Source organism: Haloferula sp. A504, assembly GCF_044385805.1.
Lineage (GTDB): Bacteria > Verrucomicrobiota > Verrucomicrobiia > Verrucomicrobiales > Akkermansiaceae > Haloferula.
Genome location: NZ_JBISBU010000017.1, coordinates 1 through 57,671, shown reverse-complemented (window position 1 = coordinate 57,671; position 57,671 = coordinate 1). Strand labels below are relative to the sequence as shown.

The following is a 57,671-nucleotide window of genomic DNA, read 5'->3' as shown; positions in this document are numbered from 1 at the left end:
TCCAGGGCAGTCCGTGGAGATCGAGGTCGGCCATGAAGGGGTCGGGATCGTGCTGCTCCATGTTCCACACGCCGTCCTTGCGCCAGGCCCCCTCGAGCATCTGCTTGGCACCGATCATCGCCGGCACCCCGGTGGTGTAGGAAATCGCCTGGCTGCCGACCTCTTCGAAGCATTTCTCGTGGTCGCAGATGTTGTAGATGTAGACCGCCTTCGGCTGGCCGTCCTTCACGCCCGTGATCACGTTGCCGATGCAGGTCCGGCCCTTGGTCCGTTTGCCGAGATCGCCGGGATTCGGCAGCACCGCCTTGAGGAATTGCAGCGGGATGATCTGCTGGCCGCCGTACTCAACCTCGTCGATGCGCGTCATGCCGACATTCTGGAGCACCTCGAGATGCTTGAGGTAGTTCGGCGAGAAGCTCATCCAGAACTGCGCGCGGCGGATCGTCGGGATGTGCTTCGTCAGCGACTCGAGTTCCTCGTGGTACATCCGGTAGATCTCGTAGCTGCCGACGCCCTCGGGGCAGGTGAAGCCGCGGTGCTCCGACATCGGCGGGGTTTCGACAAACTGGCCGTCTTCCCAGTGGCGGCACTCGGCGGTGACCTCGCGGATGTTGATCTCGGGGTTGAAATTCGTCGCGAAGGCGTGGCCGTGGTCGCCGCCATTGACGTCGATGATGTCGAGCGTGTGGATCTCGTCGAAGTGATGCTTGAGCGCCCAGGCCGTGAAAACGTTGGTCACGCCGGGGTCGAATCCGGATCCGAGCAGGGCCGAGCGCTTCGCGACGAGGAAACGCTTCTGGTAGGCCCACTGCCATGAATATTCGAACTTCGCGACGTCCTTGGGCTCGTAGTTGGCGGTGTCGAGGTAGTCGGCGCCCGCCTCGAGGCAGGCGTCCATGATCGAGAGGTCCTGGTAGGGAAGGGCGACGTTGATGACGAGCCGGGCGCCGGTCTCCCGGATCAACTCCGTGGTCCGGGCGACGTCGTCGGCATCCACCGCGGCGGTCTCGATGCTCCGGCCGGTGCGGGCTTTCACATCGGCGGCGATCGCCTTGCACTTCGAAACGGTGCGCGAGGCGAGGGTGATCTCCCCGAAGACATCCGGGAGCATGGCGCACTTGTGGGCGACGACGTTGCCGACGCCTCCGGCGCCGATGATGAGGACTTTGTTCACGATGAATGAAGGGAATCGTCACGGGTGCGAACCCGCCAAGTCAAATCTGAGAAACAGGGACAAATCGATGGTGGGGTGAACTTTTCCCGGCATGCGGAAATGCCGTCGGATTTGTCCAGAACCGGGAGGGTTCACCCTGCTGGAGATGGTGGTGGTGCTGTCGATCATGTCGGTGATCCTCGGAGGTTCGGTGGTGGTGATGAGGGGCATCATGAGCAGTGTGCGCGAGGACAAGGCACGCAGCGACTTCACCACGATCCAGTCGCTGGTGATGAAGTACCAGATCTCCACCGGGCGCTACCCGACCACCGAGCAGGGCTTGCGGGCCCTGGTCGACAAGCCCGCTCAGGCGCCGGTGCCACGGCGTTGGACGAGAGTCATGGACGAGGTTCCGAGGGACCCATGGGGGAGCGAATACGGCTACCGCTACCCGGGAGCGCGGAATCCGGAGGACTTCGAGATCCTCAGTGCGGGGCGGGACGGCATCGTGGGAACGGAGGACGATCTCAGTAGTCAGGACCCGTAGAAGCCCGTGGGAATGGCGGGAGAGCTCCAGCTTGGAAGATGAAATCCGCCAGGGACGGCGGAATTTTCCGACAACTTTAGGGTCGCATGGGGTTTCTTCCCGCGTAAGGGTTCCGCAAGCAAACAAGCGTATGAAATCCATGAAAAATCAGAAACGCCGCTCCGTTCACTTCCGCTCCGGTTTCTCGCTCCTCGAGATGGTCATCGTTCTCGGCATCATCGCCGTGATCATCGGTGGCGCCATCACGGTCATGGGCCGGGTGGGAGACGGTGCGAAGCGGACGCGGGTCAGCGGTGACTTCAACTCGATCGGTGCCGCGCTGCGGATGTATCAGACGAACAACGGGCGATTCCCGACGACCCAGCAGGGGATCAAGGCCCTGGTCGAAAAGCCGACCGGAGAGCCGCGACCCAAGCGCTGGGTCAAGCTGCTCGACGAGGTGCCGCTGGATCCCTGGCAGAACCAGTACGGCTACAAGTTCCCCGGTTCCAGCGATCCGTCGATGTTCGAGATCATCAGCAAGGGCGCGGACGGAATCGAGGGCACCGAGGATGACATCAGCAGCCAGACAGACGAGTGATCGCCGGGGCTTCACCATCCTTGAGATGGTGATGGTTCTTTCGATCTTCATGCTGCTCATCGGTGGCGGCGTCGCGGCGCTGTATTTCAATCGTGATGAGGCGCGGCTGAATGACGGAATGGGTGAAATCGAGGTGATGGCCAAGCGGGCCCGCATGCTGGCTAGCCTGCAGCAGAAGCCCTACGCCCTGGAATTCACGCGTCAGGGCGTCGCGCTCATGCCCTACGGCGAGGCAACGCTCGAGCCTCGCGAGCGGGAGGCGCTGATCGGGGAGGAAATGATCGCGCTCAAGCAAAGCGAGGGAACGATCAGCCCCAACAAGCGGGAAAGCTGGGCGCTCGATGCCGAGATGCAGTTGCTGGTGCGTCGATGGTCGGTGGGCGAATGGGAGCTCCTCAAGCGCTCCGACCGCCACGTCTGGCGCTTCGATCCGCAGGGGATCTGCGAGCCGTTCGGGGTCAGGATCGAGATGGAGAACGGCAGCTGGATTGCCGCGCTTTTCCATCCGCTGACCGCAGGAATCACCGAGGTCGAATCCGAGATTCAATGAGGGGCCGGATCCATGCTGCACGACCCCGGGGCTTCCTCATGATGGAGGTCGTCCTGGCGCTCGGGATCTTCGTGATCGCCGCGACCGGTTTCGCCGTGGCTCTGGCAAAGACCTCCGATGCCGCCCAGCTCTCGCAGCGCCGGATGCAGATCAACCGCATCCTCGAGAGCGCGCTGGACGAGGCGGTTTCCCTGCCGGTGCTCGAGGAGGGGGTGGAGTCGGTGAGCCTGAAGGAGGAGATCGCCGGCTCTTCGGTGGAGGTCGACACCAAGATCGAGCTGCTCGACGAGATGGAGAACATGGACGGCCAGCTTCTCCAGCAGATGTACCGGATCGAGGTGACCGCCCACTGGTATGCCGATGGCGAGTGGCAGGAGGAAATGGCGGAAACCTGGCGATACGGGAGGTTGTACCAGCCATGAAGCCGTCCACTTTCAGATCCGGTGCCGGGGCTCCGGCGGCTCCGCAGGGCTTCACCATGCTCGAGTTGGTGATCTCCGTCGGAATGCTCGCGCTGCTCATCGGCGGGGTGTTTCTGTTGGCGACGACCAACATCGGCCTCGGCAACGAGGTGGTGAAGAAGCAGGCGGAGGTAAGCGAGCAGAGCGCGTTCCTGGAACTTCTGGGCAACCAGTTCTCCTCGATGCCCGGCAACGCCCGCCTGGAACTGGAGTCCGAGGACTCGGGCGCCCAGTACCTTTCGGACCTGACCATCCAGAACGTGCCCATGACCTTCAACTGGGGCGGCATGGACCGGGTGGCGAAGGCGGTGCAGCTTTCGACCGTGCGGCGGCGCGACGGATTCCTCGACATCGTTCTCCGCTACTTCGAGGAGCCGATCCTCGAGGAGACCGAGGAGATCGGCGAGACCACGAACCGCTTCGGTGACAACGAGCCCTTTGCCGAGGTCGTCCTGATGGAAGACGTCTACATCTTCGAATGGCGGGTGCTCGATGGCCGGACGATGGAGTGGAGTTACGATTGGGATCTGGTCGGGCGCCTGCCACTCCAGATGGAGCTTCTCTTCGCCAAGGACCAGTTGGATGCGGAAACACCGATCCGGCACGTCTTCTGGATCACGCCGAAGCAGAATCCCGAGGTGATGATGCGCCAGCTCCAGCAGGGCGGACAGGGTGGAAACCAGCCAGGTGGAGCAGGGGACGGAGCGACTCCCGGTGGAGAAACGGGAGGCAGCACCGGCAATCCTCCGACGGTCACCATTCCCGGAGGTGCCGTGACGCCGGTGCCGGGCGGATCGAGAGGAGGTGGACGATGAAAGTCCGCGGTGCTTCCGGAAAACGGCGCGGGGTCGCCCTGATCGCGGTGCTGTGGCTGATCATGCTGCTGTCCTTCATCGCGGTGGCGACGATCCGCGTGGTGGGCTTCGACCTCGACGTGGCGTCGTCGAACATCCATGGCTTCCGCGCCAAGCAGCTCGCCGAGATGGGCATCGCCGTGGGGGCCAATCCTGCCGTCGAGCGGATCGACCCCATTCTCAGCCAGTGGTCCGACGGCGAGGGCTTCGAGGTCCGGCTGATTTCCGAGGGCGGCAAGTTCAACATCAACCAGATCCTCATGCAGGAGGACATGAACCTGCTGCAGAACATGTTCATCGACTGGGGCATGGACATCGATCAGGCGGCGGCGGTGGCCGACGGCCTGGCGGACTGGGTCGACGCCAATGATCAGGAGTCCCTCAACGGCGCCGAAGTCGCCTACTACGAGGAGATCGGCCGCATCAACCAGCCCTTCAACCGCCCCTTCTACAACCTTGATGAGATGCGCCTGGTGCGGGGCATGGACCTGGTCGAGGCCCTGCGTCCGGACTGGCGCGAATGGTTCACCGTCTGGAGCGGCGGCGGCCTGGACGTGAACGAGGCGTCGGCGGAAATGATCTCGGTCGCGGCGGAGGTCGGGGTCGACGAGGCCGCGATCATCCCCGAGATGGTGCGGGGGCCTGACGGGGAGCGGGATACCGAGGATGACACTCCCTTCCAATCGCCGCAGGAAGCGCTTGCCTTGATCGGCGTGGACGGCAGTCTCCGCCCAGACATTTTGAACCGATTCAGCGCCAACGAGACCACCACCCGCATCGAGAGCACCGGCATTTCCGTCGGTGCCAAGCGGCGGATCATCCTGGTGGTGCGCAACCGCACGGGGCAGCCCGCGATTCTTGAACGAACCGAGGAGGTGGTGCCGTGAGCAAACAGTCGGAATGGTCGATGCTGGTTCCCGGCCCCCTCGGTTGGGAGTTGTGGAAACGCGGGCCCGATGGTGCCTTCCAGCGCCGGGATGGCGCGGAGGAGCCGATGAAGGTCTCCGAGGTGGGTGCGTTGCCGGGCGGGGATCTCGCCCTGCTGTTTCCGGTCCGGGCCTTTCACGCCCTGCCGTTCCGCGCCGAGAGCAAGGATGATTCCCTGTTCGACGACCTGGCGACGATGCATGCCGAGCGGCTCGGAATCCGGCCCGACCCGATGGCCGGGCAGCTCAGCGATCACTTCAAGGTGCTGGCCGACGACCAGTCCACCGTGCTGCTGCACGCGGTGCTCAAGACGCCGGGCGAGGGCGACCTGCCGCTGCGGACGCCGAAGGAATTCGATCTTTCGCCCCGGGCCTACGCCGTGGAAGGCGACACGCTGTGCGTGTGGAAGGAACTCGGACGCTGGGTCTTCGGCTTCTACGTCGGAGGCCGGCTGCTCTATTCGCAGGCAACCTCCTCCAGCACGGAGGCCCCGGATGGAGCGGTGTTGCGGGAAGTCCAGCTCGTGCTCAGCCAACTCGCGATGCAGGGCCTGCCCTGCAAGCCCGGCCTGATCCGCGTGTGGCCGCCGGAAGGTGAGCTGGGCGAGGCCGGGGCGCTGGCGGATGCCTTCCCGACCCGGCCGCGGGTCGAGGCGCGGCCCGATCCGGTGATGCCGGATCCCTTCAGCGACCTGCTGCCCGAGGACGTGCGGGCCGCGCGGGTGGCCCGCAAGCGCCGCAACCAGCGGACCACCCTGGTGACGCTTCTGATTCTCGCCTACCTCGGCGTGGTCGGCTGGTTCGGCTACCAGATCTGGGAAAAGCAGCGGGTAAAGAAGATACTGGCGGCAGAACTCGTGGAATTGCAGGGCGGCACCGCAGGGGTGCTCCAGGAGCACAACGCGCGCTGGACGGAACTGGGGCCGGTCGTTGAATCGCGGCTGAGTCCCATGGAAATCATGCGCGCGGTGCAACAGGCGATCCCGAGAAACAGCGGGCTGCGGTTGGGAACGGCGGATCTCAACGTCGATGGGGGCGAGATTCAGTTGATCGGCACCGCGCCCCAGTCGGCACCCGCGACGCAGTTCTACAGTTCGCTGCGGAACAGCGGCGACCTGAAGTGGCTCGAGTGGGAAGTGGAGCCACCCTCCAAGTCCGCCAAGGGCTGGGATTTCCGCGTGAGGGGCTTCCCCGAAGGCAGCGAGGAAACCTACTAAACCGATGAAAACCGACAAATCCACCCTCTTCCGGCTTTTCATGGGCACAGACCGAGCATGAACACCCGGGAGAAAAGACTGCTGATCCTCTTCGGAGTGGTGATTTTCGCCGTGCTCAACTTCTACGGCTACAACCTGTATGCGCAGAAGATGAACTCGCTGGAGCAGGAGATCGGAGCCGAGGGCAACGAAATCCTCGGCAAGCCGGCGACCGGCCTGATCGGCGAGATCGCGCTGGCCGAGCAGAATCTCGCCGAGCGCGAGAGTAAGGAACGCGAGATGGCGTGGCTTGCGGAAAACGAACCCGATCCCGAGGAGGGCGGCGCGGTGCAGTCGAAACTCGAGAGCTTCGTGACCAATCAGGCCCGGGCCGCCGGGCTGACCACCGACCGGCCGAAAATCCTGCCCAACGACACCGAGGGCGTTTACTACCACAAGGCGATCTTCGAGCTCAAGGCGACGGGCATGGAGGACGGGCTCTACCGCTGGCTCGTCCAGCTCCACGATCCCTCCTCGTTCCGTGCCGTGACCTCGCTCCGCCTCTCGCCGAACCGCGAGGATGACACCCGGATCGATGCGGTGGTGCGCGTGCAGCAGTGGTACGTTCCCCAAGCCCTCTGATTTCCGACCGATGATCCGTTTCCTCATTCCGATGCTCGCCGCCGCGACCGCGATGGCGGACGTGCCCTTGAAGCCGAACCTGACCCAGTATTCGAAGCTCTGGACCGATTCGCCCTTCACCAGCAAGCCGGTGATCGAGCGCGAGGTGCGCGAGGTCGAGAGCCCCCTCGACGACTTCGCCCTGAGCGGGATTTCCGAGCTGAAGGACGGCTACTACGTCGTCCTGATCAACAAGAAGAAGCCCGACGAACGGAAGATCATCCGCTCCGGGGACGATTCCGGATTCAAGGTGCTCGACGTGCAGTGGGGCGAGGAGACCTGGAAGGACACGGTGGCGAAGATCCAATCCGGCGCCCACACCAAGGAGATCGGATTCGATGAGCAGGTGCTGGCGGTGAAGCAGCCACCTGCCCAGCAGAAGCCGCCGCAGGCCCAGCCGGGACGGCCGGTGATTCCGGGACTCAACCAGCCCAACCCGGCGGCCCAACCGGGTGTAAGGACGCCGCGCCCCCGCGTGGTCCGCCCGCCGACGCCGCGGCCGAACACCAACAACAAGTAAGCCTGCTTTCGCCTTGCCCGACCTTCCCCAATCCTGATGCTTCCGCCCCAAGCCCGCCCTTCGATGTCACGTTTTCTTTTCCTCTGCCTCCTGCTGTCCGGCATCGCCGTGGCACAGGATCCCGCTCCGCCCCCGGGCCTGCCGGGTCTTCCCGCCGCCAACAATCCGGCGGCCGCCGCGGCGAACGCGCCGGATGGGAATCAGCCGGTGCAAAAGCCGATGATTTTCCCCAAGATCAACGGCGACCAGCTGGCCGACCTCTACCGGGAGTTCACCGGACGCCGCGTGACGGTGAGCGTCGCCGCCGCCGACGCCGAGTTCCGTTTCGTCCAACCACCGCCGCTCACTTACGGCGAGGCGGCCCAGTTGATCAAGAAGGCCGCCTTGCTGGAGGGCTTCGTGTTCGTGCCCGACGCCAACATGGCGGGCCACGACGTGCTGGTGATCGCCACCGGCGGGGCCAATCCGAAGGGGGAAGGCCTGGAAGTGATCATCGATCCGGCGGACCTGCCCCAGGATGACCGGGTGGTGAGCTACGTGATGAACCTCAAGTACATCAAGCCCGAGGAAATCGTCCGGACCTTCACCACCGTGATCGGCCAGTTTGGTGCCTACGGGTCGATCACTCCGATCCCGAACGCGGGTGCGGTGGTGATCACCGAAAAAACCTCGCTGATCCGCCGCTTGATCGAGTTGGTCGACGAGATCGACGTCTCGGCCTCGGTCGCGACCCGCTTCATCAAGGTGCAGTATGCGGACGTCCAGGAACTTTCGGACACGCTCAACGAGATCTTCAACAGCCAGCAGCAGGCCCAGAGCACGGCGCGCACCCAGCGGGTGCAGAACAATCCCAACACCCCGGTGATCCCGGGACTGCCGAATCCGGCGGCCAATGCGGCGGCGGCCGCTGCCGCAGCCGGTGGTGCGAGCAGCGCGGCGGAGGACGTGCCGATCCAGATCGTGCCCGACACCCGCACCAACCGGATCTTCGCGATGGGTCGCCCGGTGGACATCGTCTTCATCGAGGGCCTGGTCCGCGAGTTCGACAGCAAGACCGACGAGCGCAACTTCCTGCGTCGCAAACTCCGCTTCGTGGCGGTGGCGGATTTCCTCGAAATCGCCGAGCCTGCCTTGCAGCGGACCTTTGGTTCGAGCGACTCCACCAGCGCCGGTGGCGGGGGATCGGGCGGACGAAGCACTGGCGCGAATTTCGGCAACAACACTTCGAGCAGCAACCGGAACAGCACCTCAAGCAACAGCTCGCGAAACAACTTCTCCGGCAGTAGTTTCGGAGGAAGCAGCGGGGGAAGTTTCGGCGGTTCCGGTGGAGGAAGCAGCCTTGGCGACCCGAACATCAACAGCGCTCCCGAGGCACGGCTGGTAGGACGGACCCTGCTGGTCGCCGACAACATCACCAACTCGCTGGTGGTTCAGGGGCCACCGTCGGCCGTCGAGGTGGTCAACAACCTGCTCGATGAGATCGATGTGAAGGCCGAACAGGTCATGATCTCGGCCGTGTTCGGGCAGTTGGCTTTGGGAGAGGACTTCGATTTCGGAATGGATTTCCTCAGGACCATCGACGAAAATCAGGCGGCAAGGGGGAATGGCGTGCTTCCCGGCCAACTGCGCACGAGCCCCGGTGCGGGTTCCCTCGTGGATCCGCTCACGCTGCTGAACCCGGCCGCTTTTCCAAGCTCCGCGGGCCTCAGTCTTTACGGGATGATCGGAGATCACTGGAACGTCTACCTCAATGCACTCCAGTCGGACAGCCGCTTCGAGGTGATGTCGAGACCGACCATCTATACGGCAAACAACCGGAAGGGATTGATCTCAGCCGGCCAGCGGATCGCCGTCCCGACGAACAGCAACCAGTTCAACAACAGCTTCACCACCAATATCGAATACCAGGACGTCCTGCTCAGTCTCGAAGTCATTCCTTTGGTCAACTCGGATGACGAGGTGACGCTTGAGATCGCGCTTATCAACGATGAGGTGATCGGCGAGCAGTTGATCGAGAACGTGGGCTTGGTTCCGACGATTGGTCGGCGTGAGGTGCTGACGACGGTTACGGTGCCGGATGGAGCAACGATCGTGTTGGGTGGCTTGATTACTTCGACCAAGCGGGAATCGGTCACCGGAGTGCCTCTGCTCAGCGACATCCCTGGCCTCGGCAAACTCTTTTCGCGGACTTCGACCGAGGACGATCGCCAGGAGTTGATGATCTTCATTCAGCCGCGAATCGTTGATGGAGCAGCATCGCTGTATGACGCTCAGGCCGATATGGACAGCCGCTATGATGTTTCGGGGTCGACTCGGGAGTTCTCGAATGGGCCGGGCGTGCTGCCGGAGCGTGATTCATCGAGCGGAAGTGCTTCCTCAAGCCGCAGTGTCCCGGTGGCGCAGCCCGTCGAGGATGACGAGGAAAGTTCGGCCCGTCGGCTGCTCGGGCGTCCCGGCTCCCGCTGGCGGCACTGAGCTGAGGTTGCGGGGATCCGCGCCGTGGGGGACGGGTTGCCGGGTGCCGGAGATCCCGGCGCGCCGACACAATTGGAGCGCGGACTTGCCAAGCCGCGGGGCAGCGAGCAATTTCGGTGGGTGCCGGTGGTTCGCGAGGATCGACCGGAGAACACCAAGACCCAACCATGTCAGAGATTTCAGAAGGCGAACTCGATCCGAAGGTCAAACCCGTGTGGCTCAAGGCCATGACGGCGGTACAGACCAAGAATTTTGGCTACGCGATCAAGCTGCTCCAGTCGGTCCTGAAGGATGCTCCGGGGTTCCTGGATGCCCGCCGCTTGCTGCGCAAGTGCGCGGGTCACGAGTCCGGTGGTCCCAAGAAGCGGTCGGGCCTGTTCGGGATGAAGACCGGCGGCGGTCTCGGGACCATGAAATTGTCGGGCCAGGTGAAGAAGGACCCGCTGGCCACCCTGCCGGCGATCGAGGCCGAGCTGGCCAAGGATCCCTACAGTCCCGAATTGAACGACCTGCTTTTCGAAGCCTTCAAGGTTCTCGAATGGACCGAGAGCGCGGCATTTGCCCTCGAGACGATCCGCAAGGGACACCCCGAGGAGGCGAAGTACCTGCACAAGCTGGCCGAATTCTATCACTCGCTGGGGGATAGCCCGAAGGCGGCGGAGGTCTATCGCGACATCATCAAGCACCACCCGACCGACTCGGCGGCGATCAAGGGCGAGAAGGATGCCACGGCCCGGGCTTCGATGGAGAAGCAGAAGTGGAGCGAGGATTCGAGCATGCGCGACCTGATGCGCAACAAGGAGGAGTTCGAGGACATCGAGAAGCAGGCCCGTACCGGGCTGACCCGCGAACAACTCGAAGAGCGCCGGGACCAGCTTGCCGAGCAATACTCACAGGATCAGAACAACCTGAAGGTGGTCAAGGAACTGGCTTCGGTGTTCGAGCGCCTCGAGGACTGGGAACAGGCGCACGCCTATTTCGATTGGGCCTTTTCCCTGAGCAATGGTGACAGCGCCCTGAGAACCAAGGCGGAGAAGATGCAGGACCGGCTCAAGGAGCAGGAACTTCTGGAATTGCAGGCCCGGGCCGCGGAGAACCCGGACGATCCGGAGATCAAGGCGATGCTGGAGGAACGGCAGCGCGAGCGGGTTCAGGAGTCGGTCGACGATGCCCGGCGGCGGGTCGAGCAGAACCCCACCGATCCGCTCCTCCGCTTCGAGCTGGGTCGGGCGCTCTACAACGCCGGTGACTACAGCGCGGCGATTCCGCAGCTCCAGCAGGCGAAGCGCAATCCCCACATCCAGTCGAAGGTGCTGCTGCTGCTCGGACGGACCTTCAAGGCCAAGGGGATGCGGGACATGGGTGTGAAGCAGCTGGAGACGGCGCTTTCCGACCTTGTGGCGATGGATGCGACCAAGAAGGAGGTCCTCTACGAGAAGGGTCTTCTGCACGACGAGATGGGCGACAAGGAAGCGGCCATCGAGTGCTTCAAGGAAATCTACGAAGTGGACTACGGCTACCGGGACGTCGCTCAGCGGGTGGAGTCGTCCTACGGCGGAGACTGAAGGGCGCTCCGTTACTCCATGCCGGACTCGGTCCGCTGGAGAATCGTCTCCAGCGATTCGTCGCCGATCACCCAGTCGTCCGCGATCACTTCGGTGATCAGGAACTGGCGGGACACGCCGTCTTCCGCGTTGCGAAGCCGCAGGGTGGTCCGGAAGGACCCCGCCTTGCCCGAAAGCTTGTCCGGCTCCGACGCCGCAAGCAGATTGCGGCGCAGGATCGCCCTGATGGCGCCGAATTGCGGTCCGTCGCGACGGCAGTAGCCGTAGAGGCTGGCATCGCCCCCGGGATGGGAAAGGGCGAAGCAGGCCCAGATGTCGTCGTCCCGGAACGGCCCGTTGAAGTAGTTGTCTTCCTTGCCCGTGACGCGAACCATTCCCTGCCGGACGGTGCCTTTCAGCCAGTCATGGAAGGGAGGGTCGCAGTGGCCGACCGTGGCATCGAAATCGATTTTCCAGTCGCGCTCCTGATTCACGGTGAAGGTGACGAGCAGGGGTGGCCCGGACTCCTTGGGGACCATCACGAAGCTGACGGGCTCGCAGATCGCATCGAACGCACCGAGCCAGGCAGGGGTGCGGAATCCTTTTGCCTCCTCCTCCTCGATGGTGCGGAGCCGGGCCAGGGCGCCGGTGGGACGGATTTTCCCCGGGTGGAGCAGTGGCTCCAGTGCCTCCGGGGTGTCGGCGTCGAGCATCGCCGACACCATCTCGAGCGCCTCGTCTGCCGCCAGGGCGGGGATCGACTCGGGATCATTCAAGTCGGGCCGGTTCGAAGGGCTTGCGGCCCCTGATTGCGGGTTTTGGCGGAGCAGGGTCCACACCAGCAGCCCCGAGATGCCGAAACCCGCCAGGATCAGGCCCAGCATCAGCCACCGGCGGAGCACGGCGCCATGGTTCGCGCCGGCCGCCCCATAGCGCGCGTCCCGCCCGCCGCCCTGCCTCCGGCGGCGGCGGCGAGCCGGGTCACGCGTGTCCTTGGTGATCCTTCCGACCCGTCCGAGTTCGCCCCGGGAGGGACCCGCGACGCGGGTCTGCACGCTGCCATGGGAACGGCCGGACTTGTCGGGAATCTTCGCCATCCGCGCTCAACGGGGGTAGAGGGTAATCCGGTAGCGATCATAGCGGTCGTCGGGGCGGAAAAGCCAGCCCGGATTCCGGTTGAGCACCTCGTAGCCGGTGAGCATGAACTCGGGGAGGATCTGATTGCTGTTGGGGTCGTAAACCTTGTTTCCGGTCAGGTATCCCCGGAGCTTGTATTCGTAATTCTGGTCGTAGCCGTAAACGCGGTCCGCGCCACTCTCCGGGAGCCGGTCGGGCTGGCGCTTCTTGTCTTCCCGCACGACGACCAGCTTGGCCTTGTTCCACGACTCCCGCGGCTTCCGGACGTATCCCCAGAAGCGTGTTTTCTCGACGTAGTAGCGGCGACCGATGAAGTGGTCACCGGTCGGCTCGGCGGCGATCGCGGCCTTGCGCTCCTCGAGGGTGGGCCCGCCCATGTTTCCGGAACCGAAAGAGCCGGCGCACTGGCAGAGGACGAGGCAGGCCAGCAGACTTGCGGCCATCTTCGGAGATACGATCATTCTTGGGTGGAAGGCTAGTGTCCTGCGCGGAAAGAGCGTTGCCTTTCGCGCGCGAGATTTTTTCCAAATGCAAGGCGTGAGGAGGAAGCGAATCGAGATTCGTGACCGACGAACAACGCAGCAGTTGGGAAAAAGACCCGCGCCCCATTCGGGGACCGAGCGTAGCGAGCAAACTTCAAAAACTCCTCCATTTCTTCGAAAGGTGACGAACTTGATGCGCGGGACACTAGGGGAAGGCGCCAGCGGGCGACAAGCGCCAAACCGGGGCGGCGAGGACAGGGCCAGGGCGATCCTTGACACGGGTTCTCGCCAAGCCGGGGGGAGTGCCGGTAGGGTCCGCGCGATGATAGACGGCGAGGAGCGGTATGACGGCACCTGGGTGGTGCTCCCGACCTACGATGAGGCGGAGAATCTTCCGGGAATCTCGTCGGCGATCCTCGCGGCGCTGCCGGGTGCGAGGCTGCTGGTGGTGGACGATGCCTCGCCGGATGGAACCGGCAGGCTGGCGGACGAACTGGCGGCGGACGAACCGCGGATGCGGGTGCTGCACCGGGCCGGCAAGGAGGGCCTGGGAAAAGCCTATCTCGCCGGGTTTGAAGTGGTGATCGAGGCCGGGGCCGGGTGCGTCGTCCAGATGGATGCCGACTGGTCGCATGCGCCGGAGGCGTTGCCATCGCTGGTCGATGCCATTCAGGCGGGAGCGGATCTGGTGATCGGGTCCCGCTACGTGCGCGGCGGCGGCGTCGAGGGCTGGGGACTCCACCGACGGCTCATTTCACGGGGTGGTTCGATCTTTGCCCGCACGATGCTGGCGCTCGAACCACACGACCTGACCGGTGGTTTCAAGGCGTGGAAGAGGGAGACGCTCGCGGCCATCGACTGGGACGGGGTCCACTCGGGCGGCTACGTCTTTCAGATCGAGATGACCCATCTTGCGTCCCGGGCAGGCGCCCGGGTGGTCGAGGTGCCCATCGTCTTCAAGGATCGCGAGGTTGGACAGAGCAAGATGTCCGGCGGCATCATCACCGAGGCGCTTGGCGTGGTGCTGAAGCTGGGTTGGCAGAACCTGCGGGGCCGGTAGGCGCGAAGCGCCTGGAAGCCCGATCAGGGCTCGTCTTCCGGTTCTGCGTCCGGGGTGGAGTCCCCGCGTGGCTTGAGAACCCAGACCTTGTCGACCCGCCTCACGGTTTCCATGGATTCCATGGCCTCCTCCACGAAATCCTCAGGTGGCAGGACAAGGATCGCCCGGTCGTAGCTGGCCATGGTTTCGAGGATCAGCTCCTTCATCAGGCGGAGAGCGGACTCGGAGATGAAGCGCTCGTACTTGACCATGGTGTCGGGCAGGCCCTCCTGCATGTAGAGCATGTTGTCCGGCCCGAAGGGATCGCGGTAGGTTACCGGGCGCCACCCGCCGCCGGCGATGGTGAAGCCGCTGCTGTTGGCGAAGAGATAGGGCGTCACGATGTCCTTCTCGAGAACGAGGTGGCCCCAGGCGTGGCGCAGGGGGTTGATCTTGTCGCCGTGCTCCGGGCTGCCGAACATGAGGGGCAGGACCTTGGTGCCACGTGGAAGGTCCTGGCCGGCTTCGACGACCTTGGCAACCTCGGAGCTGAGGCTCTTGGCGGCACGGTGCTGGACGAAGAAAAGGGTGAGGCTGGCCACCAGGGTGAAGCCCAGCAGCGCGCGGGGACGACGTGCGATCCACGACGGCAGCGGGAGCATTGCGGCAATCAGGAGCGCGAGAAATGCGAAGCGCTCGGGAAGGAAGTTGAGCGCGGGAAAGTTGGGCAGGGTGAACAGGGCCACCAGCATGACCACGAACACCCGGGCGAGGCACTGGTCCCGGCCCTGGCCGCGAATGCCGATGCCCCGCAGCGCGAGGATGCCGGCGCTGAGGAGGGCGATGAGCACCGGGAGGCGGATGAGGAACTCGGTGCGATCGAAAGCAATGACATTGGAAAGCAGCACCCGGATGTTGGGCAGGATCCCGGGAAAGTTCGGGGCGAAGGCCGCGAGGTTGTCGTTGGGCGGAGAAGCCAGGGAAGTGGCACCCAGCAGGATGACCGCGGGGGTGCCGACGACGGCGAGGCGCAGCCACGGCACGAGCTTGCGGCCGGGCGCTTCGATGAAGAAGAGAATCGCGCCGATGATGACCGGTGCGACGGGGTGGGCGATGGCGCCGATGAAGAGCAGCACCGAGGCCGCGAGCAGTCCGCCCCAGCCGGCGGGCTGCCGGAGCCCTTCGGCGTCGGGTTTCCCCGAGGCCATCGCCAGTGCCGCGATCCCGAAGATCAGGCTGAGCATGTAGGCGTGGAAGCCGATCAGCGGCAGCAGGGTGGTTGCGAGCAGGCAGACGAGAAAGACGTGGGTCTGGCGATCCGGGGCGAAGCGGCGCAGCCAGAACAGCATCACGAGCGGCAGGCCGAGGATCACGGTGGAGACGACGACGCGGTTGGCGGCGTCGATTTCCATGAAGCGCGACAGGAAGATCAGCAGGAAGTAGTAGAGCTTGTAGGGGCTCAGGTCCCGATTGACCGTGAAGTAGTCGGGAAAGGGTGAGCCGGGCTCGTTAAACTGCTGGACGATATGGGTCAGCGCGAGGTGGTTCGGGTCGTCCTGTCCGGGCCAGTAGTCGACCGTCCACGGCAGTGCCGCGAGCGGGATCAACGACAGCACGAGGATCACCCAGTGCTTCCGGGTGAAGCGACCGGTTCCGGACGTCGGCACCGGATTTTTGTCGGCAGGTTCCATCGGCCGGGGGGGAGCGGGAACGACGCGGGCCTCAGGCCGGGGTGGCATCGGGGTTGCCCGGGCGTTTCTTGAGTTGGAGACGGAGATCCCGGAGTTGCTTGGGATCGACCTCGGCGGGTGACTGGCTCATCAGGTCGCTGCCCTTGTTGTTTTTCGGGAAGGCCATGACTTCGCGGATCGAGTGCTCGCCGCAGATGAGCATGACCAGGCGGTCGAGGCCGAGGGCGACACCGCCGTGGGGCGGGGCACCGAAGCGGAAGGCGTCGAGGATGTGCCCGAACTCATCGGCGGCCTGCTCTTCGCTGATGCCGAGGGCCTTGAACATGGCACTCTGAAGCGGGGCCTCGTGGATCCGGATCGAGCCGCCGCCGAGTTCGTGGCCGTTGAGGACGACGTCGTAGGCAAGGGCGCGGATGTCGGTGGAAAGCTCGCCCTTGAGGAGCTTCTGCTCGTCGTCGGGATGGGGGCGGGTGAAGGGGTGGTGGACGGCAACGTAGCGGCCTTCCTCCTCATCGAAGGCGAGCAGCGGGAACTCGGTGACCCAGAGGAAGTCGAGTTCGGTGTTGTCCTTGGTGAGTTGCTGCATTTCGGCGCAGGCGAGACGCACGCGTCCGAGCACCTCGCAGGCGCTTTCCCATTGGTCGGCGGCGAAGAGGATGAGGTCGCCGGGCTCGATGTTCAGTTTGGCACGCAGCGCTTCGACCTCGTCATCGGTCATGCGCTTGACGAAGGGCGAGCGCCACTTGTCCCGCTCCTCGCCGCGGGCCTGGATGTAGGCAAGGCCCTTGGCTCCGGCGTCCTGGGCGAGCTTGGTGAGCTTGTCGATCTGTCCGGTGGAGATGTCGGCGAAGCCCTTGGCGTTGATCGCCTTGACCACGCCGCCATTGGCGACGGCCCCGGAGAAGACGCGGAACTCGCAGTCCTTGAGTTCCTCGGAGAGGTCGACGAACTCGAGCGCAAAGCGGCGGTCGGGCTTGTCGGAGCCGTAGCGGTCCATCGCCTCGCGCCAGGTCATGCGGTCGAAGCTGGCCGGGATCTCGGCCTCGAGCGACTCCCGGAAGACGCGGCCGAGCAGGCCTTCGACGAGGTGGATGATGTCGTCCTGGCCGACGAACGAGGCCTCGATGTCGATCTGGGTGAACTCCGGCTGGCGGTCGGCGCGGAGGTCCTCGTCGCGGAAGCACTTGGCGATCTGGAAGTATTTCTCCACGCCGCCGACCATGAGCAGCTGCTTGTACTGCTGGGGGGCCTGGGGCAGGGCGTAGAAGTGGCCTTCCTGGAGGCGTGAGGGAACGAGGAAGTCGCGCGCCCCCTCGGGCGTGGACTTTGAGAGGATGGGGGTCTCGATCTCGAGGAAGCCCTGGTCGTCGAGGAAGTCGCGGGACGCCTTGGTCACGCGGTGGCGGAGACGAAGGTTGCGCGACATCCGTGGCCGGCGCAGGTCGAGGTAGCGGTACTTCATCCGCAGGTCCTCGTTGGAAAGTTCCTTGTCGAGCTGGAAGGGAAGCACCTCGGCCTTGTTGACGATGACCAGTTCGCTGGCGACGATCTCGACTTCGCCGGTGGGGATCTTGTCGTTGATGGTGCCGTCGAGGCGTTGCGAGACCTTTCCGGTGACGAGCACGACGTCCTCCTCCCGGAGCTGGTGGGAGAGTTTGGCGGCCTCGGCATTCTCCTCGGGGCGGAACACGCACTGGGTGAGGCCCTCGCGGTCGCGGAGGTCGATGAAGATCACGCCGCCGTGGTCACGGGCGGAGTTGACCCAGCCGATCAGCGTGGCGGTCGAACCGATGTCGGAAGCGCGGAGTTGGTTGCAGTGGTGAGTTCTCATCGTGCGTGGAAATGGACCAGGATGGATGGGATGGATTGGATTCTATCTTGAAAGAGGATAGACTCTCTTCACTTCGACCTTTGGGTTGCCGAAGTTGATGATGAGTCCGAGCGGCAGTCGGGTGGCCTTGAGGTAGCTGAGCATCTGGGCGAGTTCCCGATCGGTGATCTTTTTGATGGTCTTGGTGTCGATGATCACTGAGTCGTAGGCAATCAGGTCGGGAATGAGCGTATCGATGAGGGTGTCCTTGTAGTTCAGTGGGAACTGGCGCTGTTGGTCGTAGGGAATCGATTGGAGCTGAAATTCGCGGACCATCGCCCGCTCGTAGGCCTTCTCCCGGAATCCATAACCTAGTTCGTTCATCGCTTCATAGGCAATGCCGATGATCGTTCCGGTCTCATCCTTCAAATTCATCACATCCATCCTATCCATCCTGGTCCGGAATCTAGGCCAGGAGCGGGCCGTCGGGTTGCTGGAGGCGGTCGGTGAGCCATTCGGCGAGGCCGAGGACGTGGCAGGTCTCCTCGGCGCGGGAGGCGAGGATCTTGAGCTGGAGTTCGGGGAGCTCGCTGCCGATGACCAGGGCGAAGCGGGCGCCGGATTGCTCGGCGCGCTTGAGTTGCTTGTTGAGCTTGCCGGTGGCGAAGGGCAGGTCGCAGGAGATGCCGGCCTCGCGCAGCTCGGTCAGGATCTTGAGCGCCTCCGGGCGCTTCGATTCGTCGGCGAGCACCAGCAGGACGTCGCAGGCGGCCGCCTGACGCTGCAGCCACACTTCCATCCGCATGCGGGCGTCGGTGTGCTCCTCGATGAAGTTGCGGATGACGTAGTCGCCCATCGCGAAGCCGGTGGCCGGCAGGTCCACCGAGCCGTCGGAGATGGTCGAGACGAGCGTGTCGTAGCGGCCGCCGCCGGCGACGGCGCGCATCGAGCGGCTGCGGTCGAAGACCTCGAAGACGACGCCGGTGTAGTAGGCGAGGCCGCGGACGATGGAGAGGTCGAGTTCCACGAAGCTTTCCAGTCCGCGCGCGGCGAGGTCCTCGCGGATCGCCTCGAAGGCGAGCGAGGCATTTTCCGGCGAACGGATGAAGGACTGGATCTCGTCGAGGGTGAGGCCGAAGTCGGCGAGCTTGGCGGCCGAGTTCTCGGGCTTGTCGCGCTCGAGCTTGTCGATGATCTGGAGAAAGTCCGGGATGCGTTCCTCGTCGATGCCGCGCCCGGAGGCGAAGTCGAGCCAGGCCTGGCGATCCGAGACGCGGACGACGAAGTCGCCGTCGCCGAAGCCGAAGGCGCGCATGGTGTCGACGGCGAGGGCGATCAGCTCGGCATCGGCGCGCGGGCCGGCCTCGCCGAGGATGTCGACATTGAACTGGTAGAACTCGCGGCCGCGGCCCTTCTGCGGCTTTTCGTAGCGGTAGCACTGGCCGATCTCGAACCACTTGAGCGGCTTGGGAAACTCGCGCTGGTGCTGGGCGGCGATGCGGGCCAGCGAGGCGGTGACCTCCGGGCGCAGGCAGACGTCGCGCCCGCCCTGGTCCTCGAAGCGGAACAGCTGGGAGGAGAGCTCGCCGCCGGACTTCTTGAGGTAGAGTCCGGTGTCCTCGAGCACCGGCGTATCGTACTCGACGAAGCCGTAGGTGCGGGCGACCTGGCGCCAAGTCTCGAAGAGATAATTGCGCACGGCGCACTCCCGCGGTGGGAAGTCGCGGAATCCCGGCAGGGCTTGGAAGGTTCGAGAGGCCATGGGAAGCGGCGCCGGGCGCCGGAAGCGGGGCGGGAGGATGCATGGTGCCGGAGGCAATTCAAGGCGGGATTGGGGGCCGGAGAGGGCTCGGGCGGTGGATTGCTTGATCGACGGGATGAAGATGGATGAAGAGGATGGATGATGGAGGTGGGATTTTCATGCACGCGATCCCGGGAACGGACTTCTCGTCACCCGAAAGGGGGGTGCCGATCAAATCGACATCCCCATGGAATTATGGGAACAATGGCAGCTTCATGGCCGACGTGAAACCCACCCGAACCAAGGTCGCGGAAACACTCAGGCGCACGCTTCACGTCTCGGTAGGGGTGCCCGCCCTGCTCCTTGCATGCCCGGGGGTGAGCCAAGCCAAGGATCCCGCGGAACCGGGCTTTCCCGCGGGCATCCGGATGGCGGCACCGGCGCGAGGTGAAGCGGCCGTCGCGGCGTTGGGCGGTCGTCTCCCCGAGGTCGCGGCTTTTCATGGGCGGTCCGCCCGGCAGCTCCGCTCGGTCTTTCGTGCGGACCCCTCCCTCTGGGTGGATGAAGTCGGACAGCTTTTCTACGCCTGTCCGGCCCAGTGCACGGATTGCGGACCCGAGCATGGCCCGGAAGGCGACGGGGTGCTCGAAATCGGTCCCACCGATCCGGGGCCGTTCGACACCTCGCAGGCCTTCCTGCTCCACAGCCGCCCCGGCGCCGACCGGGTGATCTACCTGGACTTCGACGGCCACGTCGACGACACCCCCGGCAACTGGAAGGAGGGGGCCTACGCGCCTCCCTACAACATTCCCAACAGCAACCCCAACTCGTTCAGCACCGAGGAGCGCAACCGCATCATCGAGATCTGGCAAAGGGTGGCCGAGGATTTCTCGATGTATCAAATCGACGTGACCACCGAGGAACCGGACATCGAGGACTTGAGGAAGACGGATTCCGGCGATGCGCGATACGGCATTCGCGTCTGCATCGGCGGCAGTGGTCAGGATTGGTTTGGTCGCGGGGTGGGGGGCGTTGCCTACGTGGGCTCCTTCGATGCGGGCAATGACGTTCCCTGCTGGGTGTTTCCCGCGGGCTCGGGATACACCGCCAAGAACGTCGCGGAAGCGGCCTCGCATGAGGCCGGGCACACGCTTGGGCTGATCCACGACGGCATCGAGGGAGGAGCCGGATACTACAGCGGCCAGGGGTTCTGGGGGACCATCATGGGCGTCAGCTACGACGATCCGATCAGCCAGTGGAGCAAGGGGGAATACGCCGACGCGAACAACACGCAGGACGATCTGGCCGTCATGCTCACCCAGGGTGCGGTTTACCGCCCCGACGACCATGGGGGGACCCTCGCCAGCGCCACCGAGCTCGGTGCCGATTCCGGAACGGCCTCGGTCGCCGGGGTCATCGAGCAGCGCACCGATGTGGACTTCTTCCGAATCGAGGCGGCGGGTGGCTTGCTCGAGGTGAATGCCGATCCCGCGCCCAGGGGTGCCAATCTGCGGATCGAGGTGAAACTCTATGATGCGGCCGGCGCGCTGTTGGAGACCGCGACGTCCGAAGACACCAGCGCCGGCACCCAGCCGGTCATCCTGACCCGAACCGTGGCTGGCGGCTCGTACTATTTCTCCGTGGACGGCATCGGAAACGGCGACCCGCTGACGACCGGCTACACCGACTATGCCAGCCTCGGTCAGTATGAGGTGGTGGTTTCCGGCGTGGTCCCGCTCGGCTTCACCTGGCTGCCGGTGACGGCGGGCACGTATCCGTGGAGCGATGCGTCCAACTGGGTGGCCGGCAGCGTGCCGGGCGGCGCCGGCGCGACCGTGCGGATGAACCACAACATCTCCGGCGACCAGACGGTCCTGCTTGCCGGCCCCACCGCCCTCGGAAGACTGACCCTCGGGGACTCCAACGGCACCCATGCCTTCACGCTCGCCTCCGGTGGAGGCTCGCTGGTGTTCGACAACTCCGGCAGTGCCTCGAGCCTGAGCAGGACGACCGGCGCCGACGATGTGATCTCGGTGCCGCTATCGTTGGAAGGGCCGTTGGATATCAACCAGTCCGCATCCGGAACGCTGGAATTCACGGGTGGGATCGGGGGCGGCGGTTCGCTGAGCAAGAGCGGAGCCGGCACCCTCGTCTTTGGCGGGCCCAACACCTACACCGGTGCGACCACGCTCGCCGACGGCCTGCTGAGGCTCGATGATTCCGAAGGGTTTCCCGGTGGCATCGACGATACGGCGGGGCCGGGTGAAAGCGTGCTTTTCCTCAAGGGCGGCGTGCTCGGGCTTCACGGCGACTTCACGCGTCAACTCGGCACCGGTCCCGGCCAACTGAATTGGGATCCCGGCACGGGAGGGGCGGGCAGCGGCGGTTTTGCCGCTTTCGGCGCGGATCGGCAGGTGCGGCTCAACAACGGAACGGGGGCATTTTCCTGGCAAACCGGGATCATCGGGCCCCAGAAGACCCTCGTTCTTGGCGACCCGGAGGCCACCCACACGCTGCGTTTCAGGAACGGCATCAGCTTCGCCGGAAGCCAACGAACGGTCATGGTCAAGGACGGCCTGGCTGACGTGGATGCCGTTCTTGCCGGCAAACTGACCGGCGGGAACTCCAGTGGTTTGATCAAGAGCGGTGCGGGTGTGCTTTCGATTTCCAGTCCGTCGAATGACTACACCGGCGCCACGATCGTCAGGGGCGGCATGCTTCGCCTCGAGGACGCCGGTGCCTTGCCGGGGGGCAACCTCACACTCCAGGGGGGCGGGCTCCTCGGGCTTGGTGCCGGAGATCTCGTCGACCGAACCATCGGCGCCGGCATCAACCAGCTCCGCTGGTCAGGCGACGGTGGCTTTGCCGCCTTTGGCGCGGATCGGGTGGTGCGATTCTCCCCGGAACAGGAAACCTCCGGCAGCAGCTCGATCAATTGGAACGCCCCGAATTTCATCGGGGCTGGGCAGGTGCTGATCCTGGGCCACGAAACGGCCGACGCCACGATCGACTGGCAGCACCGGATTTCCCTCGCGGGCAGCACACGCATCATCCAGGTCGAAGACGGATCCGCCCTTATCGACGCGAAGATGAGCGGGATCGTGGCCGGAGGCACCAGCGCCAACACCAACAATCGATTCAACAAGACCGGCCCCGGCACGCTCGCGTTCACCGCCCAGAATTCCTACTGGGGGAACACCATCGTGAGTGCCGGGACGCTGATGATCGGCGATGGCGGCAGTTCGGGCGGAGTCTCGAAGAACTCGGCCGAGATCATCGTCGAGGCCGGCGCCACCCTCGCGGTGAACCGCGCCGATACCGTGACCCAGGGTTCGGATCCGTTTCCGGCTCCGATCAGCGGCGACGGCGGCTTCGTGCAAACCGGTTCCGGAAACACGGTGCTCATGCTGGCGAACAGCTACATCGGACCGACCGTGATCGAGGCAGGCACGCTCACCCTCGGAGCCGCCGGCGTTTTGCCCGACGGGACCGAAGTTGTCATCGGCAACGCCATCCTCGATGCCGGTTCCGTCTCGGAAATCATGGGCCGCCTCGACGTCACGGATTCGGCCACCATCCATTTTGGAGCCGGTTCCTCGCTGGCCTTTGCCGACAGCCGGTCCATCGACTGGGCCGGTGGCACGCTTGATCTCACCGGTGCCTTCATTTCCGGAGCATCCCTTCGCTTCGGCATCGATGCCAACGGCCTCACCGCGGCCCAACTCGCGCGGATCTCCGCCACCGGCTTTTCCGACTTTGCGCTGAACGACAGCGGCTTCCTGACTGCCACAGAGCTGACCGGCTACGCCGTCTGGGCCGCGATCAATGCTCCGGGTGGAGCCCCGGGCGACGATTTTGACGAGGACGGCGTGTCGAACGGCATCGAATACGTCCTAGGCGGTGACACGGACACCAACGATCTCGCCAAGCTTCCAAGCCTTTCCCGCATCGGCGGCGACATGGTGTTCAGCTTCCTCCGTGATCAGGAATCCATCGACGGGTCCACTCTCGTCGCCATCGAAATCAGCCCGGACATGACCGACTGGTCGGACAGCCGGGCGGTTCCCGACGGTGCGTCCGTCAACAACCCCGGCGTGACCGTCGTCAAAGATCTGCCGGTCCCCGGCACCGACACCGTGACATTGACTCTTCCGCTGGGCGATGATGTCAGGAAGTTCGCCCGGTTGGTGGTGACCCCCTGACGCAGGCTTGAGATTCGGGTTTGGCTGGAGGCGGAAAGGCGTCAGTCTGTGCGCGGATGCTGCGAACCCTGAGAGCGGTGGATTTCCGGTGCTTCGAGAGCCTGGCGCTGGAAGTGCCGGCGAGCGGTGCGGTCTTCACCGGGCGCAATGCGCAGGGCAAGACCTCGGTGCTGGAGGCGGTGTGCCTGCTGATCCGGCTGCATTCGCCGCGGACCGCGCGGATGTCGACGCTGGCGCGGATCGATGGAGCGGGGGGATTCGGGCTGGCGGGCGAGGCGTGGAACTGCGAGCGGCGGGTGGATTGGCGATCGCGGCAGCCGATGGATTTCCGGGTCGATGGCGAGACTCGCGCGAGCCAGGGTGCCTACCTCGAGGATGGCGGGCTGCTGGTGTGGATGGGGAACGACGACATCGAGATGGTGCGCGGTGGCGGCGAGACGAGGCGGCGGTATCTGGATTTCATCGGATCACAGGTGGCGCCGGATTATCGTCGGGCGCTGGCCCGCTACCGCCGGGCGCTGAAGGCGCGGAATTTCCTGCTCAAGGATCCGGCACGGCGGGAGGCGGAGATCCGGTCCTACGAAGGTGTGATGGTCGAGGCAGCGGCGGTCCTGCGCTCGGTGCGGGTCTCGGTATCCGAACGACTGGCCCCGGCGGTGGCGGAGCGGCAGGAGGGCATCGCCGGGCATCCGGAGAAGCTGGAGCTGGAATACCGGGCGGAGGGCGGCATGGACCTTGCCGCCGCCTTCGAGCAGGCGCGGGAGCGGGAACTGCGTCAACGCCGGAGCCTGGTCGGGCCGCACCGCGACGAGCTGATTTTTCGGCTGAACGGACTCGACGCGGGCACCTACGGCAGCGAGGGGCAGCAGCGGACGCTGGCCCTGGCGCTGAAACTGGCCCAGGGAACGGTGCTGGCGGAGACGCGAGGGGTGCAGCCGATCTGGCTGATCGATGATGTCTTCGGGGAGCTGGACGTGGCCCGGCGCAACGCGGTGATGAAGGCTCTGCCGGGCGATGCGCAGCGGTTGATCACGACCACCCACCTCGACTGGTTGGAGGAGTCGCCGGATCTGGCCAAGCTCAGGCGCTTCCGCGTGACGGCGGGGAGGGTGGAGTAGGGGAGCTGCGGCATGGGGAGCTGCGGCATCCTGCCGCAGTTTGTGTAAATCGGGCGGTGGCGCGTTCAGCGGCAGGATGCCGCAGCTCCATAAAAAAGGGCGGGCATTGCTGCCCGCCCTTTGGATGAATCGGCTGCCAATCAGGCCTTGCCGGGGACCGGCGGCACTTCCTCGGGAAGTTCGATTTCGCCCTTCTCGAAGGCGAGGGCGCCGGGAGTGCAGGCGTAGTTGTAGAACGGAGACTTCTCGTTCTCCATCACGTCCACCCAGCGGACCATCTGGCCGGTGTAGGCGGACATCCGGCTCATGATGGCCACCATGGTCGACTCGGCGATCTGCTTGGATTCGTTGAGCGGCTCACCGGCGATGATGCTCTTGATCAGTGCCACGTGCTCCTGCACCTGGCCATTGCCGGACTCAAGCTTGATTTCCGGCACCTGGACCTCCTTGCCGTTGATCTTGCCACCGCCGAGGCAGGAGCCTTCGGTGCCGGTGAACATCTCGCCGACCCGGTCGTAGCACCCGGCGATCTGGCGGCACTGGCTGTGGATGTGAACGTCGTCGCCAAAGTCGAGATCGACGCTGAAGAAGTCGAACTGGTTGCCGGTCTCGCGACGGGCGCGGCCACCGAAGCCGAGGGCCGACACGGGAATCCGGCCGAGATACCAGATGGCGACGTCGATGTTGTGGACGTGCTGCTCGACGATGTGGTCTCCGGAGAGCTCGGTGAAGTTGAGCCAGTTGCGCGCCATGTAGGAGGCGTTGGTGTCGCCGTCCTGGCGGCGCTTGATCCACGGGATGCGGCCGTTCCACTGGATGATTCCACCCTTGATCTCGCCGATCGCCCCGGCGTCGATGCGGGCCTTGTTCATCAGGTAGCCGGCCGAGTGCCGGCGCTGGGTGCCGGTGGCGACGCCGAGACCCTTGGCCTTGGCCTTTTCACCGGTGGCGATGACCGCACGGGCACCGACCGGGTCGACGGCCACGGGCTTCTCGATGAAGCAGTGCTTGCCGGCCTCGACCGCGGCGTCGAAGTGGAGCGGACGGAAGCCCGGAGGGGTGGCCATCAGGACGAAGTCGCAGTCGCTGGCGATCACCTTCTGGTAGCCGTCGAATCCGTCGTAGCACTTGTCTTCGGAAAGCCCATGCTGCTTGCCGACCCCGACGGCCTTGTCCTTGAAGGCGTCGGCGCAGGCGACCAGCTTGCCCTCGATGCCGAGGAGTTTGCAGGCTTCGATCCAGTTCTTGATCGCGCCGTTTCCGCGTCCGCCGCAGCCGATCAGGCCGGCTTTCAGCGTCTTGGTGCCGGAATTGATGTTGGCCGCCATGAGCGGGGAGGCCGCCAGGGCGGCACCGGTCAGTGTGGAGGCTTCGATGAAGGAACGTCGGGTCCAGGGTGTATTCATAGATTGGTGGGTTGGTTGAACGGGTGCCGATCGGCTGGATTGGCTAGTCCCTTTACGCACGGAAGGCAGGTTTATTGCGCCCTTCCGCCCGAAATCCTCGGTCCAGCCGAGCTGGAAGTCCAGCCCGCGGCTTCAAGGAGGTTTGCAAGGCGAGGCCGCCGGGCTTCGTAGGGGGCGGATCAGTCGACGCTCGATCCATAGGGCGGGACCCATGGTCCTGTCGCTACTACTTGCTCCCGCCGTCACCGGCGAGGTGCGCTTCAACCGCGACATCCGGCCGATCCTTTCGGACCGTTGCCTGGCCTGCCACGGGGCGGACGAGGCGGCGGTCGAGGCCGATCTGCGCCTCGACGATCCGGCGAGTGCCTTCGCCGGGCGCGATGGCGCGCGGGCGATCGTCCCCGGTGATCCCGGGGCCAGCGAAATGATCCGCCGGATCCTTTCAAGCGACCCCGACCTGGTGATGCCGCCGCCGCGGCATCCGCTCAAGCTCGAGGCGGAGGAGAAGAAGTTGCTTGAGCAGTGGATCGAAGAGGGCGCCGAGTACGAAGCGCATTGGGCGTTTCAGCGAATCGAGCGGCCACCGGTGCCGGGCGGAAAACGGGGTGCCGAGGCGATCGATGCCTTCATCGACCGCCGACGGGCCGAAGTCGGAATGGAGGGGATGCCCGAGGCGAGCCGGGGGAAGCTCCTTCGGCGCCTCAGTCTCGACCTGACCGGGCTGCCGGCGAGCGTCGAGGAAATCGAGGGCTTTCTGCGGGATGAGAGGGCGGATGCCTACGAACGCCAGATCGATCGACTGCTCGCCTCGCCGCACTACGGAGAGCGCATGGCGATGTGGTGGCTGGACGGGGCCCGCTATGCCGACACCCATGGATTTCAGGCCGACTGGGAGCGCTACCAGTGGCCCTGGCGCGACTGGGTGATCCGCTCCTTCAACGACAACAAGTCTTTCGACCGGTTCACCATCGAGCAGATCGCCGGCGACATGCTGCCCGATGCCACGCCCGAGCAGATCCTCGGCACCGGTTTCAACCGCAACCACCGGATCAACACCGAGGGCGGGGCACTGGCCGACGAATGGCTGATCGAGAACGTGATGGACCGCGTGGACACCGTCGGGGCGGTGTGGCTGGGCCTGACGATGAATTGCGCCCGCTGCCACGATCACAAGTACGACCCGCTCACCCAGCGCGAGTTCTATCAGTTCTTCGCCTTCTTCCACAATGTCGACGAGGAAGGCAAGGGGCCGGGCCGGCAGGGGAACTTCAAGCCGGTGCTGAAGCTGCACACGCCGGAAGAGGAGGCCGAGTTCAATCGGATCACCCGGGAAATCGAGCAGGGGGAGAAGCGTCTGATGGAGTGGCTGCCAAGCGGGGTTCACGGAATCGCGAAGCAGCCCTTCACGAAGAGGAACGGCAACGGGGACGCGCGGCTTGAGCGGGAGGTCCGGAAACTCGCCCAGCCGGAGGCACGGGAGCTGAAGGACAAGGTGCTGGCCTTGCGCCAGAAGCGCGCCGGGCTGGAGCGCAGGATCCAGTCGGTGATGGTGATGGCCGAGATGGAGAAGCCGCGCCGGACCTTCGTGCTCAATCGCGGCGAGTACGACCAGCCGGGCGAGGAGGTTCAGGCGGGGCTGCCGGCCTTTCTGCCGCCGCTTCCGGAGGGCGAGGAAATGAACCGTCTCGGGCTGGCGCGGTGGCTGGTCGGCCGGGAACACCCGCTGACTGCGCGGGTGCAGGTGAACCGCCTGTGGGAGCTGCTGTTCGGCACCGGGCTGGTGGCCTCGAGCGAGAACCTCGGCGTGCAGGCCGACTGGCCGAGCCATCCGGAGCTGCTCGACTGGCTGGCGGCGGAGTTCATCGAGAGCGGCTGGGATGTGAAGGCGCTGCTCAAGCAAATGGTGATGACCCGGGCCTACCGGCAGGACAGCAAGGTCGATGCCGCGCGGCTCGAGCGCGATCCGGAGAACCGTCTGCTCACCCGCGGGCCGCGTTTCCGGGTGCAGGCCGAGACCGTGCGCGACCAGGCGCTGGCGATTGCCGGGCTGCTGAATCCCGAGCTGGGAGGTCCCAGCGTCTATCCCTACCAGCCCAAGGGCATCTGGAGTGAGACGAACTTCTACGGAAACCTCCGGAACTACTCCCACGACACCGATGGCGGGCAGTACCGGCGCAGCCTCTACACGATCTGGAAACGCACCGCCGCGCCGCCGGGAATGACCCTTTTCGACATGCCGAGTCGTGAGGTCTGCGTGGTCAAGCGCTCGCGCAGCAACACGCCGCTCCAGGCGCTCGCGCTGATGAATGACGTCACCTACGTCGAGGCGTCCCGCAAGTTCGCCGAGCGCATGATGAAGCATGGGGCCGACCTTGAGGAGCGACTGACCTGGGGTTGGCGCTGCGCCACCTCGCGGGAACCGGATCCGCAGGAACTCGTCGTCCTGATCCAGGGCCACGGGCGGCGCCTGGAGGGCTATCGGGCGAATCCCGACGAGGCCAAGGCCCTGCTGCAGGCCGGCGAAGCGCCGGTGATGGAGGGTGTGGATCCGGTCGAGCTGGCCGCGCTCACGACAACCGCCAGCATCATCCTCAACCTCGACGAAGTGATTACCAAGGAATGAACGCATTCAGAGACAGCGTGAACCGCCGGGTTTTCCTCAAGACCTCGGCGCACGGCTTCGGCCTGACGGCGCTCGGATCCATCCTCGGGTCGGAGGCATTCGGCGAAACACCGGTGATCGACACGCTTCATCATCAGGCCAAGGCCAAGCGGGTGATCTACCTTTTCCAGTCGGGCGGTCCGTCGCAGATGGACCTGTGGGACCCGAAGCCGGGCCTCAAGGAGCGCTTCGGCGAGGAACTGCCCGGGTCGATCCGCATGGGCCAGCGCATCACCGGCATGACCTCGGGCCAGAAGACGCTGCCGGTGGCTCCCTCGATCTTCGACTTTGCCCGGCACGGCAAGAGCGGGACCTGGGTCAGTGAGTTGCTGCCCGAAACCGCGAAGGTGGTGGACGATCTCTGCATCATCCGCTCGATGCACACCGAGGCGATCAACCACGACCCGGCGGTCACCTTCTTCCAGTCGGGCTCGCAGCTTGCGGGACGCCCGAGCATCGGCTCGTGGGTGTCCTACGGCCTGGGTAGTATCAACCGCGACCTGCCGAACTACGTGGTGCTGACTTCGAGGGGGACGGGTCGCCCGGACGACCAGCCCCTGGCCAATCGCTACTGGGAGCCGGGCTTCCTGCCGACCCAGCACAGCGGGGTGAAGTTCCGCAACACCGGCGACCCGGTGCTCTACCTCTCGGACCCGGCGGGGATCGACCGCTCACGCCGCCGCGACATGCTCGATGATCTCGCCCGGCTCAACGGACGCAGGCATGCCATCGTCGGAGACCCCGAGATCGAGGCCCGCATCGCGCAGTATGAGATGGCCTTCCGGATGCAGGCGAGTGTGCCGGAACTGACCGATGTGTCCGGTGAACCGGAGTCGGTCCTGGGTCTCTACGGTCCGGAGGTGAAGAAGCCCGGGACCTACGCGGCCAACTGCCTGCTGGCGCGCCGGCTGGCGGAGCGGGGCGTGCGTTTCGTGCAGCTGTTTCACCAGGGGTGGGATCACCACGGCGGCTTGCCGAAGGCGCTGAAGGGGCAGTGCTACGATACCGACCACGCCACCGCCGGGCTCCTGCGGGACCTCAGGCAACGCGGCCTGTTGGAAGACACCCTGGTGATCTGGGGTGGTGAGTTTGGCCGAACCATCTACTCGCAGGGAAAGCTGACGCGGGAGAACTACGGCAGGGACCACCATCCGCGATGCTTCACCATGTGGATGGCCGGGGCCGGGGTGAAGAAGGGCACGACGATCGGAGCGACCGACGACTACAGCTACAACATCCTCGAGGATCCGGTGCACGTGCACGACCTCAACGCGACCATCCTGCACCTGCTCGGGATCGACCACGAGAGGCTGCTCTTCAAGTATCAGGGCCGCCAGTACCGGCTGACCGACGTGCATGGGAGTCTGATCAAGAAGGCGCTGGCCTGAGAAGTGATGAGGGGCATCATCTTCACGCTACTGTTGCTGGGGCTGGGCGGGCTCCCGCTCGACGCCCGACCGAACGTGGTGATCTTCCTGGCCGATGATCACCGCCACCGACCACTACATTGGTGAGATTGTCGGCAAGCTGGACGAGCTCGGGTTGCGGAGGAACACGGTCGTGATCTTCATGAGCGACAACGGGCATTCGGAGGAGACCTCTCTCCGGATCCGGCGGGCCGGGCACTCGAGTGGCCGCATGGAAGGATACTTCTACGGGGCCAGCGGGGCGGGCAACACCGGCAAGTGGATCGGCCACAAGGGGACTTTTTTCGAAGGCGGCATCCGGGTGCCGGCCATCATCAGCTATCCCGGAAAGCTTCCGTCCGGAGAGGTGCGCGATCAGATCATGACCGCCATGGACTGGTATCCGACCGTGCTCGAACTTTGTGGAATCGAGCGGACGCCCGGGTCGCCGGAGTTGGACGGGCACAGCCTGCTGCCCATCGTCCAGTCGGCGGAAGCCACTTGTCTGTATGGCGAGGTGCTCCACCTTGCGTGGCGCCAGGACTGGATGGTCCGGGACGGTGAGTGGAAGCTGATCGGCAAGGGGGCGCGGGATGGGGGGGAATCCGGGGTGTCATTGCATCGCCTCACGGATGCCAAGCCGGAAGTGAAGGACTACTCCGCGGAAAAGCCCGGACTCGTCACCCGGTTGCGGGTCATGCACGAGGCGTGGCTCAAGGAAGTGACGCCGCAGTGAGGTGGTGGCTCGAGACGGGATCGAATTGTGAAGCGGAGCTTCACCATGCGTCTTGCGGCTGCGCCGGGGGAGGATCCGCTCAACTCGCTGCGCTCGTCTCGCCGTGCATTGCCGACACGTGTCGGCGGCTGTCGAGGTTGCGGGGGTGCCTGAGGTGGCCAAGCCGAGAGGTGAGGTGGTGGCTCGAGACGGGATCGAACCGCCGACACGCGGATTTTCAATCCGCTGCTCTACCAACTGAGCTATCGAGCCTGATGACCTCGGGAGGTGGGCGGGGATTTAGGGAGGCCAGCCCGGTTTTGACAACGGAAAAATGTCCGGAAATTGCGCCCCGGGCACCAGCTCACGGAGCTTCGGGCGCGGGCACTTCGGCGAGGAAGTCGAGCGTCATCCGCCCGACCTTCTCCAGCATGCCCGCATCGACCTTGTCGATTGTGTCGTCCGGCGTGTGCCAGTAGCTCATCCTGCCGAATTCGCCGATGACGTGGAGGCAGGGGATTCCCGCATTCTGGAGCGGGACGTGATCGTCGAGAATGGGGAACGGCGACATCCGGAACGGCTTGGTGAACGAGCGTCGTCCGGCACAGCTCTCGATGGTCCTGACAAAGTGCTCGGGCGCCTCCGGGCTGTAGAGGAGGTCGTGGTCGGGATCGCCGACGATGTCGAGGATGATGCCGCCGCCGGGCCACGAGCTTCGCTTGGTCGTCATGACGTGGGCGAAGTACTTCGATCCGTAGAGACCGTCGGTCGCGGTGATTCCCGGCCGGAAGGCCTCTTCTCCGTCGAAGAACACGATTTCGATCTTCGAGGCCGATTTGGGATCCGTGGAAAGCACGCGTGCCATATCCAGCAGGATGCCGGTGGAGGAGCCGCCGTCGTTCGCGCCGACGAAGGGTTCCGGGAGGATCTTCGAGTCGATGTGGCCACCGACGATCCACGGCAGCGAAGCCGGCAGCGGGTCCGCGGACTCGTGCCGCGCCATGAGATTGGTGAAGTCCACCGGGCCATCCGGCGTCGCGGCCTTGAAGGTCTGTCGCTCCGTTTTCCAGCCATACCCGGCCAGCGTGGTTTCCAGGTATTCGATGGTCCGGGCGAGTCCCTCGCTGGCCGGCGGGCGGGGGCCGAACTTGAGGATCTCCTCGATGTGGGCGTAGGCCCTGGCACCGGAGAGCTGTGCGGAAAGCTCGGGCGCGACGTTTTGAATCTCCAGCTGCCCGGGCCCGGCACCGGCGGATGGGTTGTCTTCGCGATTGGCGAAGAGCAGGATCGCCGCCACGGCGAGAAGGCACGGCAGCAGAATGGCAACGGCTTTCTTCACGAGCCAAGAAATCTAGATTTCGCCGATGCCCAGCAACTCGAGAATGCGCTGCAGGTCGTCGTCGCCGTAGTATTCCAGCTCGATGCGGCCCTTGGTCGATCCATGGTGGACCTTGACGTGGGTGGCGAAGTGGTCGCGGAGCTTGTTCTGGAGGGCCCGGATATGGGGGTCGTTCTCACCGGTGCCGGATTTCCTCCCCGGGCCGCCGCGAGTGGCCTTGTCGGGCGACGCGAGGTCGCGGGCGAGTTGTTCGGCGGCGCGGACGGTGAGGGACTTCTTCAGGATCCTGCCGGCGGCGGCGAGCTGGGTCTCCTTGTCCTTGATCGCGAGGATGGCCTTGGCGTGGCCGACGCTGAGCTTCGCCTGGGCGACGAGCACCTGCACATCGGGGTGGAGCTCGAGAAGCCGCATGGCATTCGCGACGCTGGCGCGGGACTTGCCGACGCGTCCGGCAATCTCGTTCTGTTTCATCGAGAATTCGCGGACCAGGCGGACGTAGCCGGTTGCTTCCTCGATGGGATTGAGGTCCTCCCGCTGGAGGTTCTCAATGAGCGCCATCTCCAGCACGTCGCGGTCGGATGCCTCGCGCTCGATGACCGGAACGGTCGAAAGACCAATCTTTTTCGAAGCCCGCCAGCGTCGTTCGCCGGCAATCAACTCCAGCTTGCCGTCGACCTTGCGGACGATGAGGGGCTGGATGATTCCGTGCTGGCGGATCGATTCGACCAGCTCGTCCAGCGGGCTCTCGATGAAATGCGTGCGCGGCTGGAGCGGGCTGGCGATCACCTGGTCGACGGGAACCTCGCGCACCCGTGCGCTTTCATCGCCTGCCGATTCCGCGGCAGATGCAGAGTCACCCTGCTTCCGGATCAGTGCGCCGAGTCCCTTGCCGAGTGCTTGCTTTGCCATTGGGGAACGAGGTTGGCAGAGTCGGCTCATGGAAGCCAAGCCGATTTGATCCGGAAATTGATTCGTCCCGCCCGGGTGGCGCACTTGACGGCGGGCGGAGGGAAGGCGAGCATCGGTGCTGATGAGATGGATCCTGCCCGCCGTGCTTCTCGCCGCCGGCACTCCGGCCGGTGCGCAGACCGTGGCTCCACGCGAGGTCACGACGTCGGCGATCGCTGCGGTGGAGGCCCTCGGAAAGCGGGTGGTCCTCGGCGACCACAAGGCGGCGATCGACAGCATGTATCCGCAGTGGAAGAAGCGGATGGCCAAGAGGTTCGGTGGCATCGAGAAGCTCGAGGAGCAACTCGAGGGGATCGGTGAGGAGATGGCCCGCAACGGAGTGGGCATCATTTCCTTCAAGACGCAGGGCGCTCCCCGGGTCTACGAGGTGTGGCCCGGCAAGCCGCTGGACGACGGCGATGCGGAGGCGGCTCCGGTCTTCGACAAGTGGCTGCTGTTGATCCCGACCGTGACCCAGTTCCGGATCATGCAGGGGGATCCCCCGCAGACCTACGTGATCAACAGCCACGGATTCCAGGTGGCGATCGCCGACAAGGGGCGGAACAACTGGAGCTTCATCAACGGGTCGGACGTGTCGGTCTCCGACCTGCGTTCGCTCTTCGCCAGCCTCCCGGCGAACATGGAGTTGCCACCGGTGAAGCGCGAGGTTGCCGACTAGGATTTTCAGAAGACGATGGGGAAAAAGGGCAGGAAGCTGAAGGAGGAGGCACGTTTGCGCCGCAAGCTCACCGAGTTGTGGGAGCGCGGCCAGAGCCCTCTCGTGGAGGTGCGGGGGTCGAAGATCCACGGTCACGGGGTCTATGCCGCCGAGGACATTCCCGAGGGCACCCGGATCATCGAATACGTCGGGGAACTCATCGACAAGGAGGAGAGCGAGAAGCGCGCCTGGAAGCAGCATGAGCATGCCGAGCAGACGGGCGATGCGGCGGTCTACATTTTCACGCTGAGCAAGCGCTACGACATCGACGGCAACGTCCCCTGGAACACGGCCCGGCTGATCAACCATTCCTGCGACCCGAACTGCGAGGCTTGGATCGAGGGCAAGCAGATCTTCATCTACGCCTTGCGGGACATCTCCAAGGGCGAGGAGCTGGGCTTCGACTACGGCTTCGACATCGAGTGCTACGAGGATCACCCCTGCCGCTGTGGCAGCGACAACTGCGTCGGCTACATCGTCAGCCGCGATCAGTGGGATGAACTCAGGAAGGCACTCGCTACCAGCGGCGCAGACTGAAGCCGACGGAGACGTATGGGGCCGGATCGGTTTCTCCGAGCACACCCGGGAAGTTCTCGCGGCCGCCGGGAGAGAGGATCTGGATCTCGTTGAGGAAAGTGTAGCCCGCGCCCACTTCGAACCATGCCTCGCCGGCGATGCGCTGGCGGTAGTAGAGGCCCGTGCGGAGTGAGTTCACATCCAGCCGACTGCGACTGCCGAAGGCGTCGATGCCCCACCAGCCGCCGTTCCATCCGGCCTCGAAGCCGAAACGGATGTTGTCGCCGAACTCGCGTCGGGCGACGAAGCGTGGTCCGTAGTAGCTGACCAGCCAGTCGTCGGTGGGCATCCAGAAGAAGACCGCGGCGGGAATGATGAAGGGATCGTTGAGCAGGTTGGAACCGAATACGCCGAAACCCAGCATGAACCGATCCGTGAAGCGGTAGCCGGAACCGATGGCTGCCGCCACGTCGATGTCGCGGGAGCTGACCCCGGCGAAGTCCGAGTTTACCCCTGCCATCAGGTAGGCGCCATGCATCCACTTCGAGTCCTCGGGCGTGTTGATGATGAAGCTCTGGAGCGAAAGCCGGTGCAGATCGTTGTCGAGGGCGGGCGCGGCTGGGTTGGCGCCGAAGGGAGCCGCGTTGATGTCGAGGTCGGAGTACTCGTAGCGGAAAGCCGGAACCCAGAACCAGTCGGGGGCGAATTCGTTGAGGCCCAGCAGTGCGAACACACCGGCGGAGGTGAAGTCCGCGTCGCCACGGGTCGGTCCGTCGAACTCCATGCCGGAGGTGTGGACGACCCGCGTGGAGAGCACGTCGATGAACTGGGTGATGTCCATTCCCTTCGTCTCCTCGATCGACTCGAATTGCTCCACAGCGAGCGACTCAGCGGCAACGCTGGCGAGGGACAGGAGGCCGGTGAAGGCGATAAGCTGGCAGTTCATTTGCCGTGAGTGTGGCCTCGTTTGGTTTCCGGGCAAGGATCGAAAGCTCAGCCGTTGGCGAGTTGGACGATCCAGGAAATCACCGCAGCGGTGGCGGTCAGCAGGAGGAACATCAGCAGCAGGCTGCGGCCCTGGGTGCGGCGCTCGTTGCGGATCTGGCCCCGCGCGGCCTGCTCCTCGAAGTGCCGCTGGCGCTCACGCTCGGCGAGATCCTCCGGGGGCGGCAGGGTTTCCTCACGCTCCCGGATCTCCAACTCGAGTTGCTCGGGCATGCCTTCAAGCTCGGCGATCCGCTCGTCGAGCTCACGGCGGCGAAGCTCCAGCTCATCCAGCTCGCCGGGCTTTCGACTGCGGGTCAGGGTCATCGTGGATCAACGGAGAAGATAGACGGCGATCGCCGCGCCTCCGAGCACGAGGATCGGCAGATTGAAGGCGAGTCCGCGGATGAAGTGCTGGGCGAATTCGCCGCGATGGCTGCGGGCACTGCGGATGCCGGAGAAGATCGAGGCGCTGCGGGTGCGCGAAAAGTGGTCGGCGGCCTGGCCGTATTCGTCCTCGGCGTGCTCGACGATGGCCTGGGCCCGGTCGAGATTCGTCTCCATCTGTTCACGGGACCATCCCTCGGGATTGAGTTTCTCGATCTTGGTGAGGTGGCCGTTGAAGCAGGCGCGGCATTGTTCGAGGTCGTCGATTTCCTGGCGCATCTCGAAAATCTGCCGGTCGATCAGGGTCGCGGAGGAGGACAGGCGCTCGGTCATTTCCACCTGCGAGGCGATCAGGTCGCGTCGGCGGGCGTTGAGCATCTCGGTCTCCTGTTTGAGGCGCTCGAGTTCCTCGCGCTGAGCCTGCAATTCCTCGAGCTGGGTCTGGGCGAGGCGCAGACGACCGTCGACATCCTCACCACCCGAGGTCGGGCGGTCGTGATCCATTTCGAGCTGCGTGTTCCGGACGCGAATGTGGTGGGTGTGCTCGCTGGCAGAGGGCATTCTGTGGGAGAAGGTGGCGGGACAGCCGCACGCTTTTTACCCGGAGCCTTCAATGGCTTCCAGACAAATATTTCAGTTTCCTAAAGGAGATGTCTGGGTGGGGAAGCGGCATCCAGGCTTGGATTGCCGGGGCCTCAGGACTGCGGATCCGAGGATGCTGGCAGGCGTGGAGCCGGCTCCGGATCGTCGGAAAACGGTCGCTTGTACCAGGCCCAGGCCCGGCTGATCGTCCTCAGGATGTCTTCCATCACCAGATAGGCGGAGGGGACGAGGTAAAGCGTGATGAAGGTGGCGAAGAGAATGCCGAAGCCGAGCGACACCGCCATCGGGATGAGAAACTGCGCCTGCAGCGACCGGTCGAGCATCAACGGGAGGAGGCCGACGAAGGTGGTCAGCGAGGTCAGGATGATGGGGCGGAACCGGCGCGAACCGGCATCGACGACGGCGTCCATGGTGGCATCGCCGTTGCGTCTTCGTTGGTTGGTGAAGTCGACCATGACCAGCGAGTCGTTCACCACCACGCCGGCGAGCGCCAGCATTCCGAAGATCGAGAGGTAGGAGGGGGTGATGTCGAGGATCAGGTGTCCGGCAAGGGCGCCAATGATGCCGAAAGGCACCGCCAGCAGGACGACGAAAGGTTGGGCCAGGGAGCGGAAGGGGATGGCGAGCAGGGCGTAGAGCGCGAGAAACAGGGCGACACTGGTGAGCCACACCGTGTTGCCGGTTTCCTCGTGCTCCCGCACGTATCCATCGAATACCCAGGAATACTCCGGGTATTCGTTGATGATGGCATCGATGCGGGGGCGCACGCTTTCCGCGATCTGGATCACGTTGACGTTCTCGTCGACCGGAGTGGCGGCGACGGAGGTCACCTGGGCGCCGTCGATCCGCCGGATCCGCGCGTTGGCGGGAACGAGTTCGACATTGGCCACGCTGTGCAGCGGGGGAGTCCCTCCATCCGGGGTCCGGATGCGCAGGTCTTCGAGGGTTTGGAGCGATTCCCGCTGCTCGCGGGGGAGCCGGACCATCACCCGGATGTCGTCGCGGTCGCGCTGAACCCGCTGCGCCATCTCCCCGAAAAAAGCCCCCCGGACCTGCCGGCCCAGGTCGCGCTGGGTGAGCCCGAGCGACTCACCCTCCGGCTTGAGGCTGAGGTGGATCTCGTTGCGGGTGCGGCCGATGTCGGACCACGCGCTGGAGATCTCCGCGTAGGATTCGAGGGTTTCCTCGACACGCTCGGCGAGTTCCGCCTTGAGGTCGTTGTTGGGGCCCCGGATTTTGATTTCGATCGACTCGAGCTCGTCGCCGCCGCCGTAGCGGCGGCCGCGATCGCCGGAGATCCAGAATGATCGGGCCTCCGGGATGGGGCCGACCAGTTCCTTCCAGCGCTTGGCGATGTCGCTGTTGCGGGGGCCGGGTTCGCTGCGGTCGCCGGGATCGAGAATGGAGGCGAGGATGAATCCCTCGTCGGATTCCGATTCGGACCATGCCGGATAGCCGCCGGTGCTGGTGAGCACGTCGAGGATGAGGGGTTGGCCGGTCCCCGGGTCGACGAACTCGCGCTTGATTTGATTGAGGGCGCCCTCGATCCGGCGCACGTGCTCGTCGGTGACCTCCAGCGGCGTGTCGCGGGGCAGGCGCAGCATCGCGGTGATCCGGTTGCGGTCGATCGAGGGCATGTTGACAAAGCCCATGCGGCCGCTGGCAACGTAGCCGAAGCAGGTGATGCCGACCGCGATGAAGACCGCCAGGGTGGTGTAGCGGTGGCGGGTGGCCGCGGCGAGGGACGGCCGGAAGGCGCGCTCGACGAATTGCTCCAGGCCGTCGGCGATCATCTTCTGGAAGCGTGCGAAGGGTCCGAGGTTGGTCCGGCCGACCTTGATGCTCTTCAGGTGGCACGGGAGGATCAGCTTGGTCTCGATCAGGGAGAAGATCAGAACCGCCGCCACCACCGGTGGTATCTGGCGGGTGTAGTTGCCGTAGAATCCCTCGAAGCTGAGGAGCGGAAGAAAGGCGACGATGGTGGTCAGGGCCCCGAAGGTGACCGGGACCGCCACTTCCTTGGCCCCCGTCACCGCCGCTTCCAGCGGGTCCTCGCCCGCCCTCAGCTTGGTGTAAACGTGCTCGGAGGTGACGATGGCGTCATCGACCACCAGCCCGATCACGATGATGAAACCGAAGATGCTCATCGTGTTGAGCGTGAGGTCGAATTCCGGCAGCGCCAGCAGCCCCCCGGAGAAGGCCACGGGAATGCCCAGCACGACCCAGAACGCGAGGCTCGGGCGGAGGAAGAGACCGAGAACCAGAATCACCAGGAACCCGCCCTGCAGCATGCTCTGCGCGAGGGTTCCGAGCCGTCCGCGAAGCTCGACCGAGCTGTCGTCCCAGATGAACAGCTCGATGCCTTCCGGAAAGCGCTCGTTCTGCTGCGCGACGTACTGCTTCACCCGATCCGCGATTTGCAGGGCGTTCTCCTCGTTGAGGCGCAGGACCTCGACGAGCAGCGCCGGCTTGCCGTTGAAGCGGAGCAGCTTGCGGTTCTCCTCGTAGCCGTCGTTGATCCGGGCGACCTCCTCGAGCCGGACGTCGGCACCCTTGTCGTTGCGGATCACGATCTCGGCGAAGCCCTCCTTGTCGTAGGCCTGGCCCTTGGTGCGAATGATCATGTTGCCCTCGTCCGTGATGATGTTGCCGGCGGGGAGGTCGACCGAACTGCGACGCACCGCGTCGGCGAGGTCGGCAAAGCCGAGTCCGAAGTCGCGGAGTCGCTCGAGGTCCGCCTCGATCGAAATCTCCGGACGGGTTTCGCCCTGGATCAGGGCCTGGGAAATTCCCGGCAGTTCCTGCAGGTCGTCGCGGATCCTGCGGGCGGCCTTGACCAGGTCCGGCTCGTCCATTTCTCCGGTCACGGCCACCTTGATGACGTCGAACCATTTCGCGGTGTCGGGGATGTAGACCCGTGGCGGTTCGGTTTCGGGCGGCAGGGCGGGAATGCGCTCCATCCGCAGGTTGACCTCGTCGAGCAGGTCGCGGACGTCGGTGTTGTCGCGGGCCTCGAGCGTGATCTGGCCGGAGCCCGAGCGGGCGTCGGATTCGATCACTTTGACGCCGGGCAGGCCTTCGAGGGCCTGCTCGACCGGGATCACCACGGCCTTTTCCACATCGGCGGGGCTGCCACCCCGGTATTCGACCTCGATCCGGACCTCGTTGAAGAGCAGCGAGGGCTGGACCTCCAGCGGAACGCGCTTCATGTACGACCACACCCCGGCCAACATGATGGCAAGCATCAGGAAGTTGGCGGCGATGTGGTTGCGCGCGAACCAGCGGATCATTGAAGCTGTCTTACGCGGGGAAACCGGATCCGTCTATCGAGGGATCTAGGGCAGGCAACGGGGACCTCGAGTTCGAGGGGGATCGCTCAACCGAAGTGCTTGAGAATTTCAGGTTGCAAACGATTGTGTGTGTATTATGCCAACACACTATCCATGGAGCTTCGGAGAAAAAAGGTTCAACAAACCTTGATGCGGCAGGGGTTTGCGCTGGTTGTGACGGTCTCGCTGATGGTGCTGCTTTCCCTGCTGGCGATCGGGTTGCTTTCATTGTCTTCGGTGACGCTCCGAAGCTCGGCCAAGCAGCTCGCCCAGGCCGAGGCCCGGTCCAATGCCCGAATGGCATTGGTGATGGCTGTGGCCCAATTGCAGAAGCAACTCGGGCCCGATCAACGAATCTCCATGACGGCCGGTCAGCTTGCAAAGCCCGGCAGCGATGGCGAAGCGAACCGGGCCGCTGCCGGCAATCTCCACTGGACGGGAGTCTACGATGCCTGGTCATCGACTTCCGTCGACCGGCCCGACCCCACGTTCCGTTCGTGGATTGTGTCCGGCCAACCGAATGCCACCTCGGAGTTGGAGACGGTTGAGACCGAACTCGCTTCAAGCAATTCCATCGAGCTGGTCGGTAGTGGAACGCTGGGAACCACCGCGACGGGGCAAGTCAAAGTTCCCGCCGTGAATCTTGCTCGTGATGGGTCACCCGGTGGTCGCCTGGCGTGGTGGGTCGGCGACCAGGGTGTGAAAGCCGCGCTCGGCACGCCGGCGCCCGCCGAAGGCGACACCCTGGCTGTCGTCCGCAACAACATCCAAGCTGCGCCACGCAATGCGGTCGAGCTGGCGGAAGTTGCAGATACGAGACCGTTCTCGCTGCTGGCCACGGACGATCCAAGGCTGCCGAAAGTGACCAGCTGGCAGCAAAGTGCGCACCTGGTTGCCGACCCAGACGGGCCCCGTCCGCTGTTTCATGACTTGTCGGCATTTTCCACCGGCATGCTGACGAATGTCCGTTCAGGGGGCTTCCGCAAGGATCTGTCGATGAAAATGGAGACCTACACGGACCCTCCGGATCTATCCGATCCCGAGAACATCCTCTACACGGTGAGGAGTGATATGACAGGGAACGATGAGGTGGGTGTCAATTTCATGGAGCTCTGGAGCTATTACCATCTCTACAAGGAGCTCAACTACGGTGGTGGCTTGAATTACACCACGGGCGGCAATCTTCCTTCGACCGCGCCATACTTGCAGACCAAGCGCACCGAGGATGAACTCAACACCGACCCCTGGGATCGGCTCAAGCACCCTGTCACCATCAATTATCAGACGATCTATTCATTTGAGGCCGATCCACACCCTAGTGAGGCCGGGAAATATGTTATTTGGTTGAACTTTGATCCGGTCGTGACGCTTTGGAACCCGCTGGACGTCGCGGTGGACATTCCGAGACACTTGGTCAACGGCAGTCCGAGATGGAATTATCTCTACTCTTTCTGGATGATTCCATATGACATCAATATTTCCATCAATGGTGGACCGGATATCCGCTGTTCCATTCTCAAGTCATCAAATTGGAAAAATGATGGAAATTTCCTGAAGCTGAATGCCGGAGTGGCGGAGACCTTGACCCTGAAGCCCGGGGAAGTGGTTAAGATTTCTCAGGATGGCGATCTGTCCAGCGACCAGCGGGGGCAGAGTGTCGGTGGCTGGGAGGGCTTCAACGGCAAGAAGGGTTTCAACTACGGAGGTGGTGCCCGCGTGCCCTTGGTTGCCGAAACCAGCTCTCTCACCAACGCGGCTGACGTGGATCGCGTCGTCGTGTCGCCGAATGACACGATCTCCTACAGCGTTACTCCGAGGCAGAGGGCCGAGTCGGGCAATTCACCAAAGTTCGCGCTCACGCACGTCTGGTTGAATCTCGGTGGCAGGGGAGGGAGCCTTCAAAGCTTCATGTCCGTGGACAGCCGAGTGGGCTATTCGCGTGTTCAAGTCGGCGAGCAGAGGCGATACGGGCAGTACTGGGGGCCGAACCCTCTGGATATTCGGGCCGATGAGCATCCCGAGGTGTTTCCGGTGATCGACGGCCCAAGTATGACACGTGATCTTCCGGTGGGGGCACTGATCAGTGAAAAGGTGCCGTTCATGCTCCATTCCTACTTTGTGAAAACAGAGGAGGAGAATCTGTCGGGGTCGAGGACGATGGCGAGGTTCAATCCGCGGGCCTACAGTCTTAATTTTTACGATCTGTCGAAGAGGGAGCGCGACATGATGCCCTTCGAGACAACGACCATCGGGATGACGAGTTGGCTGGACGCCCCGTTGGACGAGTCGCTCTCCGGCCAGGGGTACTTCGGATCCAGTCTCGGTGCCGAATTCGGCTCGAACTTCGTGACCACCCACAGTGTGCCGCGGCAGCCGATCATCTCGCTCGCTGCGCTGCAGCATTCGTGTGCCAACGGGTTCAACATGCCAAACAGGGGATTGCCTTGTTTTGATGGCAGAAAACCTGATCATACGAATCGAATCTACCCATTGGAGCCACAGATTTCCCACGCCATCGGAAACTCGTTGGCTCCGTCCGTGATTCCGCCGGACAAGACAACCTACAACATAAGCGGTTATCCACACCCGCTCGCAGACCACTCGTACCTCGCCAACCGCGAGCTCTGGGATGACTACTTCCTGTCGGGCATCGCACCCCAGCCTACCCCGGCTTTCAGCGAGGCGAAAGACCAGGAGACGGTCGCCCGCGAGTTTTTCGGGGAACAAAAGGAACTGCCCACGGCACGCTATCTGCCTGACCTCGGCGGGCGCGACCCGGAAGAACTGGTCGATTCCTGGTTCTCAGGTGGTCGACCGACCCAGGATTCGATCCGCGAGGTCGCCGGCTACCTGCGGGTCGATGGGATGTTCAATGTGAACTCGACCTCCGTGGAGGCGTGGAAGGCGGTGCTCGGAGCCCTGAAGGATCGAGAGGTCGTAGTTCGGAGCGACTCCGGCGCGGAAACGATTGACGACGCCGATGGCGACACTCCTGTCGCCAGCCTGTTTGGCCCGTTCGCCGAGATCATCGAGGACCAGGCAGCGATGCAACCCGAACAGTGGAACGGTCGCCGGACGTTGAGTGACGACGAAATCGACAGCCTTGCCCGTGGGATCGTCAGGGAGGTGCGCAGGCGCGGGCCGTTCCTCAGTCTCGCCGACTTTGTCAACCGGCGCATCGGCGGCGACGAGGAACTTGCACGCTCCGGCGCGATCCAGAGCGCCCTCGACTCCGATGAGGTTACCGTCAACAGGAGACAGAACTCCGGCCGCAGCGTCTCCGGGGCGACGGCAGGTCGTTTTGAGTTTCCCGAGGCCGAGCAAGGCGTGATGCACTACGGCGCTCCCTCCATCGTCAGGCAGGCGGACATCCTGACTCCGATTGCTCCGGTTCTCTCGGTCCGCTCCGACAGCTTCATCATCCGCAGCTATGGGGAATCGGTCGACGCCGGCGGGAAGGTGCTTGCCCGAGCATGGTGCGAGGCCGTGGTCGAGCGCCAGAGCGACTACATCGACGGCGCCGACACTCCTGAAACGGAGGCGGCCGACCTCACCGAGGCGGTGAACCGCGAGTTTGGTCGGCAATTCCGGATCGTTTCATTTCGCTGGCTAAACCCCCGTGAAGTTTGAACATTGCTGTGCGTGATTCGACTGGGCTTCATCTGTGTTTTTCTGCTTTCGGTGGCCGGCGCCGCGCCTCTCAAGGAAGGTGAAGTCGAGGTCCGTCTGCTCGCGGAGAGAATTCCCAGAGACCTGGGCAAGGTGGTCCTCGCCACGAATGAGGCGAGGTCGGAGCCCGCCGATCTGCCCATGAACAACCTGTCAAGACCACTTAAGCCACCGGCGAGAGCATTCAGTGTATGGTCGGTCGACAGGAATGTTTCCATTGCCAGCATCCAACTGCCCGAAGAGGGCAACTCGTTTATTGTTCTGCTGCTGCTGCCCGGTTCCGAGCCCGGTTACAGACCCGTGGTCATTCCATTTCGTGACCCAAGCTTCAGGGCCGGCGATATCTACTTCTATAACAATGCCGATAAAACCGTGGTGGGCATCCTGGGCACTGCCAAGTTTTCACTTGAGCCCAAGCGTGGCAAGGTGGTGCGGCCACGGGGATTCGGCGACGAAAGATACTATCATGCCATGCTCGGCGTGAGGGACGGCGGCGAGAACAAGCTCATCAAATCCATGAAATGGCCATCGTCGAAAACGACGCGCAACTACGTGTTCTTCTACATGGATCCAGTGAAGAAGCGGGTGACCTACCGGGCGGTTGATGAGTTTCTTGTTTCGCCCGAGCCGATAGAGGAAACCCGCTGAGTGCCGGGAAGCTTCCAAAAATCGGCTTGTGGTGCCGGATCGACACTTTCAGACTCCGGGCCGTGTTCCCGGAAGGGAGTCCCGGGAGGGGTATGACCGAATGAGTGATTCGATTTTCATTGGTATTGATGGCGGGGCGACGACCTCGAAGATTGCGGCGGTGCGTGGCGACGGGTCCATCGTCTCGATGGATCTGCAGCAGCAGCCGACCGGATCGGAGGGCGGTCCGTCCGGGGTGATCGACGGCTGGCTGGCGGGGTCGAACGAGTTCCTCGAGCGCAACGGCCTGGGCTGGGATCAGGTTCAGGGGATCGGCATTTCCGTTCCGGGTCCGTATCTCGAGTATGGCGTCATGGGCGCATCGCCGAACCTGCCGCCTTCCTTCGACGGCTGGAGGATCATCGACGACATGACCGCGGCGGTGGAGAAGCGGATCGGCCGCAGGCTTCCGATGGTCATGGGCAACGACGGCAACTTTGCCGGAGTGGCCGAGGCGGCGCGGGTTCGGGAGAAGGGCGGTGGCAGCGTCGCCCTGCTGGCACCGGGGTCCGGTTTGGGTGGGGCCTTCGTCGATGCCACCGGTTTGCCGCTGGAAGGATCGACAATCTCGGGCATGGAGATCGGGCACATCCCGGCTCCGCTGCAGGTGCTTGGTGCCAAGGCGTACCGGTGCGGTTGCGGCCGGGACTGGGGCTGCTTCGAGATGTATACCAGCCTCGCCGGGCTGCCGTATCTGTTCGAGGAGGCGCTGGAGCGCTATCCCGACCACCCGCTGGCGAAGATGGATGGCACCCCGAAGGAGCGCATCCTTCCCCTGCGTGGCCTGGCACAGGAGGGCGACGAACTCGCCCTCGAGTTGTTCGATTTTCAGGCGAAGGCCATGGGCCTGCTGATCGGGACCCTTTCGATGACCGTGGACCCCGACGTGTTTGTCGTCGGTGGCGGCCTGATCGATCCGGATGCCACCACGCCGGAGTTCCGGGCGCGCTATCTCGGAGGAATGCGCGAGACGGCGCTCGAATACCTGTGGCCGGTGCAGCGGAAACGCCTCAATATTGTGGAGGCGGAGCTGGGGGAACTTTCCCAGGCCATCGGAGCGGCCTTGGTGGTGCTTCTACAGCGGGGCGCGACGTGATCGACGGGCTCGAGGAGATTCCGCTGAAACGGGCGGACGGGGATCTGCCGGACGAGGTGCATGGCTGGCTCGATGCCAGCGAGGAAGTTTCGCAGGAGTTCTACGGAGAGGGGCTGGGCCGGCGCTACTACCGCTACGTGCCGAGCGATCCGGTGGTGGTCTACCGCTCGATTGAGGCCCTGGTGGTGGGTCACGAGCTGCGCGGACGGCGCTTCTGCGAGCTTGGCTGTGGTTTTGGCGTGGCCTCGGGGCTGGCGAACCTGTTGGGCTTTCAGGCCGAGGGAATCGAGTGGGAGGAGGAGCTGTGCCGGCGGGCCCGGGCGCTTCGCGACGCCCAGGGACTCGACTACCTGGTGCACCACGACAGCTATCTGCCGGAGGGTTTCGAAGTGGTCCAAGGGATGGGCGGCAAGGATCTGGTGGTTCCCGGCGGACCTTCCTCCTCGCACCCGATGTTCGAATTTCTCGATCCGGCGGAGGTTGATTTGTTCTTCGTCTATCCGTGGCCGGACGAGGAGGAGTTCATGGCGCGCCTCTTTTCGCACATGGCCGACGAGGGAGCGGTGCTGCTCATCTATCAGGGCGAAGGTGAGATTTCGGCGTGGCGGGATGGGGGTGCGGGTTGTTCCCGGGACTTTGCGTAGTCGGCCATTTGCTCGAGGACGCGGGCGGTCTCCCTTGCCCGCAGGCCGAAGGTGTGCGCGACGCCGCCGGCGATGGCCGCCGGGACCGCCCCGAGGAGCGCAAATACCGGGGCGAGAAAAGCCCAGATCGCACCTGGAGCGGTTGCGGAGAGCAGGACCCGGATGGGGTCGCGCAGCTGTGCCTGGAGGTGCGCCCTCGTGATCGGAGTCGGGCTTGAGATCAGCTCAGACTCCATGCAGCCGAAGCACTCGCAGCCAAAAGCGGCCGGATCATGAACGAGGTAGCGCTCTCTTGCCGAGCGGAGCTCGTGCAGAGAAATCGAGAGCGCGATGATCGAAGTGCAGGCGATGATCAACAGCCCGCTTCTGCCTGCCCCGCGAACCATCGCGAATGCCAGCTTCCTGCCGTCGCGCCCGGCCTGGTAGCCGGCCCAGATGCCGCCGCCAAGCCCGGCGGCGATGACCGAGGCGGAAATCGCAGCACCCATCCAATCCGAGTTGGAGATGTTGAAGGCGAGGAAGTCGATTCAGCCTTCTACGGACTCAAAGGGAAATTTCTCCCAAGCCCTTGATCGCTCCGGCTTGGGATCGGGAGGTCGCGCGTCTTTCCTGGTTGCTCCCGGATCACGCCTGCCGGACCGCGGCCATCAGTTGCTCAACCTTTGCGAAATCCTTGATTCCAGGAGCCGACTCCGCGCCGGAGGCGATGTCGATTGCGGCGGGCCGGACGGTCTGCAAGGCCTCCTCGGCGTTCTCCGGCGTGATGCCACCGGCAAGGATGACCGGGAGCTTGGGATGCTCTTTCACGAAGTCTCCCGCCGCGTCCCAGTCGATCGTTTCTCCTGTGCCCCCATAGACACCGGGTGCGTGGGCGTCGAGCAGCACTCCTTCGGCGCCGAACTCCTGCACGTTGGGCAGCGAGCCATTCTCATCCACCGCGAGGGCGCGGATGACGGGAATGCCGTGGCGCTGGATCAGGGGGATGTCGGACTCGGGTTCGTCGCCGTGGAGTTGAACCACATCGATCAGTCCCTCCTTGAAGAGCGAAACCGGGAGGCCGGTGCCGGCATTGACGAACACGCCGACCCGCAGGATGGACCCGGCGAGGTCACGCAGGAATCCGCCGAGGGCGGGATCGAGATAGCGCTTCGACCTGGGCCAGAAGTTGGCACCGAGGGCGTGAACACCCAGCTCCGCGAGTCGATGGGCGTCGCCTGGGGTCGTGACGCCGCAGATCTTCAGGGAGGGCGTTGATGGGTCGAGAAAGGGCAGGGGAGTGGGCACGCGCGAGGGTCGACCTTGGCACTTCAAATCGCAACGGAAGAAAACGGGAGTGGCCACCGCGATGGTCGAGCCGCACCGGACCCGTCAGGGGAAAATCGTCGGGTGACGGGGGCCCTGGAGGCGAAAGACCTTCAGATCAGGCCCTTGCGCAGCGCCTTGGAGACCGCCTCGGTCTGGGTGCAGACATGGAGTTTTCGGTAAACGCTGCGCAGGTGCATGTCCACGGTGTGAAGGGAGATGTCGAGCTGGTCGGCGATCTCCTTCTTGATGTGGCCCTTCACCAGGGCCCGGAGGACTTCCTCCTCGCGGTTGGTCAGCGGCTCGGTCTCCTCGACGGGGCCGAGCTTTGAGAATCCCTCGAGGATCATGCTGGCGATGGGCCCGGAGAGGGTGGCCGAGCCATTCATCACCCCGCGGATGCCGTTGACGATGTCGTCGGGATCGGCGGTCTTGAGGAGGTAGCCGGAGGCCCCGTTGCAGATGGCGCGATAAACGCGCTCGCGGTCGTCGAAAGAGGTGAGGATGACGATCTTCTGCTCGGGTGCGCGGGCCCGGACCTCGAGCAGTACCTGGAGGCCGTCCTTTCCGGGCAGTCCGAGATCGAAGAGCATCAGGTCGGGGAGCTTGGAGCCAAACTCGATTTCGGCATTCAACTCATCCGGATGCGTGAACACCTTCTCGCAGGCCATGTCGTCCTCGCTGTCGATGAGGCGGCAGATCTGCTTGGCGAATTTCGAGTGGTCCTCGAGAATCCAGATCCTGATCGTTTTGGTGTCCTCGCTCATGCCGTGGAATTTGCTGTGGTGAGAATGCTGCGCTTGACCTCGAGGTGCAAGCTTGTGCCCTGACCCTGCTTGGAGTTCACCTCGAGCCGGCCTTCCAGCACCGCTGCCCGGTCGGCCAGCTTGCGGACCGCGGCGGGGGTGCCGCTCTCGTCGACGGGCAGGCCGATCCCGTTGTCCTCGACCTCCATGACGAGGCTGTCGCGCAGGTCGCGGACGTGGATGCGGACCTTGGTGGCTTGGGAATGCTTGAGGACGTTGTGAAGCGCCTCCTTGTAGAAGAGGAAGAGGTGGCGCTTGGCGTCGAGGGTCATCTTCGAGGCGGTGCGGTTCGAGCGGCAGACCAGTTCGTAGTCGATGTCGCGGAGCAGGCGTTGCGCGCAGTCGCGCATCCGCTGGACGAAGTCGCCGATGGTATCCTGCCGCCGTTCGAGGAGCCAGACGATGTCGCGCATGGCGAGGGAGCTTTCGCGGGCGATCACTTCCACCTCGTCGAGGTCCTCGGCCAGTTCGTTGGGGCCCTGGAGCCGCGCGAGGTCCTTTTTCGCGGAGCGCGCGATGAGGGAGATGCTGCCAAGATTGCTGCCGATATCGTCGTGAAGGTCGGAGGCGATGCGTTTGCGCAGGCTGTCGACCTGCTTGCGGGAGACCAGGCGTCGGCGCTCCACAAAGGCGACCGGTATCAACAGGGTCAGCCCGATGGCGACCGACGCGCCCCAGGTGGCGTTGAGTTCGCTTTCGGCGGCCATGCTGTTGCGCAGTGGAACGATCTCGGAGAGTTCATCCTCGATGGCGCGGCGCTCGGTGAGCTGGCGCAGCCAGACGCCGATCGGGAAGACCTGGAGGCCATTGGCATAGCCATCCACGAGGCTTTCGCAGGCCTCGGCGTCGGTACCCGACAGCCGGACCTTGATGTCGGCCTCGGGAGCGAGGTTCCGGCCCTGCGACCAGACCTCGATCTCGGCGATCGGATGGAAGCGATCCCTTCCCGCATTGACGGCGGATTCGGCGTGGATGGTGACGAAGCGGGCGGGGGTTCGAGCGGCGATGAAGCTGATGGGGGTGTAGGTTTCACCGCCCTGATGTCTCCATTCCCGGGCCACTCCGGCTTCTTCCGGATCGTTGGAGAGGCTGACCCGCAGGCCTTGGGGCAGGGCGGAGACCCCCCCGAGTTCCGGGAGTCGCACGGGGAACATGACGATCCGTTCGACCGGGGTTTCCTGGCCAAGATCAATCTGCCATCTGGCCGCCTGCTCGCCTGCTCGCACGTTGAGCAGTTGTCCGCGGGAATTCGTCCACTTGCCGCCCTCCCAGGTGCCGAGCGGGGAACGGCCGTCGATCACGTAGTTGGCATCCCAGTAACCGGGATCGTCCAGCGAACCGTGGGCGGACACCTTCGCTCCGAAGGACACCGGCTCGCCCCCCGAGATGATCACCATTTCGGCCAGGCTCGAAATCGACTGGAATCCCCGGTGGTGCCCGAGCAGCACCCGCAGGCGCACGTAGCGGGCGTCGACATCCCGGGCGACGATGCGCATCGGGTAGCCGTCCTGGTTCTCATGGATCTTCTGCCGGGTCTCGTAAATCACGCGGGCATCCGAGAAGTCCTTATCAAGCGCGGCCTCGATGCGGATACGCATGGGGAAGAGCGTGCGGGACTCACCCAAGACAATTTGTGCGGGAACGAGGAAGATGTCCTCCAGCGGATACACGTCGCCCAAATCAAGGGTCAGGCTCGGCGGCGGCTGGTCACCATCCTGCACGGCGCGCCAGCCAAAGGTCTCCTTGAGGGGCTTCGGGGAGTAGACGGCGAGGCCCCGGACGCGGTTCTCCAGCCAGGTGAGGCGGTCTTCCACCTCAACCAGCGAAGGGTTGATCAGGCGGGCCACCCGGCCAATCGGATGTGAGGATTGAGCTTCCTGGGCGAGTGAGGAAAGGGGTGAAATGCCGACCAACACCAGGGTGAAGGCCGCAATACGCAGGCTGATCGCAGGGCGAAAATTCATCAGTTCAGGGGAAACCGCACTGATTATTTAGCATTTTTTAAATTTCGCTCCAAGTTTTTATTGAACGTTTTTGTAATTTTGAGGTCGGGACCTCACGAGGAAGCGGCTTTGACCAGCAATCCTCGCTCCCGGGCGATGCTCAGCATCCGAGAAAACAGGGCTCCGGCGGCGGTCAGGTAGAGGAGATTGAGGCCTGAAGCGATGATCAGGTGCCCGGGGCCGGAGCCCTCGGCCTTGAGGACATCCCGCATGCCTTCGAAGATGTGGGCCGGGGGCATGGCGTAGCTGATGGTCTGCATCCACGGTGGCAGGACGGAAATGTCGTAGAAGACGCAGGCAAAGGGCTGGATCATGAAGGGCACCGCCCAGGCAAGGGATTCGGCGGCATGACCGAAGCGGAGGATCAGCGAGGTGGAGATGATGCCGATCGACCAACCGAACACGAGAAGGTTGGCGTAGAAGGGGATCAGCAGCCACTCGAAGGCCAGAAGGTTGAAGCGGTAGGAGACGAAGGCGATGACGGCCATGACCACGGCCGTCACCAGCACCCGCAGCAGGCCCACGGTGAAGCTGGCCGCGAGGTATTCGGTCATCCGGATGGGAGCTGCGAAGATGTTGAGCAGGTTGCGAGTCCAGACGTCCTCGAGGAACGAAATGGCGACGCCCTGCTGCGAGCGGAAGAGGGCGTCCCAGAGAATGATGGCCCCGATCAGGAAGGTGATGAAGCGGGCGAAGCCGGCATCGGCCCCTCCGGCATTCTGTTGGAGGAAAACGGTGACGAAGCCCCAGACCAGCAGTTGGACGATGGGCCAGAAGAAAAGCTCGAGGGCCCGCACCGGGTTGCGGGTGAAGAGCAGGATCTGGCGACGCACCAAGGCGAGGATGATCGCGGGACGCAGCATCCCCGGGAGTCCGACCGAATCGCAACTGCTTGGCAAGCGCGCTTAATCGCTGGTGCCGCCAGAGGCGTGATACAGGCGCTCGAGCCGGGAGGCCTCCCGGTAGCGGTCGGAGGCCCGGGGGATGAGTTCGTCGATCGCGTTCCGTTGATCGCCCAGTTGGCTGGCCGCAACATCGAGTTCCCGGATCAGCGACTCGATCCGGTGGTCGAGAAGTTCAAGCACCGAACGGCGTTCGTCGGCGATCGCCGGGTCTTCGTTCGCCACCGGGGATTCCAGTGTGGAACGTTCGGTCCGGCGTTCGGCAAGATGCGCGCGCAGGGCCTCGACCTTCTCGGCCTTGTCCCGAAAGGATGCGATCTCCGTCTCGGCGGTGGTATCGATGCCGGCCGCGGCGGCGCGGGTCGTTCGTGATGAGAGATTGAGGTGGGCGCGGTACCAGCGCCGCTGCTGCCGGAGCAGACCGGTTCGGCGCCCGGCTTCTTCCGGGTCGGGTCCGCTCAAGGCCTGTGCGATTTCCGTGCGACGGATGGCGATGGGTGGCGGGTTGTTGTGGAAGGTGTCGACGTGCGCGCCGTCGGCGATCCGGTGAACATGGATCCGGCCCTGGTAGTCACCGATGAAGACTTTTGTTCCTGCGGGATCGATGGCGAGTCCGGTGGCGAGATCGGGCAGATCGCTGATGATCTGGAGCGGCGAGAAGTCGGCCTTCCAGATCTTTGCGGAACGCTCGCGGCCGGCGGTGGCGAAGCGCCCGTCGGGGGCCCAGGTGAAAGCCAGCACCCCGCCCTTGTGCGCGTCCAGTTTCCGGACTTCGCGGCCGCCGTTCATCTCCCAGAAGCGCACGCTGCCATCCTCGGATGCCGTGGCGAGCAGGTTCGAGTCCGAGCGGAAGCTCGCGGAGCTGATGGCCGCCTGGTGCCCCCTGAGCGTGTGGAACTCGGCGCCGGTGAGGGCTTCCCAGACCCACACGCCGCCATTGCGATCGCCGCTCGCCAGCAGGATGCCGTCGGGCGAGTAGTCGAGCGAGGTGATCCAGTCGGTGTGCTTGCGGATCGCGGCCGTCTGCGAGCCATCCGCCGTGTCCCAGAGCTTCACCAATCGGGATGGCGAACCCGTGGCCACCGCTGCCAGATCGGGCCGTAGGTCGGCGGACAGGACGGAGTCGAACTCGCGGCCGGCGGTGAGCACCCGCTCCCCGCTGATAAGGTCGAAGCTCACGGTAAGACCGGATTTTCCGGGGTGGCCACCGCCGACGATGAGGTAGCGGCCGTCGGGAGTGATGGCCAGCGATACCGGGTCGCCCTCGGGGAAGGGGAGGACGCCGACGAGTTCGTGGCTGCGGGTGTCGTGGAGCAGCACCTGACGCTGCGAGGTGACGGCCAGCAGCGGTGCGCGCGGCGAGGCGACCATCGCCCGGATGGGCGAGGGGCGCGCGGCCACGACCGCCGGTTCAAGCAGCAGATCCCGGGGCATCGGCGGAGGACCGGAGTGGGCGTCCGCCGTGGCTTCGCGGAGGCTGGTGTCGAACTTCGGCTTGGAGGCCTGGCGCGCCTTGGAGCCGGGGTTTTGCAGGAGCCCTCCTTCGATCCAGGCCCGGAGGGTGGCGGCGTGGTCCTTGGAGATCGCGTCGCCCTCCGGCGGCATGATCGGTTCGGCGGTCCGCAGGACGACCGCCAGGAGGGTGGAGGAGGTGTCGCCGGGTTCGACAATCCTGCCGCCGGAGCCACCCTTCATGGTCCCCTGGTAGGTGGAAAGGTCGAGGCCACCCTTGGCCTTGTCGGGGTTGTGGCAGTTCAGGCAGGACTGCTCGAAAATGGGAAGGACATGCTCGTCATAGGTCACCTTGCCCGCTCCATGAGCGGGGAGGGCGAGCGCGATGAGGGGCAGAAGGCGGTGCAAGTCGGCGGAAGGTGGTTCTCCTGACTACGCGGCGGCGGGGTCGCACTTGTCGCGGGAAAAGAAGCGACCCGCACCGTCGCCGGTGCGGGTCTATGGCATCGAACCACGAACAAATTCTTCTTCAACCCACCGGGACCCTGAGTCCGAGGGTGGCGGTGATCGAGCCGATCAGCAGGGGCACCAGCGAGGCCGGATCGGTATTGAGAATGCTGGCGAACTGGAAGTAGGCCTTGTGCCCCTCGGTCGGGAACAGCACCAGAGGAACGGTGATGACCGCCGTGGTCAGGAGGACCGGGAGCATGGCGGCAATGATCAGGAAGGCCTGCCGGCGACTGTAGCGACCGGCAATGATCGCCTTGAAGCCGTCGACATAGCACGACTTCAGAAAGCCCGGGATCTGTCGGAGGAACACCATGGCATGCTCGGCGGCGACCTTGAAGTGGAGTTGCTTCGGCGCGACCGAAGCACACGACACATGGGATTGGGACAGCATGCGCTTGGGATACACGGGATCGCGTAGGTGCTCAATAAAAATTTCAAAAATATTGAACATCCGCGACCCTGGATTGTCAGTGTTGAGGTGGAATTGGAAAAATTCCCTGGGTTTCCAGGGTCTTGGGGCTGACGGGGGTAAGCCCGGATCATCCGGCTAGGGCGAATGGCGCTTCCTTGAGCGGTTCTCTCGATGGTCCCGAAGGGGCCACACATGGATAGCCGGGCGCTTCAGCGCCCGGAACCGGGGAGAGATGTTCCCCCGTCGGAAACCGACGGAACAGCAGGAGCGCGCCCTGCAGAAACTGCATCGTCGGTTTTCGACGAGGGAGTTCGCTCGGCGACCACCGGGGACTCGAAGTCCCCGGCTACGGATGTTTCGTCCCTTCGGGACGCCCGACCCCATGGCTTAAGGAAGTGCCATTCGGGAAGGGGCGGGCATTCCGCCCGGCTCAGTGGTTGAAGAGAAATTCCTTGGAGTTGAGCAGCGCCCAGAAGATGTCGTCGAGGATCTCGCGGGTTCTGGCGGGACTGCCCTTCGCCTCGTTGAGGTGCTCGGCCAGGGCTTCGGATTCCCTGGCCGTCGGATCCCGGCCGAGTGCGCGCAGGTAGAGATGCCGCACGATCTCCATCGGCTCCTGGCCGGCGTCGAGGCGGGTGCGCACGACCGGGCTCTGCTTGATGCGGCGGTGCGTGGCGTCGCCATTCAGGAGATGGAGTGCCTGGGACAGGTTCGGCTCCATCCTGACCTCGCAGGAGCAGACCGTGGCCCGCTTCGCGCGGCCGAAAGTGGTGAGGAAGTAGGTCGAGGTGTTGCCGTCGGCGATCTCGACGGCGGACGAGCCGAGGGGCAGGCCCTTGAACTTGTTCGGGGTCGCGGTGACGTGTGAGATCGTATCGAGCAGCACCTCCGCCCGCATGCGCCGGATCAGCGACCGCGAGAAGTTCCGTTCGTCCCCGGCATTGGTCGCATTGGTCCGGCTGGAGAGCTGGTAGGTGCGGGAGTTGCAGATCTCCCGAACGATACTGCGGATGTCGTAGTTGGAGGCGGTGAAGTTCCGCGCCAGCGCGTCGAGGAGTGCGGGGTTGGATGGCGGGTTGGAGATGCGGACGTCGTCGACCGGATCGGTGATGCCGACGCCGAAGAAGTGCGCCCAGACGATGTTTACGACGTTCCGGGCGAACCAGGGGTTGTCGGGCGAGGCGAGCCAGTCGGCGACGGCCTTGCGCCGGGTTTCGCGGCCGAGTTCGGCGGGTGCGGTCGATCCGAGGAAGCGGGGTGCGACGTTTTCCCCGCTGACCGGGTGCCGGATCTCGCCTCCGCCCTCGAAGACCACGCGCTCCCGCGGGTCTTCGGCGCGCTTCCGCTTCACCCGGGCGAAGAACGAGGCGAAACCGTAGTAGTCGTCCATCGTCCACCGGTCGAAGGGGTGGTTGTGGCACTGGGCGCACTGGATGCGGGTGCCCATGAAGACCTGGGCGACGTTCTCGGTGAGCTTGAGCACGTCCTGCTCGATCTGGAAGAAATTGGTCGGCGGGTTGTCGAAGGTGCCGCCTTCCGAGGCGAGGAGCTCGCGGGCGATCTCGTTGAACGGGGTGTTGGAGGCGATGCGCTCGCGCAGCCAGCCGTGGTAGCCGAGGGCGGCCTTGTAGGACACCTGGTTCGGGCCGTTGTTGATGGTGCGGATCTGTAGCAGCTCGGCCCACTTCATGACCCACATCTCGGCGAACTCCGGGCGGGCGATGAGCGCCTCGACGAGTTCGGCGCGCTTGTCGGCCGACTTGTTGGAAAGGAAGGCCGCCCTTTCCTCGACGCTTGGCACGCGCCCGATGATGTCGATGTAGACCCGCCGGACGAAGGTCTCGTCGGTGGAAAGCTCCGAGGGAATGAGGCGGAGCCGATGCAACTTTTCGTGGACGTGGTGGTCGATCCCGTTGAACTCCGGGAGCGATGGCCGGGTGTACTCGACCTCGCGGGGTATCACGATGGCTTGGGAGCCCTCGGTGAAGGTGTGGAAGCGGGCGAGCAGGAAGGCTTCGCCGCGGTTCTTGGACCGGGCGGTGCCCGTGCGGGGATCGATCTCGACCGCGTGGTCATTCGAGGTGGAGAAGCTGGAAAGAGCCGTGACATCGCGGTCGGTCCCGTCCGAGTAGGTCGCTCGAACGGTCATCGGCATCTCAAGGTCGCCGCCCTTGAGGACGAGTTGGGGTGGCTCGACCTCGATGCCGGTGGGGTGGGGGATCTCACCCTCGTCGTAGCCGGCTCCATCCCGGATCCATTGCAGCAGGGTCTGATATTCCGGACTGTTTTCGTCGAAAAGCTTGCCGCCGGTGTGGGGAACCGCGCCGATCGCCTTGGTCAGCAGCAGGGATTCCTCGGGTAGTCCCAGGTTGACCCGGCGGCCGGCCATTTCGCGGGTGAGCCGGAAGTGGTCACCCTCCGGGTCGTAGCCGTAGAGGGTGAGGTGGAAGCCGTCCTGGCCCCGTGCCGATCCATGGCATGAGCCGGTGTTGCAGGTGGCCGATGTGAGCACCGGCATCACGTCGAGTTGGAAGGAAACCGGGCGGGGTTGAGCGGCGTTCTTCACCACGACCGGCACCGACGTCGTCAGGCCCCGGTATTCCAACTCGAGCGTGGTGGTTCCATCCGCAAGGGGATCCAGCCGGGTGTCGGTGAGCGAGGCGATCGCCGGATCGGCCAGGCGGGCCCGCACCTGGCGTGTCACGTCGTGGGTGGCGGCATCCTTCATGTGGGCGATGACCACGACGCGGTGGAAGTCGGCGGCGGTCTCCAGAGTGACCATCTTGGGGAAAGCTTCGATCGAGGCGATGTCCGGGTCAGGCGGGGCATTCCATCCGGGCAGGGCGGTGTCGGCCCGCGGTGCCAGCGTCACTCCGTTCGGCCACGGGGCGCCCTCGGAGATCCAGGCGCGGATCGCCTCGATCTCTCCGGCGGCGAGCGGGCCTCCCCTGGGCGGCATCAGGTCGTCGTGATCCGCATCGAGAAGAATTCTCCCGAGCAGCAACGAGGATTCCGGATCCCCGATATTGATGCCTGGGCCGGTGTCGCCGCCGGCGAGCATTTGCTCGCGCGTTGTCAGCAGCAACCCGCCCTTGGCTTTTTCCGGGTGATGGCATTCGAGGCAGCGGGTCTCCAGCGGAACCCGGGCTTCCTCGAAGGTGTTGGCGGAAGCCGAAACCGTCCCGGCCAGTCCCAGGGCCACCAAGAGTCTGTTTCGTAACATAATCGTCGGCTACGCTGTCACTGTTCGGCATGTTTCAAGCCCGGGCTTGCCCTGCGTTTCAGTTGCCTGTGAAGGCCAACTCAAGCAGAAATGTTGAAATGAAGCACCTGACCCCATCCAAGACTCCACCTGACCCCAGACGGTACCCACGTCGGCGGTGACGGTGAGGTAGGCGGTCCGGAGGCTGAAAATGTTTAAATGCAGCACCTGACCCGAAACATGACCCGAAACAGACCCGAAACACGCGAGTGGGCCACTGCGCACGAGAAGCTTCGATCCGAAACTTGGCATGCATACCGGTTGGCACGTCCAATGCGGTTGGCTGCAACTATTCTTTCATATCTCTGATAGACCTCCAAAGCGTGAGGCTAGTTCGTTGAAGTCCTTAATCTCTTCTAGGGATCCCAATACGCTACTTGCCTGCTTGCCATCCAACTCCTCAACGGTCGCTCCTTGAAGAATTGCGCACGTTGCCCCCCTTTTCTTAAGCGCCCTCTTGAGCTCTTCACAAGCAGACTCAATAGAGCATGGCCCCAAATCTTCGAACTCATAACACACTCTAACGGGTGCCGAAGCCCCCCGTGCCCAGCGAAGCCACCAAGGATCTAGCCGTTCATAAGAAGAGATGCCGCGAATCTTCCAGAAATTGCCATTTGAATCGAGCATGTTCGCTCCGAGATTAACCCCCATGAGGCCTTTAAACGTCTGCGTCAAATTCTCCACGCTAGAGCAATACGTCACATGACGATCATTAAGCAACAAGACCGGGGCAACCACCTTCCACATGACTGGATTTCTGGCTGACATCAGATCACTCGACTACTTTCCCAGTGCTTACATCAACCGTCGTGGTGGTTCCGTCCTCCTCTATAAAGATGGCGACGTTCTCAGGTGGATCTCCGATTTTTGAGAACGTTGAAGATGCCCGAAGTCCGAGATTGATATTGAGGTTCATAAACCACTTCGGCGTTCCATACCAAAACCGCTCATACCACGCCAAGCTCAGCTGCCTCGACCGCCCATGAACTGCCAAGTGCACGGCTTTGCTTGAGTATGTTCTTCCGCCACGAACCAACTCCGGGATCGGCACAAGGTTCCAAGGTTGATTCTTGAACCACTCTGGGAAAAACCTCCCAATGCCCTGTCGTGGCACCAGTTCATGAGCGTTTTCTAGCGCGGAAAAGGGGTGACGTCGAGAATGGAACCCCATGAACGAAAAGACAGAGAGGGTCCGCAAAAGGACCC

At 64.1% G+C, this 57,671-nt stretch carries 47 protein-coding genes and 1 tRNA gene (1 of these 48 running past the window's edge); 23 read left to right on the top strand and 25 right to left on the bottom strand.

The window, feature by feature from the left end; all coding sequences use genetic code 11:
- On the bottom strand, positions 1-1,174 hold the 5' portion of the coding sequence (locus tag ACG2LG_RS10480) for a saccharopine dehydrogenase family protein (RefSeq protein ID WP_396258773.1). The gene continues 50 nt to the left of window position 1, outside the view; 1,174 of the gene's 1,224 nt are visible here — the first part of the coding sequence; it begins with the start codon at positions 1,172-1,174; the stop codon falls past the left edge of the window.
- Between the two features lie 91 nt (positions 1,175-1,265).
- On the opposite strand from ACG2LG_RS10480, the gene gspG (ACG2LG_RS10475) reads away from it, so the two are divergent.
- The 11 genes from gspG (ACG2LG_RS10475) (at position 1,266) to ACG2LG_RS10425 (ending at position 11,508) form a co-directional block, all read left to right on the top strand.
- Positions 1,266-1,700 carry a type II secretion system major pseudopilin GspG gene (gspG, locus tag ACG2LG_RS10475; protein ID WP_396258771.1) on the top strand — a complete coding sequence of 145 codons (435 nt, stop codon included), beginning with the start codon at positions 1,266-1,268 and terminating at the stop codon, positions 1,698-1,700.
- Between the two features lie 139 nt (positions 1,701-1,839).
- A complete protein-coding gene (gspG, locus tag ACG2LG_RS10470) occupies positions 1,840-2,280 on the top strand; it encodes a type II secretion system major pseudopilin GspG (protein ID WP_396258769.1) in 441 nt (146 codons plus the stop codon).
- A complete protein-coding gene (locus tag ACG2LG_RS10465) occupies positions 2,252-2,830 on the top strand; it encodes a type II secretion system protein (RefSeq protein WP_396258767.1) in 579 nt (192 codons plus the stop codon). The genes gspG (ACG2LG_RS10470) and ACG2LG_RS10465 overlap by 29 nt, the downstream gene beginning before the upstream one ends.
- Before the next feature lie 38 nt (positions 2,831-2,868).
- Positions 2,869-3,252, top strand: a complete 384-nt coding sequence (locus tag ACG2LG_RS10460) for a hypothetical protein (RefSeq protein WP_396258765.1) — start codon at positions 2,869-2,871, stop codon at positions 3,250-3,252.
- Positions 3,249-4,106, top strand: coding sequence for a hypothetical protein (locus ACG2LG_RS10455; protein WP_396258763.1), 858 nt, complete (start codon positions 3,249-3,251; stop codon positions 4,104-4,106). Before ACG2LG_RS10460 ends, ACG2LG_RS10455 begins: the two co-directional genes overlap by 4 nt.
- Positions 4,103-5,032: a general secretion pathway protein GspK gene (locus ACG2LG_RS10450; protein WP_396258762.1), complete on the top strand. Its 930-nt coding sequence runs from the start codon at positions 4,103-4,105 to the stop codon at positions 5,030-5,032. The genes ACG2LG_RS10455 and ACG2LG_RS10450 overlap by 4 nt, the downstream gene beginning before the upstream one ends.
- A complete protein-coding gene (locus ACG2LG_RS10445; protein WP_396258760.1) occupies positions 5,029-6,288 on the top strand; it encodes a hypothetical protein in 1,260 nt (419 codons plus the stop codon). Before ACG2LG_RS10450 ends, ACG2LG_RS10445 begins: the two co-directional genes overlap by 4 nt.
- Before the next feature lie 57 nt (positions 6,289-6,345).
- A complete protein-coding gene (locus ACG2LG_RS10440) occupies positions 6,346-6,909 on the top strand; it encodes a hypothetical protein (protein WP_396258758.1) in 564 nt (187 codons plus the stop codon).
- A gap of 10 nt (positions 6,910-6,919) precedes the next feature.
- Entirely contained in the window at positions 6,920-7,468 is a 549-nt protein-coding gene (locus tag ACG2LG_RS10435; protein ID WP_396258756.1) for a hypothetical protein, read from the top strand.
- A 63-nt stretch (positions 7,469-7,531) separates the two neighbouring features.
- Complete coding sequence (locus tag ACG2LG_RS10430; RefSeq protein WP_396258754.1) at positions 7,532-9,943, top strand: secretin N-terminal domain-containing protein; 2,412 nt, start codon at positions 7,532-7,534, stop codon at positions 9,941-9,943.
- Between the two features lie 167 nt (positions 9,944-10,110).
- Entirely contained in the window at positions 10,111-11,508 is a 1,398-nt protein-coding gene (locus tag ACG2LG_RS10425) for a tetratricopeptide repeat protein (RefSeq protein WP_396258752.1), read from the top strand.
- 11 nt (positions 11,509-11,519) lie between these two features.
- On the opposite strand, the gene ACG2LG_RS10420 is transcribed toward ACG2LG_RS10425, so the two are convergent.
- A complete protein-coding gene (locus ACG2LG_RS10420; RefSeq protein ID WP_396258751.1) occupies positions 11,520-12,584 on the bottom strand; it encodes a hypothetical protein in 1,065 nt (354 codons plus the stop codon).
- 6 nt (positions 12,585-12,590) lie between these two features.
- A complete protein-coding gene (locus ACG2LG_RS10415; RefSeq protein ID WP_396258749.1) occupies positions 12,591-13,085 on the bottom strand; it encodes a hypothetical protein in 495 nt (164 codons plus the stop codon).
- Between the two features lie 343 nt (positions 13,086-13,428).
- On the opposite strand from ACG2LG_RS10415, the gene ACG2LG_RS10410 reads away from it, so the two are divergent.
- Complete coding sequence (locus ACG2LG_RS10410) at positions 13,429-14,166, top strand: polyprenol monophosphomannose synthase (protein WP_396258747.1); 738 nt, start codon at positions 13,429-13,431, stop codon at positions 14,164-14,166.
- A 23-nt stretch (positions 14,167-14,189) separates the two neighbouring features.
- Here the strand turns inward: ACG2LG_RS10410 and ACG2LG_RS10405 are convergent, their stop codons facing one another.
- From ACG2LG_RS10405 to hisS, 4 genes are read right to left on the bottom strand one after another with little or no spacing between them, the layout of a single operon-like run.
- Positions 14,190-15,812: a hypothetical protein gene (locus tag ACG2LG_RS10405; protein WP_396258745.1), complete on the bottom strand. Its 1,623-nt coding sequence runs from the start codon at positions 15,810-15,812 to the stop codon at positions 14,190-14,192.
- 55 nt (positions 15,813-15,867) lie between these two features.
- Positions 15,868-17,667, bottom strand: a complete 1,800-nt coding sequence (gene aspS / locus ACG2LG_RS10400; RefSeq protein WP_396258744.1) for an aspartate--tRNA ligase — start codon at positions 17,665-17,667, stop codon at positions 15,868-15,870.
- Between the two features lie 42 nt (positions 17,668-17,709).
- Complete coding sequence (locus ACG2LG_RS10395) at positions 17,710-18,081, bottom strand: GxxExxY protein (RefSeq protein WP_396258742.1); 372 nt, start codon at positions 18,079-18,081, stop codon at positions 17,710-17,712.
- A 31-nt stretch (positions 18,082-18,112) separates the two neighbouring features.
- Entirely contained in the window at positions 18,113-19,408 is a 1,296-nt protein-coding gene (hisS, locus tag ACG2LG_RS10390) for a histidine--tRNA ligase (protein WP_396258740.1), read from the bottom strand.
- 263 nt (positions 19,409-19,671) lie between these two features.
- Here hisS and ACG2LG_RS10385 point away from each other — a divergent pair, with 263 nt between their 5' ends.
- Positions 19,672-23,589: an autotransporter-associated beta strand repeat-containing protein gene (locus ACG2LG_RS10385; protein WP_396258739.1), complete on the top strand. Its 3,918-nt coding sequence runs from the start codon at positions 19,672-19,674 to the stop codon at positions 23,587-23,589.
- A 56-nt stretch (positions 23,590-23,645) separates the two neighbouring features.
- The gene (recF, locus tag ACG2LG_RS10380; protein ID WP_396258737.1) at positions 23,646-24,707 is read left to right on the top strand and encodes a DNA replication/repair protein RecF; all 1,062 of its coding nucleotides are present in this window, start codon (positions 23,646-23,648) and stop codon (positions 24,705-24,707) included.
- 140 nt (positions 24,708-24,847) lie between these two features.
- Here recF and ACG2LG_RS10375 read toward each other — a convergent pair whose 3' ends face one another.
- On the bottom strand, positions 24,848-26,113 hold the full coding sequence (locus ACG2LG_RS10375) for a Gfo/Idh/MocA family protein (RefSeq protein ID WP_396258736.1): 1,266 nt from the start codon (positions 26,111-26,113) through the stop codon (positions 24,848-24,850).
- A gap of 211 nt (positions 26,114-26,324) precedes the next feature.
- Here ACG2LG_RS10375 and ACG2LG_RS10370 point away from each other — a divergent pair, with 211 nt between their 5' ends.
- The 3 genes from ACG2LG_RS10370 to ACG2LG_RS10360 all read left to right on the top strand — a co-directional run bounded on the left by ACG2LG_RS10370 (position 26,325) and on the right by ACG2LG_RS10360 (position 30,917).
- Positions 26,325-28,736, top strand: a complete 2,412-nt coding sequence (locus ACG2LG_RS10370) for a DUF1553 domain-containing protein (protein WP_396258734.1) — start codon at positions 26,325-26,327, stop codon at positions 28,734-28,736.
- Positions 28,733-30,163: a DUF1501 domain-containing protein gene (locus tag ACG2LG_RS10365; RefSeq protein WP_396258733.1), complete on the top strand. Its 1,431-nt coding sequence runs from the start codon at positions 28,733-28,735 to the stop codon at positions 30,161-30,163. Before ACG2LG_RS10370 ends, ACG2LG_RS10365 begins: the two co-directional genes overlap by 4 nt.
- 94 nt (positions 30,164-30,257) lie before the next feature.
- Positions 30,258-30,917 (top strand): sulfatase, encoded by a 660-nt coding sequence (locus ACG2LG_RS10360; RefSeq protein ID WP_396258732.1) that lies wholly within the window; start codon positions 30,258-30,260, stop codon positions 30,915-30,917.
- Between the two features lie 176 nt (positions 30,918-31,093).
- Here the strand turns inward: ACG2LG_RS10360 and ACG2LG_RS10355 are convergent.
- The 3 genes from ACG2LG_RS10355 to ACG2LG_RS10345 all read right to left on the bottom strand — a co-directional run bounded on the left by ACG2LG_RS10355 (position 31,094) and on the right by ACG2LG_RS10345 (position 33,144).
- A tRNA-Phe gene (locus tag ACG2LG_RS10355) sits at positions 31,094-31,169 on the bottom strand.
- A gap of 91 nt (positions 31,170-31,260) precedes the next feature.
- A complete protein-coding gene (locus ACG2LG_RS10350) occupies positions 31,261-32,235 on the bottom strand; it encodes a M28 family peptidase (RefSeq protein ID WP_396258730.1) in 975 nt (324 codons plus the stop codon).
- A 12-nt stretch (positions 32,236-32,247) separates the two neighbouring features.
- Positions 32,248-33,144 (bottom strand): ParB/RepB/Spo0J family partition protein, encoded by an 897-nt coding sequence (locus ACG2LG_RS10345; RefSeq protein ID WP_396258728.1) that lies wholly within the window; start codon positions 33,142-33,144, stop codon positions 32,248-32,250.
- A 121-nt stretch (positions 33,145-33,265) separates the two neighbouring features.
- Between ACG2LG_RS10345 and ACG2LG_RS10340 the strand changes: the two genes are divergently transcribed.
- Together ACG2LG_RS10340 and ACG2LG_RS10335 are read left to right on the top strand one after the other, a co-directional pair.
- On the top strand, positions 33,266-33,862 hold the full coding sequence (locus ACG2LG_RS10340; protein WP_396258727.1) for a hypothetical protein: 597 nt from the start codon (positions 33,266-33,268) through the stop codon (positions 33,860-33,862).
- Positions 33,863-33,877: 15 nt separating this feature from the next.
- Positions 33,878-34,438, top strand: coding sequence for an SET domain-containing protein (locus ACG2LG_RS10335; RefSeq protein ID WP_396258726.1), 561 nt, complete (start codon positions 33,878-33,880; stop codon positions 34,436-34,438).
- Here the strand turns inward: ACG2LG_RS10335 and ACG2LG_RS10330 are convergent.
- The 4 genes from ACG2LG_RS10330 to ACG2LG_RS10315 all read right to left on the bottom strand — a co-directional run bounded on the left by ACG2LG_RS10330 (position 34,419) and on the right by ACG2LG_RS10315 (position 39,681).
- A complete protein-coding gene (locus tag ACG2LG_RS10330) occupies positions 34,419-35,363 on the bottom strand; it encodes a DUF6268 family outer membrane beta-barrel protein (RefSeq protein WP_396258724.1) in 945 nt (314 codons plus the stop codon). The genes ACG2LG_RS10335 and ACG2LG_RS10330 overlap by 20 nt on opposite strands.
- Before the next feature lie 47 nt (positions 35,364-35,410).
- Positions 35,411-35,728: a hypothetical protein gene (locus ACG2LG_RS10325; RefSeq protein ID WP_396258723.1), complete on the bottom strand. Its 318-nt coding sequence runs from the start codon at positions 35,726-35,728 to the stop codon at positions 35,411-35,413.
- A 6-nt stretch (positions 35,729-35,734) separates the two neighbouring features.
- On the bottom strand, positions 35,735-36,349 hold the full coding sequence (locus ACG2LG_RS10320; protein ID WP_396258722.1) for a hypothetical protein: 615 nt from the start codon (positions 36,347-36,349) through the stop codon (positions 35,735-35,737).
- Between the two features lie 134 nt (positions 36,350-36,483).
- Entirely contained in the window at positions 36,484-39,681 is a 3,198-nt protein-coding gene (locus tag ACG2LG_RS10315) for an efflux RND transporter permease subunit (protein ID WP_396258721.1), read from the bottom strand.
- Between the two features lie 153 nt (positions 39,682-39,834).
- Between ACG2LG_RS10315 and ACG2LG_RS10310 the strand changes: the two genes are divergently transcribed.
- The 4 genes from ACG2LG_RS10310 to ACG2LG_RS10295 all read left to right on the top strand — a co-directional run bounded on the left by ACG2LG_RS10310 (position 39,835) and on the right by ACG2LG_RS10295 (position 45,816).
- A complete protein-coding gene (locus ACG2LG_RS10310) occupies positions 39,835-43,350 on the top strand; it encodes a hypothetical protein (RefSeq protein WP_396258720.1) in 3,516 nt (1,171 codons plus the stop codon).
- 12 nt (positions 43,351-43,362) lie between these two features.
- Positions 43,363-44,037 carry a hypothetical protein gene (locus tag ACG2LG_RS10305; RefSeq protein ID WP_396258718.1) on the top strand — a complete coding sequence of 225 codons (675 nt, stop codon included), beginning with the start codon at positions 43,363-43,365 and terminating at the stop codon, positions 44,035-44,037.
- Between the two features lie 100 nt (positions 44,038-44,137).
- Entirely contained in the window at positions 44,138-45,172 is a 1,035-nt protein-coding gene (locus ACG2LG_RS10300; protein WP_396258717.1) for an ROK family protein, read from the top strand.
- Positions 45,169-45,816, top strand: a complete 648-nt coding sequence (locus tag ACG2LG_RS10295) for a hypothetical protein (RefSeq protein WP_396258716.1) — start codon at positions 45,169-45,171, stop codon at positions 45,814-45,816. Before ACG2LG_RS10300 ends, ACG2LG_RS10295 begins: the two co-directional genes overlap by 4 nt.
- On the opposite strand, the gene ACG2LG_RS10290 is transcribed toward ACG2LG_RS10295, so the two are convergent.
- The 10 genes from ACG2LG_RS10290 to ACG2LG_RS10245 all read right to left on the bottom strand — a co-directional run.
- The gene (locus ACG2LG_RS10290) at positions 45,750-46,304 is read right to left on the bottom strand and encodes a hypothetical protein (protein ID WP_396258715.1); all 555 of its coding nucleotides are present in this window, start codon (positions 46,302-46,304) and stop codon (positions 45,750-45,752) included. The genes ACG2LG_RS10295 and ACG2LG_RS10290 overlap by 67 nt on opposite strands.
- 136 nt (positions 46,305-46,440) lie before the next feature.
- Positions 46,441-47,100, bottom strand: coding sequence for a phosphoribosylanthranilate isomerase (locus tag ACG2LG_RS10285; RefSeq protein ID WP_396258713.1), 660 nt, complete (start codon positions 47,098-47,100; stop codon positions 46,441-46,443).
- Between the two features lie 131 nt (positions 47,101-47,231).
- On the bottom strand, positions 47,232-47,885 hold the full coding sequence (locus ACG2LG_RS10280; protein ID WP_396258712.1) for a response regulator: 654 nt from the start codon (positions 47,883-47,885) through the stop codon (positions 47,232-47,234).
- Positions 47,882-49,888 carry a histidine kinase gene (locus tag ACG2LG_RS10275; protein ID WP_396258710.1) on the bottom strand — a complete coding sequence of 669 codons (2,007 nt, stop codon included), beginning with the start codon at positions 49,886-49,888 and terminating at the stop codon, positions 47,882-47,884. The genes ACG2LG_RS10280 and ACG2LG_RS10275 overlap by 4 nt, the downstream gene beginning before the upstream one ends.
- Before the next feature lie 92 nt (positions 49,889-49,980).
- A complete protein-coding gene (locus ACG2LG_RS10270) occupies positions 49,981-50,790 on the bottom strand; it encodes an ABC transporter permease (protein ID WP_396258709.1) in 810 nt (269 codons plus the stop codon).
- 42 nt (positions 50,791-50,832) lie between these two features.
- The gene (locus ACG2LG_RS10265; RefSeq protein WP_396258708.1) at positions 50,833-52,689 is read right to left on the bottom strand and encodes a c-type cytochrome domain-containing protein; all 1,857 of its coding nucleotides are present in this window, start codon (positions 52,687-52,689) and stop codon (positions 50,833-50,835) included.
- A 121-nt stretch (positions 52,690-52,810) separates the two neighbouring features.
- Complete coding sequence (locus ACG2LG_RS10260; RefSeq protein WP_396258706.1) at positions 52,811-53,182, bottom strand: hypothetical protein; 372 nt, start codon at positions 53,180-53,182, stop codon at positions 52,811-52,813.
- A 451-nt stretch (positions 53,183-53,633) separates the two neighbouring features.
- Positions 53,634-56,405, bottom strand: coding sequence for a PSD1 and planctomycete cytochrome C domain-containing protein (locus ACG2LG_RS10255; RefSeq protein WP_396258704.1), 2,772 nt, complete (start codon positions 56,403-56,405; stop codon positions 53,634-53,636).
- A gap of 357 nt (positions 56,406-56,762) precedes the next feature.
- Positions 56,763-57,212: a hypothetical protein gene (locus ACG2LG_RS10250; protein ID WP_396258702.1), complete on the bottom strand. Its 450-nt coding sequence runs from the start codon at positions 57,210-57,212 to the stop codon at positions 56,763-56,765.
- A 25-nt stretch (positions 57,213-57,237) separates the two neighbouring features.
- Positions 57,238-57,671, bottom strand: a 434-nt coding sequence (locus ACG2LG_RS10245) for a hypothetical protein (RefSeq protein WP_396258701.1), incomplete at its 5' end; no start/stop codon positions are given.

Coding starts and splice junctions, on each gene's coding strand:
- aspS (WP_396258744.1), bottom strand. CDS start 17,667: ATGAGAACTCACCACTGCAACCAACTCCGCGCTTCCGACATCGGTTCG.
- recF (WP_396258737.1), top strand. CDS start 23,646: ATGCTGCGAACCCTGAGAGCGGTGGATTTCCGGTGCTTCGAGAGCCTG.
- ACG2LG_RS10340 (WP_396258727.1), top strand. CDS start 33,266: ATGAGATGGATCCTGCCCGCCGTGCTTCTCGCCGCCGGCACTCCGGCC.
- ACG2LG_RS10360 (WP_396258732.1), top strand. CDS start 30,258: ATGATCACCGCCACCGACCACTACATTGGTGAGATTGTCGGCAAGCTG.
- ACG2LG_RS10440 (WP_396258758.1), top strand. CDS start 6,346: ATGAACACCCGGGAGAAAAGACTGCTGATCCTCTTCGGAGTGGTGATT.
- ACG2LG_RS10415 (WP_396258749.1), bottom strand. CDS start 13,085: ATGATCGTATCTCCGAAGATGGCCGCAAGTCTGCTGGCCTGCCTCGTC.
- ACG2LG_RS10410 (WP_396258747.1), top strand. CDS start 13,429: ATGATAGACGGCGAGGAGCGGTATGACGGCACCTGGGTGGTGCTCCCG.
- ACG2LG_RS10465 (WP_396258767.1), top strand. CDS start 2,252: ATGACATCAGCAGCCAGACAGACGAGTGATCGCCGGGGCTTCACCATC.
- hisS (WP_396258740.1), bottom strand. CDS start 19,408: ATGGCCTCTCGAACCTTCCAAGCCCTGCCGGGATTCCGCGACTTCCCA.
- ACG2LG_RS10280 (WP_396258712.1), bottom strand. CDS start 47,885: ATGAGCGAGGACACCAAAACGATCAGGATCTGGATTCTCGAGGACCAC.
- ACG2LG_RS10345 (WP_396258728.1), bottom strand. CDS start 33,144: ATGGCAAAGCAAGCACTCGGCAAGGGACTCGGCGCACTGATCCGGAAG.
- ACG2LG_RS10450 (WP_396258762.1), top strand. CDS start 4,103: ATGAAAGTCCGCGGTGCTTCCGGAAAACGGCGCGGGGTCGCCCTGATC.
- ACG2LG_RS10250 (WP_396258702.1), bottom strand. CDS start 57,212: ATGTGGAAGGTGGTTGCCCCGGTCTTGTTGCTTAATGATCGTCATGTG.
- ACG2LG_RS10460 (WP_396258765.1), top strand. CDS start 2,869: ATGATGGAGGTCGTCCTGGCGCTCGGGATCTTCGTGATCGCCGCGACC.
- ACG2LG_RS10420 (WP_396258751.1), bottom strand. CDS start 12,584: ATGGCGAAGATTCCCGACAAGTCCGGCCGTTCCCATGGCAGCGTGCAG.
- ACG2LG_RS10310 (WP_396258720.1), top strand. CDS start 39,835: ATGGAGCTTCGGAGAAAAAAGGTTCAACAAACCTTGATGCGGCAGGGG.
- ACG2LG_RS10425 (WP_396258752.1), top strand. CDS start 10,111: ATGTCAGAGATTTCAGAAGGCGAACTCGATCCGAAGGTCAAACCCGTG.
- ACG2LG_RS10375 (WP_396258736.1), bottom strand. CDS start 26,113: ATGAATACACCCTGGACCCGACGTTCCTTCATCGAAGCCTCCACACTG.
- ACG2LG_RS10275 (WP_396258710.1), bottom strand. CDS start 49,888: ATGAATTTTCGCCCTGCGATCAGCCTGCGTATTGCGGCCTTCACCCTG.
- ACG2LG_RS10330 (WP_396258724.1), bottom strand. CDS start 35,363: ATGAACTGCCAGCTTATCGCCTTCACCGGCCTCCTGTCCCTCGCCAGC.
- ACG2LG_RS10320 (WP_396258722.1), bottom strand. CDS start 36,349: ATGCCCTCTGCCAGCGAGCACACCCACCACATTCGCGTCCGGAACACG.
- ACG2LG_RS10455 (WP_396258763.1), top strand. CDS start 3,249: ATGAAGCCGTCCACTTTCAGATCCGGTGCCGGGGCTCCGGCGGCTCCG.
- gspG (WP_396258771.1), top strand. CDS start 1,266: ATGCGGAAATGCCGTCGGATTTGTCCAGAACCGGGAGGGTTCACCCTG.
- ACG2LG_RS10270 (WP_396258709.1), bottom strand. CDS start 50,790: ATGCTGCGTCCCGCGATCATCCTCGCCTTGGTGCGTCGCCAGATCCTG.
- ACG2LG_RS10260 (WP_396258706.1), bottom strand. CDS start 53,182: ATGCTGTCCCAATCCCATGTGTCGTGTGCTTCGGTCGCGCCGAAGCAA.
- ACG2LG_RS10430 (WP_396258754.1), top strand. CDS start 7,532: ATGTCACGTTTTCTTTTCCTCTGCCTCCTGCTGTCCGGCATCGCCGTG.
- ACG2LG_RS10370 (WP_396258734.1), top strand. CDS start 26,325: ATGGTCCTGTCGCTACTACTTGCTCCCGCCGTCACCGGCGAGGTGCGC.
- ACG2LG_RS10435 (WP_396258756.1), top strand. CDS start 6,920: ATGATCCGTTTCCTCATTCCGATGCTCGCCGCCGCGACCGCGATGGCG.
- ACG2LG_RS10395 (WP_396258742.1), bottom strand. CDS start 18,081: ATGAATTTGAAGGATGAGACCGGAACGATCATCGGCATTGCCTATGAA.
- ACG2LG_RS10300 (WP_396258717.1), top strand. CDS start 44,138: ATGAGTGATTCGATTTTCATTGGTATTGATGGCGGGGCGACGACCTCG.
- ACG2LG_RS10325 (WP_396258723.1), bottom strand. CDS start 35,728: ATGACCCTGACCCGCAGTCGAAAGCCCGGCGAGCTGGATGAGCTGGAG.
- ACG2LG_RS10365 (WP_396258733.1), top strand. CDS start 28,733: ATGAACGCATTCAGAGACAGCGTGAACCGCCGGGTTTTCCTCAAGACC.
- ACG2LG_RS10290 (WP_396258715.1), bottom strand. CDS start 46,304: ATGGGTGCTGCGATTTCCGCCTCGGTCATCGCCGCCGGGCTTGGCGGC.
- ACG2LG_RS10335 (WP_396258726.1), top strand. CDS start 33,878: ATGGGGAAAAAGGGCAGGAAGCTGAAGGAGGAGGCACGTTTGCGCCGC.
- ACG2LG_RS10315 (WP_396258721.1), bottom strand. CDS start 39,681: ATGATCCGCTGGTTCGCGCGCAACCACATCGCCGCCAACTTCCTGATG.
- gspG (WP_396258769.1), top strand. CDS start 1,840: ATGAAAAATCAGAAACGCCGCTCCGTTCACTTCCGCTCCGGTTTCTCG.